General features: G+C 66.6%; 59 protein-coding genes (2 of these 59 cut by a window edge). 22 read left to right on the top strand and 37 right to left on the bottom strand.

Annotation, left to right across the window (positions count from 1 at the left end; translation table 11 throughout):
* The 8 genes from SPHI_RS05100 to nusG all read left to right on the top strand — a co-directional run.
* Positions 1–334, top strand: partial view of a LysR substrate-binding domain-containing protein gene (locus tag SPHI_RS05100; protein WP_076743949.1) — the final stretch only. It extends 608 nt beyond the left edge of the window; only the last 334 of its 942 coding nucleotides appear in the window; the start codon falls outside the window, past its left edge; its stop codon occupies positions 332–334.
* Positions 335–652: 318 nt separating this feature from the next.
* A complete protein-coding gene (locus SPHI_RS05095; RefSeq protein WP_076743809.1) occupies positions 653–1,414 on the top strand; it encodes an SDR family oxidoreductase in 762 nt (253 codons plus the stop codon).
* Positions 1,415–1,483: 69 nt separating this feature from the next.
* Positions 1,484–1,837, top strand: coding sequence for a hypothetical protein (locus SPHI_RS05090; protein ID WP_233130695.1), 354 nt, complete (start codon positions 1,484–1,486; stop codon positions 1,835–1,837).
* On the top strand, positions 1,834–2,724 hold the full coding sequence (locus SPHI_RS05085) for a sigma-70 family RNA polymerase sigma factor (protein WP_076743807.1): 891 nt from the start codon (positions 1,834–1,836) through the stop codon (positions 2,722–2,724). Before SPHI_RS05090 ends, SPHI_RS05085 begins: the two co-directional genes overlap by 4 nt.
* Before the next feature lie 135 nt (positions 2,725–2,859).
* A complete protein-coding gene (locus SPHI_RS05080; RefSeq protein ID WP_076743806.1) occupies positions 2,860–3,315 on the top strand; it encodes a carboxymuconolactone decarboxylase family protein in 456 nt (151 codons plus the stop codon).
* A 268-nt stretch (positions 3,316–3,583) separates the two neighbouring features.
* Positions 3,584–3,817 (top strand): hypothetical protein, encoded by a 234-nt coding sequence (locus SPHI_RS05075; protein WP_144036156.1) that lies wholly within the window; start codon positions 3,584–3,586, stop codon positions 3,815–3,817.
* 200 nt (positions 3,818–4,017) lie between these two features.
* Positions 4,018–4,215 (top strand): preprotein translocase subunit SecE, encoded by a 198-nt coding sequence (secE, locus tag SPHI_RS05070; protein WP_076743804.1) that lies wholly within the window; start codon positions 4,018–4,020, stop codon positions 4,213–4,215.
* Between the two features lie 19 nt (positions 4,216–4,234).
* A complete protein-coding gene (nusG, locus tag SPHI_RS05065) occupies positions 4,235–4,771 on the top strand; it encodes a transcription termination/antitermination protein NusG (RefSeq protein ID WP_076743803.1) in 537 nt (178 codons plus the stop codon).
* A gap of 64 nt (positions 4,772–4,835) precedes the next feature.
* Here the strand turns inward: nusG and SPHI_RS14665 are convergent, their stop codons facing one another.
* Both SPHI_RS14665 and glpX read right to left on the bottom strand, forming a co-directional pair.
* The gene (locus SPHI_RS14665) at positions 4,836–5,582 is read right to left on the bottom strand and encodes a CPBP family intramembrane glutamic endopeptidase (RefSeq protein WP_083719795.1); all 747 of its coding nucleotides are present in this window, start codon (positions 5,580–5,582) and stop codon (positions 4,836–4,838) included.
* Between the two features lie 34 nt (positions 5,583–5,616).
* Positions 5,617–6,588 carry a class II fructose-bisphosphatase gene (gene glpX, locus SPHI_RS05055; protein WP_076743802.1) on the bottom strand — a complete coding sequence of 324 codons (972 nt, stop codon included), beginning with the start codon at positions 6,586–6,588 and terminating at the stop codon, positions 5,617–5,619.
* 109 nt (positions 6,589–6,697) lie between these two features.
* On the opposite strand from glpX, the gene SPHI_RS05050 reads away from it, so the two are divergent.
* Both SPHI_RS05050 and SPHI_RS05045 read left to right on the top strand, forming a co-directional pair.
* On the top strand, positions 6,698–7,201 hold the full coding sequence (locus tag SPHI_RS05050; protein ID WP_076743801.1) for a hypothetical protein: 504 nt from the start codon (positions 6,698–6,700) through the stop codon (positions 7,199–7,201).
* 94 nt (positions 7,202–7,295) lie between these two features.
* The gene (locus SPHI_RS05045) at positions 7,296–7,922 is read left to right on the top strand and encodes a trimeric intracellular cation channel family protein (RefSeq protein ID WP_076743800.1); all 627 of its coding nucleotides are present in this window, start codon (positions 7,296–7,298) and stop codon (positions 7,920–7,922) included.
* Positions 7,923–8,048: 126 nt separating this feature from the next.
* Here the strand turns inward: SPHI_RS05045 and SPHI_RS05040 are convergent, their stop codons facing one another.
* From SPHI_RS05040 to SPHI_RS04990, 11 genes are all read right to left on the bottom strand, one after another.
* The gene (locus SPHI_RS05040) at positions 8,049–8,456 is read right to left on the bottom strand and encodes a hypothetical protein (RefSeq protein ID WP_144036155.1); all 408 of its coding nucleotides are present in this window, start codon (positions 8,454–8,456) and stop codon (positions 8,049–8,051) included.
* Positions 8,453–10,327, bottom strand: a complete 1,875-nt coding sequence (sppA, locus tag SPHI_RS05035; protein WP_076743798.1) for a signal peptide peptidase SppA — start codon at positions 10,325–10,327, stop codon at positions 8,453–8,455. Before sppA ends, SPHI_RS05040 begins: the two co-directional genes overlap by 4 nt.
* 113 nt (positions 10,328–10,440) lie before the next feature.
* The gene (locus SPHI_RS05030) at positions 10,441–11,598 is read right to left on the bottom strand and encodes a BaiN/RdsA family NAD(P)/FAD-dependent oxidoreductase (protein ID WP_076743797.1); all 1,158 of its coding nucleotides are present in this window, start codon (positions 11,596–11,598) and stop codon (positions 10,441–10,443) included.
* Between the two features lie 7 nt (positions 11,599–11,605).
* Positions 11,606–11,785 (bottom strand): hypothetical protein, encoded by a 180-nt coding sequence (locus SPHI_RS05025; protein ID WP_076743796.1) that lies wholly within the window; start codon positions 11,783–11,785, stop codon positions 11,606–11,608.
* 145 nt (positions 11,786–11,930) lie between these two features.
* Positions 11,931–13,457: a peptide chain release factor 3 gene (locus tag SPHI_RS05020; protein ID WP_076743795.1), complete on the bottom strand. Its 1,527-nt coding sequence runs from the start codon at positions 13,455–13,457 to the stop codon at positions 11,931–11,933.
* Positions 13,458–13,587: 130 nt separating this feature from the next.
* Positions 13,588–14,985 (bottom strand): threonine synthase, encoded by a 1,398-nt coding sequence (gene thrC / locus SPHI_RS05015; protein ID WP_076743794.1) that lies wholly within the window; start codon positions 14,983–14,985, stop codon positions 13,588–13,590.
* A gap of 112 nt (positions 14,986–15,097) precedes the next feature.
* Complete coding sequence (locus SPHI_RS05010; protein WP_076743793.1) at positions 15,098–15,718, bottom strand: SURF1 family cytochrome oxidase biogenesis protein; 621 nt, start codon at positions 15,716–15,718, stop codon at positions 15,098–15,100.
* Between the two features lie 79 nt (positions 15,719–15,797).
* Positions 15,798–16,721: a cytochrome c oxidase subunit 3 gene (locus tag SPHI_RS05005; protein ID WP_076743792.1), complete on the bottom strand. Its 924-nt coding sequence runs from the start codon at positions 16,719–16,721 to the stop codon at positions 15,798–15,800.
* Between the two features lie 34 nt (positions 16,722–16,755).
* Positions 16,756–17,301 carry a cytochrome c oxidase assembly protein gene (locus SPHI_RS05000; protein WP_076743791.1) on the bottom strand — a complete coding sequence of 182 codons (546 nt, stop codon included), beginning with the start codon at positions 17,299–17,301 and terminating at the stop codon, positions 16,756–16,758.
* 133 nt (positions 17,302–17,434) lie between these two features.
* Positions 17,435–18,352: a heme o synthase gene (locus tag SPHI_RS04995; RefSeq protein WP_076743790.1), complete on the bottom strand. Its 918-nt coding sequence runs from the start codon at positions 18,350–18,352 to the stop codon at positions 17,435–17,437.
* A gap of 172 nt (positions 18,353–18,524) precedes the next feature.
* Positions 18,525–19,214 carry a nitroreductase gene (locus tag SPHI_RS04990; RefSeq protein WP_076743789.1) on the bottom strand — a complete coding sequence of 230 codons (690 nt, stop codon included), beginning with the start codon at positions 19,212–19,214 and terminating at the stop codon, positions 18,525–18,527.
* Between the two features lie 89 nt (positions 19,215–19,303).
* Between SPHI_RS04990 and SPHI_RS04985 the strand changes: the two genes are divergently transcribed.
* From SPHI_RS04985 to SPHI_RS04975, 3 genes are all read left to right on the top strand, one after another.
* Positions 19,304–21,037: an N-acyl-D-amino-acid deacylase family protein gene (locus tag SPHI_RS04985; protein ID WP_076743788.1), complete on the top strand. Its 1,734-nt coding sequence runs from the start codon at positions 19,304–19,306 to the stop codon at positions 21,035–21,037.
* 421 nt (positions 21,038–21,458) lie between these two features.
* Entirely contained in the window at positions 21,459–22,343 is an 885-nt protein-coding gene (locus SPHI_RS04980; RefSeq protein ID WP_076743787.1) for a BKACE family enzyme, read from the top strand.
* Positions 22,344–22,509: 166 nt separating this feature from the next.
* Positions 22,510–24,255 carry an N-acyl-D-amino-acid deacylase family protein gene (locus SPHI_RS04975; protein ID WP_076743786.1) on the top strand — a complete coding sequence of 582 codons (1,746 nt, stop codon included), beginning with the start codon at positions 22,510–22,512 and terminating at the stop codon, positions 24,253–24,255.
* Between the two features lie 93 nt (positions 24,256–24,348).
* On the opposite strand, the gene asd is transcribed toward SPHI_RS04975, so the two are convergent.
* Complete coding sequence (gene asd, locus SPHI_RS04970; protein WP_076743785.1) at positions 24,349–25,209, bottom strand: archaetidylserine decarboxylase; 861 nt, start codon at positions 25,207–25,209, stop codon at positions 24,349–24,351.
* A 32-nt stretch (positions 25,210–25,241) separates the two neighbouring features.
* Here asd and SPHI_RS04965 point away from each other — a divergent pair, with 32 nt between their 5' ends.
* Positions 25,242–26,894 carry an aminotransferase class III-fold pyridoxal phosphate-dependent enzyme gene (locus SPHI_RS04965; protein WP_076743784.1) on the top strand — a complete coding sequence of 551 codons (1,653 nt, stop codon included), beginning with the start codon at positions 25,242–25,244 and terminating at the stop codon, positions 26,892–26,894.
* A 145-nt stretch (positions 26,895–27,039) separates the two neighbouring features.
* Here the strand turns inward: SPHI_RS04965 and SPHI_RS04960 are convergent, their stop codons facing one another.
* Together SPHI_RS04960 and SPHI_RS04955 are read right to left on the bottom strand one after the other, a co-directional pair.
* The gene (locus SPHI_RS04960) at positions 27,040–27,654 is read right to left on the bottom strand and encodes a hypothetical protein (RefSeq protein ID WP_076743783.1); all 615 of its coding nucleotides are present in this window, start codon (positions 27,652–27,654) and stop codon (positions 27,040–27,042) included.
* Positions 27,651–28,298 carry a class I SAM-dependent methyltransferase gene (locus SPHI_RS04955; RefSeq protein WP_233130693.1) on the bottom strand — a complete coding sequence of 216 codons (648 nt, stop codon included), beginning with the start codon at positions 28,296–28,298 and terminating at the stop codon, positions 27,651–27,653. Before SPHI_RS04955 ends, SPHI_RS04960 begins: the two co-directional genes overlap by 4 nt.
* A 165-nt stretch (positions 28,299–28,463) precedes the next feature.
* Between SPHI_RS04955 and xth the strand changes: the two genes are divergently transcribed.
* On the top strand, positions 28,464–29,264 hold the full coding sequence (gene xth / locus SPHI_RS04950) for an exodeoxyribonuclease III (RefSeq protein WP_076743947.1): 801 nt from the start codon (positions 28,464–28,466) through the stop codon (positions 29,262–29,264).
* Positions 29,265–29,389: 125 nt separating this feature from the next.
* Positions 29,390–30,427: a tRNA preQ1(34) S-adenosylmethionine ribosyltransferase-isomerase QueA gene (gene queA, locus SPHI_RS04945; RefSeq protein ID WP_076743781.1), complete on the top strand. Its 1,038-nt coding sequence runs from the start codon at positions 29,390–29,392 to the stop codon at positions 30,425–30,427.
* Here the strand turns inward: queA and SPHI_RS04940 are convergent.
* Positions 30,424–30,912, bottom strand: coding sequence for a TlpA family protein disulfide reductase (locus SPHI_RS04940; RefSeq protein ID WP_332888903.1), 489 nt, complete (start codon positions 30,910–30,912; stop codon positions 30,424–30,426). The genes queA and SPHI_RS04940 overlap by 4 nt on opposite strands.
* A gap of 127 nt (positions 30,913–31,039) precedes the next feature.
* Between SPHI_RS04940 and argH the strand changes: the two genes are divergently transcribed.
* From argH to SPHI_RS04915, 5 genes are read left to right on the top strand one after another with little or no spacing between them, the layout of a single operon-like run.
* Entirely contained in the window at positions 31,040–32,407 is a 1,368-nt protein-coding gene (argH, locus tag SPHI_RS04935; protein WP_076743946.1) for an argininosuccinate lyase, read from the top strand.
* Positions 32,404–32,637, top strand: coding sequence for a hypothetical protein (locus SPHI_RS04930; RefSeq protein ID WP_076743779.1), 234 nt, complete (start codon positions 32,404–32,406; stop codon positions 32,635–32,637). The genes argH and SPHI_RS04930 overlap by 4 nt, the downstream gene beginning before the upstream one ends.
* Positions 32,638–32,640: 3 nt before the next feature.
* Positions 32,641–33,897 carry a diaminopimelate decarboxylase gene (gene lysA / locus SPHI_RS04925; RefSeq protein ID WP_076743778.1) on the top strand — a complete coding sequence of 419 codons (1,257 nt, stop codon included), beginning with the start codon at positions 32,641–32,643 and terminating at the stop codon, positions 33,895–33,897.
* A complete protein-coding gene (locus tag SPHI_RS04920) occupies positions 33,894–34,805 on the top strand; it encodes a precorrin-2 dehydrogenase/sirohydrochlorin ferrochelatase family protein (RefSeq protein ID WP_076743777.1) in 912 nt (303 codons plus the stop codon). Before lysA ends, SPHI_RS04920 begins: the two co-directional genes overlap by 4 nt.
* The gene (locus tag SPHI_RS04915) at positions 34,802–35,752 is read left to right on the top strand and encodes a CorA family divalent cation transporter (protein WP_076743776.1); all 951 of its coding nucleotides are present in this window, start codon (positions 34,802–34,804) and stop codon (positions 35,750–35,752) included. Before SPHI_RS04920 ends, SPHI_RS04915 begins: the two co-directional genes overlap by 4 nt.
* A 229-nt stretch (positions 35,753–35,981) precedes the next feature.
* Here the strand turns inward: SPHI_RS04915 and SPHI_RS04910 are convergent, their stop codons facing one another.
* The 18 genes from SPHI_RS04910 to SPHI_RS04825 form a co-directional block, all read right to left on the bottom strand.
* The gene (locus SPHI_RS04910) at positions 35,982–36,380 is read right to left on the bottom strand and encodes a flagellar export chaperone FliS (protein WP_076743775.1); all 399 of its coding nucleotides are present in this window, start codon (positions 36,378–36,380) and stop codon (positions 35,982–35,984) included.
* On the bottom strand, positions 36,380–37,846 hold the full coding sequence (gene fliD / locus SPHI_RS04905; RefSeq protein WP_076743774.1) for a flagellar filament capping protein FliD: 1,467 nt from the start codon (positions 37,844–37,846) through the stop codon (positions 36,380–36,382). Before fliD ends, SPHI_RS04910 begins: the two co-directional genes overlap by 1 nt.
* A gap of 185 nt (positions 37,847–38,031) precedes the next feature.
* A complete protein-coding gene (locus SPHI_RS04900; protein WP_076743773.1) occupies positions 38,032–39,168 on the bottom strand; it encodes an EscU/YscU/HrcU family type III secretion system export apparatus switch protein in 1,137 nt (378 codons plus the stop codon).
* Complete coding sequence (gene fliR / locus SPHI_RS04895) at positions 39,161–39,934, bottom strand: flagellar biosynthetic protein FliR (RefSeq protein WP_076743772.1); 774 nt, start codon at positions 39,932–39,934, stop codon at positions 39,161–39,163. Before fliR ends, SPHI_RS04900 begins: the two co-directional genes overlap by 8 nt.
* Positions 39,935–40,048: 114 nt before the next feature.
* Complete coding sequence (gene fliQ / locus SPHI_RS04890) at positions 40,049–40,321, bottom strand: flagellar biosynthesis protein FliQ (protein WP_076743771.1); 273 nt, start codon at positions 40,319–40,321, stop codon at positions 40,049–40,051.
* Between the two features lie 147 nt (positions 40,322–40,468).
* Complete coding sequence (gene fliP, locus SPHI_RS04885; RefSeq protein ID WP_233130729.1) at positions 40,469–41,260, bottom strand: flagellar type III secretion system pore protein FliP; 792 nt, start codon at positions 41,258–41,260, stop codon at positions 40,469–40,471.
* An 80-nt stretch (positions 41,261–41,340) separates the two neighbouring features.
* Complete coding sequence (locus tag SPHI_RS04880) at positions 41,341–41,625, bottom strand: flagellar biosynthetic protein FliO (RefSeq protein WP_076743769.1); 285 nt, start codon at positions 41,623–41,625, stop codon at positions 41,341–41,343.
* 12 nt (positions 41,626–41,637) lie between these two features.
* Positions 41,638–41,928 carry a flagellar motor switch protein FliN gene (gene fliN, locus SPHI_RS04875; RefSeq protein WP_076743768.1) on the bottom strand — a complete coding sequence of 97 codons (291 nt, stop codon included), beginning with the start codon at positions 41,926–41,928 and terminating at the stop codon, positions 41,638–41,640.
* Positions 41,925–42,791, bottom strand: coding sequence for a flagellar motor switch protein FliM (locus SPHI_RS04870; RefSeq protein ID WP_332888904.1), 867 nt, complete (start codon positions 42,789–42,791; stop codon positions 41,925–41,927). The genes fliN and SPHI_RS04870 overlap by 4 nt, the downstream gene beginning before the upstream one ends.
* A 78-nt stretch (positions 42,792–42,869) precedes the next feature.
* Positions 42,870–43,490 carry a flagellar basal body-associated FliL family protein gene (locus SPHI_RS04865; protein ID WP_076743766.1) on the bottom strand — a complete coding sequence of 207 codons (621 nt, stop codon included), beginning with the start codon at positions 43,488–43,490 and terminating at the stop codon, positions 42,870–42,872.
* Positions 43,491–43,510: 20 nt separating this feature from the next.
* Positions 43,511–45,604: a flagellar hook-length control protein FliK gene (locus tag SPHI_RS04860; RefSeq protein WP_076743765.1), complete on the bottom strand. Its 2,094-nt coding sequence runs from the start codon at positions 45,602–45,604 to the stop codon at positions 43,511–43,513.
* A 43-nt stretch (positions 45,605–45,647) separates the two neighbouring features.
* A complete protein-coding gene (locus SPHI_RS04855) occupies positions 45,648–46,064 on the bottom strand; it encodes a hypothetical protein (RefSeq protein WP_076743764.1) in 417 nt (138 codons plus the stop codon).
* Positions 46,057–47,385, bottom strand: coding sequence for a FliI/YscN family ATPase (locus SPHI_RS04850; RefSeq protein WP_076743763.1), 1,329 nt, complete (start codon positions 47,383–47,385; stop codon positions 46,057–46,059). Before SPHI_RS04850 ends, SPHI_RS04855 begins: the two co-directional genes overlap by 8 nt.
* A gap of 96 nt (positions 47,386–47,481) precedes the next feature.
* Positions 47,482–48,198, bottom strand: a complete 717-nt coding sequence (locus SPHI_RS04845; protein WP_076743762.1) for a FliH/SctL family protein — start codon at positions 48,196–48,198, stop codon at positions 47,482–47,484.
* The gene (gene fliG / locus SPHI_RS04840) at positions 48,191–49,201 is read right to left on the bottom strand and encodes a flagellar motor switch protein FliG (RefSeq protein WP_076743761.1); all 1,011 of its coding nucleotides are present in this window, start codon (positions 49,199–49,201) and stop codon (positions 48,191–48,193) included. Before fliG ends, SPHI_RS04845 begins: the two co-directional genes overlap by 8 nt.
* Complete coding sequence (fliF, locus tag SPHI_RS04835) at positions 49,198–50,928, bottom strand: flagellar basal-body MS-ring/collar protein FliF (protein ID WP_076743760.1); 1,731 nt, start codon at positions 50,926–50,928, stop codon at positions 49,198–49,200. Before fliF ends, fliG begins: the two co-directional genes overlap by 4 nt.
* A 1-nt stretch (position 50,929) precedes the next feature.
* Positions 50,930–51,295, bottom strand: coding sequence for a flagellar hook-basal body complex protein FliE (gene fliE, locus SPHI_RS04830; RefSeq protein WP_076743759.1), 366 nt, complete (start codon positions 51,293–51,295; stop codon positions 50,930–50,932).
* Complete coding sequence (locus SPHI_RS04825) at positions 51,292–52,560, bottom strand: sigma-54 interaction domain-containing protein (protein WP_076743945.1); 1,269 nt, start codon at positions 52,558–52,560, stop codon at positions 51,292–51,294. The genes fliE and SPHI_RS04825 overlap by 4 nt, the downstream gene beginning before the upstream one ends.
* 359 nt (positions 52,561–52,919) lie before the next feature.
* Between SPHI_RS04825 and SPHI_RS04820 the strand changes: the two genes are divergently transcribed.
* On the top strand, positions 52,920–53,738 hold the full coding sequence (locus tag SPHI_RS04820; RefSeq protein ID WP_076743758.1) for a flagellin N-terminal helical domain-containing protein: 819 nt from the start codon (positions 52,920–52,922) through the stop codon (positions 53,736–53,738).
* Between the two features lie 242 nt (positions 53,739–53,980).
* On the opposite strand, the gene SPHI_RS04815 is transcribed toward SPHI_RS04820, so the two are convergent.
* Both SPHI_RS04815 and gntA read right to left on the bottom strand, forming a co-directional pair.
* Positions 53,981–54,571, bottom strand: a complete 591-nt coding sequence (locus SPHI_RS04815; RefSeq protein WP_076743757.1) for a DUF1989 domain-containing protein — start codon at positions 54,569–54,571, stop codon at positions 53,981–53,983.
* A protein-coding gene (gene gntA, locus SPHI_RS04810) for a guanitoxin biosynthesis heme-dependent pre-guanitoxin N-hydroxylase GntA (protein ID WP_076743756.1) crosses the window boundary here: on the bottom strand, positions 54,564–55,245 show its 3' portion. 26 nt of this gene lie beyond the right edge of the window; the window shows 682 of its 708 coding nt (coding positions 27–708); its start codon lies beyond the right edge, outside the window; its stop codon occupies positions 54,564–54,566. Before gntA ends, SPHI_RS04815 begins: the two co-directional genes overlap by 8 nt.

The following is a 55,245-nucleotide window of genomic DNA, read 5'->3' as shown; positions in this document are numbered from 1 at the left end:
AGACTTCATCGGTCTTGTCAACTCAACCGCGCTGACCCGTGCGCTCGTCGAGCAGGCCGCTCAGGCCGAAGTATCGTTGCGGCTGCGCATGCAGGTGCGCAGCTTCGACGGCGTGTGCCGGATGGTGGAGGCGGGCTTCGGCTACGGGATCCTGCCGCTTATTGCGGCGCGCGGATTCGCCGCCTCAATGAGACTGGACGTGGTACCCCTTTCCGATGCCTGGGCGACCCGCCAGATGCTGCTCTGTTTGCCACCCGACACACTGCCCGGCTCGCCGGCGGCTTTGTTGACCAGCCACCTAGCTCGGCTGGCCCACAATGGTCTGCCGAGCTAGTGACCCCAGCGCTGACTACCTCGTCGGGCACTTCGCCACCGGTCTGCTTACGGGAGCGGAAATGCAGGTACCGGTAGTTCAATGACCCGATATCGGTCATAAAGCGGCTCTTCGTGGTGCCCAGAATTGAACGCTCGTTCATCTGGACGATTTGCGGCAGATGACGGCCGCCGCACCGGGCGGACGGCGCGGTGGCAGGCCCTTTCTGGTCCATGCATGGTGAACTGAAGTTTCGGCGTCTCGCGTCGAGAGTGCGCCGCCATGTCACACCAACGGCCCCCATATCGTCATACCCACAGACCATGTGGGAGACAGAAGATGAAGATCGTTGTCATCGGCGGAACCGGGTTGGTTGGCCGCCAACTCGTCGGCGATTTGGCGGGCCGCGGGCATAAGGTGGTGGCCGCGTCGCCCAGCAGTCGGGTGGACAGCATCACCGGCGAAGGTCTCGCGCAGGCGTTTGCGGGGGCGCAGATTGTCGTTGACGTGAGCAATGCGGCGTCCCTCGCGGAGGACGAGGTGCTTGCCTTTTTCGGAACCTCCGCGACCAACATCGCCGCCGCTGCCAGGAAGGCCGGCGTCAAGCATGTTGTGGTGCTCTCGATCGTCGGCACCGATCGGCTGCAGACCTCGGGCTACTTCCGCGGCAAGCAGGCGCAGGAGAGCGCGGTCGCGCAGAGCGGCGTGCCCTATACCATCGTCCGGGCCACGCAGTTCTTCGAGTTCCTCAGCACGATCGCGGATGGCTACACCCGCGACGGCGTCGCCCACCTGCCGATCTTTGCAGTGCAGCCGGTCGCCGCGGCCGACGTCGCCGCGGCACTGGCCGATGTGGCGCTGTCCGAACCCGTGAACGATGTCACCGAGATCGCCGGACCGGAACGCGCGTCGGTGGTCGACTTCGTGGGCACCTGGCTGGGTCATCGCGACGATCCGCGCGCGATCGTGTCCGACGAGGATGCCGGTTATTTCGGCGCGCCCGCGGACGATCGCACTCTTGTGCCGGGCGATGGCGCGCGGCTTCTTCCGACACGCTTCGAGGCATGGCTCGCCGCCCAGCCCGCCCAGGAGCAGGCGTGATGCGCGCGGCCGCTGATACTCGGGCTCGCGTCGGTTCTCGGCATCGCTGCCGTCGCCAACGGCGCCTTCATGCTCGCGGCCCCTGCCAGATGGTACTTCGCGGTGCCGGGCGTCACGACCACAGGGCCGTTCAACCAGCATTTCGTCCGCGACATCGGCCTGATTTTCGTGTTGATTGGCGCGGCGATGCTGAGCGGTGCGCTGCTCCCGGCCCAGCGGGTGGCGCTATGGAGCGCCTCCGGCCTGTGGCTCGCCAGTCATGCGCTCTTTCATCTCTGGGAAGTGTCGGTGGGCATTTGCGGACCCGACGCGATCGCGCGCGACTTCCCGGCAGTGACGCTGCCCGCCCTTGGCGCGATCGCGCTTGCTTTCTGGGCATGGCGTGACGCCCGGCCAGCCAGGGCGCAAAAAGCGTACTCATGACCCCTCGCGACCACACGCCGCAGGCGCTGCGCCTCACCGACTTCGAAGCCGAGCGGCCACGACTGCTCCGCCTCGGCTATCGCATGCTCGGCTCGATCAGCGAGGCCGAAGACGTGGTGCAGGATGCATGGCTGCGATGGCGCAGCGTCGACGAAGGCGTGGACAGTCCCGCCGCCTATCTCACGCGGATCGTGACGCGGCTATGCCTCGACCAGCTCAAGTCGGCCCGCGTCCGGCGAGAGACTTACGTCGGCGCGTGGCTTCCCGATCCACTGGTAGGAACGACGGCACAGGACGAGGTACGCGCCGACGATATCACGCTCACGCTGATGCTTGCGATGGAGCGGCTGTCGCCACTCGAGCGCGCCGCCTTCCTGCTCCATGACGTGTTCGATACGCCGCTGCCGGAGGTCGCGGCAACGTTGGGGCGGGACCCGGCGGCGGTGCGCCAGCTGGCCTCCCGCGCCCGCCGCCACGTGCAGGCCGCCAAGCCGCGCTTCGCCGTGCAACCGGCGGAGGCAGAGGCGATTACCCGCGCCTTTTTCGCCGCCGCCGCCAGCGGCGATGCGGCCGCACTGACGGCGCTGCTCGCCGAGGACGTGGCGATCCACTCCGACGGCGGTGGCAAGGTGATCGCGTTCCTGAACATCGTCCGCGGCCTCGATCGCGCGATCCGGCTGTTTCAGGGCATCGGACGCAAGCACGCCTATCAGCCCCGGCTGCTGCGAACGGTGATGATCGACGGACTGCCGGGCTATGTCAGCATCGACCGTGGCGAGGTGCTGCAGACGACCGCGCTGGAGCTGCGCGATGGGCGCATCGCGGCGATCTATATCGTTCGCAATCCGGACAAGCTGCGCCACGTCAGGGATGCGTTGCTGCCGTGACGGACGCCCGGGCCGCCCGCCGGGGGATTGCAGAGCCCGCGTGTGAGAAACCACGCAGGCATGTCACACTTGGCTCTGCTGCCTCGTCAATCCGGGGAGCGCCACCGATCGGCGCCCGGAACGAAGGACATCATCATGAGCGAGAACAAGCGGCTGGTCTGGCACGAGGTCGCGCCGCAGGGCGCAAAGGCGCTCTTCGGCGTGCACCACTACGTCACCACGGGCACGAACCTGCCGGAGGAGATGATCCATCTCGTCTTCCTTCGGGTGTCACAGATCAACGGTTGCGCCCATTGTATCGACCTGCACACCCGCGACCTGCTGAAGACGATGCCCGCCGACAAGGTCACGCTGCTGCCGGTTTGGGCAGAGGTGCTTCACCTGTTTCCAGCCCAGTACCGCGCCGCTTTGGCATGGGCGGAGGAGGTGACGCGGGTGAGCGAGACTCATGCCTCCGACGAGGCCTATGCCTCTGCTGCGGCAGCGTTCGAACCGAAAGACTTGGTCGATCTCACCATCGCGATCGCGGCCATGAACGCCTTCAATCGCCTGGGAGCGCCGTTCCGGCTCCCGGTAAAGGCACAGGCCTGATCCTGCGCCGCTCCGCAAGGCCTCCGTCCCACCTACCGTCACAGGATATCGACACATGGCTTCCGAGCCTGAGCTTCCTGCACGCGGGAGGGGATCGTTCCCAGGGCTGCATCCACATCCTCGGCTACAGGAACGCCGATCCCAGCATGGGGTCGGCATCCAATGCCGAGCCATCGACAAGAGCCTGACACGCGATGTCATCATGCGACTGCCGCACCGCCCTCGCGCTCGACTTTAAACTGAAGGAGGTGATCTTCGCCACGGCGCATTGGACGATATGAAGTCGGACCTCGCGGCGGAGGCCGCGAGGCGTGAACCGCGCGACGAGAGCCTCGATGTCGCCGTTCCGGCGTACGGCTCGGGACATCCGCAGAAGATGATCTCGATGCACGAGCCGGCGTTCAACGCCTTCGTGCCGGCCGCCGTTGAGATGCAAAGAGCTACGCTGCTCATTCTGAAAATACCACTACTTTCCAGTGGCGGAATGTGCGCAATCTGGTAAGAAAATCGGCAGCCTCGTGCGGCTTGGCGGCGCGCACCCACTCCCGTTCCCCTTTGCGCCCTTGCTCTTGCCTCGGTGCAGCGCTATCTCGCCGGTCGCATCCGACAGCGCGGACGGCCCTTCCACCGTTTCCCTCACCGGGGAAGGCGGTAGAGAGCTTATGCCCCGCTCGCGGGTTCAACGAATAAAAGGCAAGGCACGTGGCAAAGACGTCCCCGATCGAATTCATCAACCAGGTTCGCGCCGAGACCAAGAAGGTCGTCTGGCCGACCCGGCGTGAAACGATCATGACCGGCATCATGGTGATGATCATGACAACGATCCTGGCGCTCTTCTTTCTCGGCGTCGACACGATGTTCAACGCCATCGTGAACGCCCTGCTCAGCCTGGCCAAGTAAAGAAAAGGACGCGTCCCCAATGGCACGCTGGTACATCATCCACGCTTATTCGGGTTTCGAGGGCAAGGTCCGCGACGCGATCATGGCCGAGGCGACCCGCATGGGCCTCGAGCAATTGGTCGAGCGCATCGAAGTGCCGACCGAAACGGTGCAGGAAGCGCGCCGCGGCAAGAAGATCCAGGTCGAGCGCAAGTTTATGCCGGGCTATGTGCTCGCCAAGCTCGAAATGACCGACCAGGTCTATCACCTCGTCAAGAACACTCCCAAGGTGACCGGCTTCCTGGGCTCGTCGGGCAAGCCGCAGGCGGTCAGCGAGGCCGAGGCGTCGCGCATGCTCAACAGCAAGGAAGAGGCCGCCGCCGCGCCCAAGACCAAGATCAAGGTCGATTTCGAGATCGGCGATTCGGTCAAGGTGCTCGACGGCCCGTTCGCGAGCTTCAACGGCACTGTCGAGGAGCTCGATTTCGACAAGTCGAAGGTCAAGGTTTCGGTGTCGATCTTCGGCCGCGCCACGCCGGTCGAGCTCGACTTCGAGCAGGTCGAACGCAGCAAGTAAGGCGGCTTCTCTTATTTCCTTCGTCACTCCGGGTCGAGCCCGGGGTGACGTATACGGGAAACCGTTAACGCTGGTCCCGCTTACGGGAAAACCGCCGCTCCAGCCACGGCCGCACCACCAGCGAATTCGCATCCACCAGCACGTGCAGCGCGATCACCAGCCACAAGAGGCCGGTCGCAAGATAAATCCACGCCAGCGCCGCGCCGACCAGCGCTACGGCCGCCATGCCGCCGCGCCCCTGATAGCGATGCGCCAGCGCGAACAGCGCCCAAGCCAGCACGCATCCTGCCACCCCGTTGCCGAACACCAGCGCGGCAAGCAGCGGCACGAGCAGCCGAAAGAACAACTCCTCGCTGACCCCCGCGGCGACCGCGAGCATCAGCGCCGCACCCGCTTCCGCTGGCGTCCCCGCAATTGCCGGTGATCGATAGCGCGGCCCGATCCGCCACCCGCGCCTGAGCAACAGCGCGACCAGCAAGACGCCGCCTACGAAACCGCCCGCAATCGGCAGCGCCAGATCGCGGATCGCCGAAATAGGAATCGGTGCGATGCCAAGCGCATCACGCGCCTGCCGCAGCTCCTGGGGCAGCGCCGCTAGCGCGTCCAGCCGCCCGAGCAGCGCCAGCGCCGCGAGCGAAGTGGCCCCATACATCGTCGCGATGCCGGCGGCCCAGCCAAGCGACGCGCGCGGCCGTGATCGCGATCCACCGCGCACCGCACCGGCGATCCGCGCCGCCAGGCTTCGTCGACGCCAACCATGCGCCAGCATGGCGAGCGCCGCGATGAGCAGCGCCCCCGCCAGCATCACCATGCGTCGCTCATTCAGTCGGCGTCATAGGCGAGCGTTACCGGTCCAGCCGGTGCTCGCCCTTTACCCAGCGCACCGTGCCAGACGATGCGCGCATCACCACGCTTTCGGTGGTCATGGTCTTGCCGCGGCGCTTCACGCCTGCCAGCAGCGATCCGTCGGTAACGCCGGTCGCCGCAAAGATGCAGTCGCCCTTGGCCAGTTCCTTGAGGTCATACTGCTTGTCGAGATCGGTGATGCCCCACTTGCGGGCGCGTGCGCGCTCGTCTTCGTTGCGGAACAACAGCCGTCCCTTGAACTGCCCGCCGACGCAGCGCAGCGCCGCACAGGCCAGCACGCCCTCCGGGGCCCCGCCCGATCCCATATAGACATCGATGGTGGTGTCCGGATCCGACGTCGCGATCACGCCTGCCACGTCGCCGTCGCCGATCAGCACCACGCCGCAGCCGATCGAGCGCAGTTCCGCGATCAATTTCTCGTGGCGTGGCCGATCGAGGACGCAAGCAATGATCTCATGCGGCTCGACGCCCTTGGCAGCCGCAATCGCCTTCACATTTTCGGTCGGTGACTTGTCGAGATCGATCACGCCAGCGGGCAGCCCCGGCCCCACCGCCAACTTTTCCATATAAACGTCCGGCGCGTTGAGCAGGCAGCCTTCCTCGCCGATCGCCAGTACGGCAAGGCTGTTCGGCCCGGCCTTGGCGCAGATCGTGGTGCCCTCCAGCGGATCGAGCGCAATGTCGATCTTGGGGCCCGTGCCCTGCGCGGATCCGACCTTTTCACCGATATACAGCATCGGCGCCTCGTCGCGCTCGCCTTCGCCGATCACCACCGTGCCGTCGATCTCCAGCCCGTTCAGTGCCTCGCGCATCGCCTCGACGGCGGCGGCATCGGCGGCCTTCTCGTCGCCGCGGCCGATCAGCGTGGAAGCGCCGATCGCCGCCGCCTCCGTCACGCGCACCATTTCGAGCACCAGGACGCGATCGAGCACCTTGCTGGCTATCGGCATACTTCCCCCCAAAAAAAGAATTCCTATTTCATCGGTGCGATAGGCGGCGGATATGGCGGTGTCGAGACAGCGCTTGCGCCGCCCGTGCCCAGCCACGACAAGCCGGTGCATGGCGAAGCTCAAGGTCTTCCGCACCCCCGCCGGGTTCCACGACGCCTATGTCGCCGCCCCGAGCCAAAAGGCGGCGCTCGCCGCCTGGGGCAGCGACGCCAATCTCTTCGCCCGCGGCCTTGCCGAGCAAGTGACTGATCCCGAGTTGATGCGCGAACCATTGGCACATCCCGGCGACGTGATCCGCGTCGCCCGCACCATGGCCGATGCCCTGCCCACCGCGACCAAGGTGAGCCGACGCAAAGCCACACCAACTCCTGCCCCGAAGCCCGCTCCCAGACCGAACCGCACCGCCCTCGACAAGGCCGAAGCCGCGCTCGAAGCCGCGGAAGCCCGCCAGGCGGAGGAACGCGCCGCCCTGAAGCGCGAGGAACAGACCCTCGCCGCCAGACGCCGAGCGTTGGACAAGATGCAAGCTGAGGAGCGCACCCGGCTGGACAAGGCGCGCATCAAGGCCCGCGACGAGTACGAAGCCGCGGTAGAGCGCTGGCGGGACGATTAAGCCCACCGCTTGCATCCGCTGTCACGGCCGACTTGACCCGGATCCTCTCTCCCCCCCTCTCCCCGCCAGCCCGGGCATCTGATAGCCCCGCCAAATGCCCCCCGTCGATCTCCTTCCCGCCTTCGCACCCTGGCTCGACCTGGCCGGGCTGGCCGTGTTCGCCGCTTCGGGCGCGTTAGCCGCCGCGCGCCGTGCGCAGACGATGGTCACGCTGATCTTCTTCGCTCTGGTCACCGGGGTGGGCGGCGGCACGACTCGCGATTTGCTGATCGGCGCGCCCGTTTTCTGGATCATTGACAGCCGCGCGGCGGCGGTTTGCTTTGCCATTGCGCTGGTGATCTGGGTCACGCCGGAACGCTGGTGGAACGGCAAGGCGCTCGACTGGTTCGATGCGGTCGGCCTTGCCGCCTATGCCGTTTATGGCGCCGCTAAGGCGCTTGGCTATGGCGTGCCACCCGTGCCTGCCTTTGTGATGGGGGTGGTCTCGGCCTGTGTCGGCGGCATCATCCGCGACGTCCTCGCCGGCGAGCCGTCGATCCTGATGCGCCCGGAACTTTACGTGACCGCCGCCGCGCTCGCCTCAGCGCTATACGTCGGCCTGACACTTCTCGCGCTGCCCAGCGCGATCGCGGCCATCATCGCCGCGACCGCCGGCTTCGCGCTCCGAGCCGCAGCGATCCGCTGGAAGATTCATCTCCCCGCCTATCGCGGGCGACGATAGCGCCTGCCCGCGTTCGAGGCCGGAGCCTAACCATGCGCCCAGTACTCGGTGAGACCCCGGCCCTCTTCCCCTGAAGCAGATCCTGAACATTGCCGCTCCCGCCAAACAGGAGGCAAGCAACAACAATCAGCGCGCTACGGCCATCGCCAACCCGCTCACGCCAGCGCCCTGCAACAACCCGCGCAGCCGCGCACGTCGCGGCGCCGCCCCTGCCGCGACCTGCGTTCCATAGATGCTAAGCTCGCCGGCTCCGTCAGCCCGGCAGCGCACGTCCATTGATTGCACATCGGAAAGCCGCACCGCCATCCGCCGCGCTTCCGCCAGTGATCCGGCATCAACCGCCTTGCCGTCGACCACCAGACGATCAAGCACAACGCCCGTCCCCACCAGCGGCGCCGCGGTCACCTGCACCTCATAAACCACGGCTTCACATGCGAAGCGCCCCGTCAGCGTTCGTGGCGATGCAGGCTGCACCCCAGGCGCGGCCGGTGCCGGCACTGCCGCCTGCGCCAGCAGCGCCGCAAGCAACATCACAGCCCGACCCGCGCCAGGAGCACCGCGAACAGCCGCTGGTCGTCCGCAGTCGCCCTGCTCGGCCCCAGGGCGCCGCACTCCAGGCACCGCGCCTGCACGCTGCCGCCCAGTGCCAGCCGCCGCACGTCACCCGCCGCCCGCGCCAGCATCTGGCGCTGTTCGGCGGCGATCCGCGCCAGGGCACCGCCCGGCGCGCCAGCGTCCTCTTCCTCACGGTTTCCGATTTGCTGCGCGATCTGCGCTGCCCAGGTCGGCTTCTTTTCCAGATACACCGGCTTGGCGGTTGCCGGATCCAGCTTTGCGCGTCGCGCCGCTTCCTTGATCGCCTCGTCCAGTGTGCCGAAGCGATCGACCAGCCCGATCTGCCGCGCGGTGCCGCCGTCCCAGACGCGGCCTTGCGCGATCTCGTGGACGCGCGCCACCGGCAGCTTGCGCGATTGCGCGACCCGCGACAGGAACTGGGCATAGCCATGCTCGATCGTCGCCTGAATTACGGCATCGGTCTCGGCATTGAAGCCGCCGGCGAAATCCGGCTGCCCCGCGAGCGGCGTCAGCTTCACGCCATCGCTGGTGATGCCGATCTTGGCCAGCGTATTCTCAAAGCTGGGCAGGATGCCGAAGATGCCGATCGACCCGGTGATCGTCGACGGCTCGGCAAAGATCACGTCGGCCGGGGTCGATACCCAATAGCCGCCAGAGGCCGCCAGCCCGCCCATTGAGACGACGATCGGCAGCCCGCGCCGTTTCGCCTCCATCACCGCCAGCCGGATCCGCTCGGACGCCATCACCGATCCGCCCGGCGAATCGACGCGCAGCACCAGGGCCTTCAGCTTCTTCTCGGCGAGCCCGTCCAGAATATATTTGGCGATCGTGTCGCCCGCCGCGGTGCCTGGCCCGGCCTTGCCGTCGACGATCTCGCCGGCGACCGTCACCACGCCGATCTCACCCTTGTCCGCAATCGGATTGGCGGCGACGTAAGCGTGATAAGGGATGCGGTTGAACCAACCAGCTGGCTTGCTGTCGTTGGTGCCGGCAAGTTCCGCCACGCGCCGGCCGAATGCGATCCGGTCGCCCAGCTTATCGACGATGCCGGACGACAGATTTGCCTTGCTCAGATTGCCGCCCGCCGCCTGAACCACTTGCGCCGGCTGCACCAGCCAATCAGCAATCCGCGCTTTGGGCCGGCTGCGCGCGATCGCTTCCTTCCACTGGCCGAACAAGGTGCCGTACAGCGCTTGCGAGGCCTCGCGCGATTCCGGGCTCTCGTCCGTGCGCGTGTACGGCTCCACCGCCGACTTGAACTTGCCGACGCGATAAACGTGCGTGTTGACGCCCAGCTTGTCGATCAGCCCTTTGTAGTAAAGCCGGCTTCCGCCCGGGCCGCTGAAGAACGTGCCGCCCAGCGGATCCATCCAGATCTCGCTCGCCGCGGCGGCCAGCCGGTATCCACCATCGGTATAGCCGGTGGCATAGGCCAGCACCGGCTTGCCCGCCTGCCGCGCCCGCATCAGTGCGTCCGCCACTTCACCCAGCGTCGCCGGATAAGCCCCGCCGAAGCGATCGAGATCGAGCACGATCGCCTTGACTCGCGCATCGTCCTTCGCCGTGTCGATGGCGCGTACCACGTCACGCAGCCGATACTGGCGGCCAATCTCCTGCCCGCTGACGAACGCCAGCGGCGGCACCTCCTCTGGCTGCTCCACGATCGGCCCATCAAAATCGAGCACCAATGCGCCGTCCTTGATCGTCGGCGCACTCGGCCGGCTGTTGAGCGCGGCAAACAACAGGCCGAAGAACAACAGCATGGCGACAAGAACCAGCGCGTCCTTAATGCCGACCAGCAATTTCCACGCGCCGCGAACCAGCTTCATTATATTTTCCCGGGATAGCTGCCGATCGGTCTAGCCGATGGTGTATGGTGGGAGCAATACGCGCGGCGCCTGCCGCACGATCCGTGGTGTGATGATGGTAAGGGCGGCACGCTTCAAAGCGCCTGCGCCGCCGCCCAGCCGCTCGCCCAGGCCCATTGGAAATTATATCCGCCAAGCCAGCCGGTAACGTCCACCGCCTCGCCGACCACATACAGCCCCGGCACTTTCTTCGCTTCCATGGTCTGCGACGAAAGCTCCGCCGTGGAGATGCCGCCTACCGTCACCTCGGCCTTGGCGAACCCCTCGCTGCCGCTGGGCAGGAAGCGCCACTCCGCCAGCGCCCGCTCCGCCGCGGCGAGCTTCGCATCGGGCAGGTTCGCCAGTTCGCCGCTAAGCCCCAATGCGCCAGTCAGCGCCTCGCCGAGCCGCTGCGGCACTGCGCCTGCCAGCAGCTTGCCGACACTCGCCCGCGGCGTCGCCCGCTTGGCATCGCGCAGCCAGCCCTCATCGCGACCGGGCAGCAGATCGACCACGATCGGCTCGCCATGCCGCCAGTAAGACGAAACCTGCAACACCGCCGGCCCGGACAGCCCACGATGCGTGAACAGCATCGCCCCCCGAAACGCCGCTTTGCCCGCGCGTGCCACCACCCCGGTCGCAACCCCGGCCAGCGCACGAAACGGATCGTCGCCCCCCAGCGTCAGCGGCACCAATGCGGGCCGCGGCTCAACCACCTTCAGCCCGAAATGCCGCGCGAGATCATAGGCAAAGCCGCTCGCCCCCATTTTGGGGATCGACGGCCCGCCCGTCGCGATCACCAGCGCCGGCGCGTGCGCGTCGCCAATTCGAAATCGCCCGTCGGCATGATCCACCGCGCCGACCGGCCGCCCGAAAGCGAAATCCACCGCCCCTTTGTCGCACTCATCGAGCAGCATGGCCACGATCTGCCGCGCGCTGCCGTCGCAGAACAGCTGCCCCAGCGTCTTCTCGTGCCAGGCGATCCCATGTCGCTCGACCAGCCCGAGGAAGTCCGCGGGCGTGTAGCGCGCCAGCGCCGAGCGGGCGAAATGCGGGTTGGCCGACAGGAAGCGATCGGGCGCGGTGCCGGTGTTGGTGAAATTGCACCGCCCCCCGCCGGAAATCAGGATCTTCTTTCCCGCTTTCTCGGCATGGTCGATCACCAGCACGCGCTTGCCGCGCTGCCCAGCGACCGCGGCGCACATCAGGCCCGCCGCGCCGGCCCCCAGCACGATCGCGTCATAATTCTTCATTGCTCGCTCAGTGCAGCTTGGCGATCGACAGCCCGTCCTTCTTCGCCTGCTCCTTCACCGACTCCTCGCTACGGGTCAGCGCCTTGGCGATCGCCTTCAGCGCCATGCCCTTCTTGGCCAGCATGTGCAGCTTCTGGATCTCGTCGGGGCGCCACGGCTGGCGATGTCGTTCAAAGCGTTCGGCCATTCGTGTCCTCTAGCAGAGTCGGGCGCGTGCGTCCCCTCCCCCGTTCGTGCTGAGCCTGTCGAAGCGCGTGCCGGGACCGCAGCGCCTGTTGCATGTCCTTTGACAAGCTCAGGACGAACGAGCGTGGTGTGCCCGCTCGCCGCCCTCAGCGCTCCCGCGTCGCCGCGAACGTCACTTTGCTGTAGCGATCGGCGATATAGCCGACCTCCCACGCGCTCTTCGCCAGGAACACCGGGTTGCCGTCGCGATCCTTGGCCAAGGCACTGCGGTTCAGGTCCATGAACTCCTTCAACGCCGCCGGATCGCTCGCGGAAATCCACCGCGCGGTGTCGAAGGGCGATGCTTCGAGGTTCGCGCCGACCTTATATTCCGCCTCCAGCCGCGACAGCAGGACGTCGAGCTGGAGCTGCCCGACCACGCCGATGATCCAGTTCGATCCGATCTCCGGATAGAAAACCTGGATCACGCCTTCTTCAGACAGATCGTCAAGCGCCTTGCGCAACTGCTTGGTCTTGGTGGGATCCTTCAACGCCACGCGGCGCAGGATTTCCGGCGCGAAGTTTGGGAGGCCGGTAATCCGCACGCCCGGCTTCTCGCTCAGCGTATCCCCAACCCGCAGCGTGCCATGGTTGGGGATGCCGATGATGTCGCCCGGAAACGCCTCGTCGGCGATCTCGCGATCCTGCGCGAAGAACAGGATCGGCGAATGCACCGCGATCGGCTTGCCATGGCCGGTCGGCGTCAGTTTCATGCCGCGCTTGAACGTGCCCGAGCACAGCCGCATGAACGCGATCCGGTCGCGGTGCTGCGGGTCCATGTTGGCCTGCACCTTGAAGACGAAGCCGGTGACGTCCTTCTCGTCCGGCTGCACTGGTGCCGGCTCAGCTGGTTGCGGGCGTGGTGGGGGAGCGAACTCGGCGAGGGCGGCGATCAGCTCGGCGGGGCCGAAATCCTTCAGCGCGGAGCCGAAATATACCGGCGTCAGGTCACCCGCGCGATACGCCTCGGCATCGAACGACGCGTAGCCGGCCTGGGCCAGCTCGATCTCTTCCGCGACGTCGGCGGGCAGTTGCGGTGCGTCTTCGGTGCGGCCTTGGAACGTGCGACTGTCACCATCGGGCCGGCTGATGCGGTTGGTGGCCAGGTCGAGGATCCCCTCAAACGTGCCGCCCATGCCGACCGGCCAGCTCATCGGGCACACGTCAAGCGCCAGCACGTCGGCGATCTCGTCGAGCAGCTCGAACACAGGCCGGCCTTCGCGATCGACCTTGTTGACGAAGGTGATGATCGGCACGTTCCTGAGGCGGCACACCTCGAACAGCTTGCGCGTCTGCGCCTCGATCCCGCGCGCCGCGTCGATCACCATCACGGCCGAATCGACCGCGGTCAGCGTGCGATAGGTGTCCTCGCTGAAATCCTCGTGGCCCGGCGTGTCGAGCAGGTTGAAGAACACGCCGTCCTTCTCGAACGTCATCACCGACGATGTGACCGAGATGCCGCGCTGCTGCTCGATCTTCATCCAGTCCGATCGCGCGCGCCGGTTGGCCCCGCGCGCCTTCACCTCGCCGGCGAGATGGATCGCGCCGCCGACGTAGAGGAGCTTTTCGGTCAGCGTCGTCTTGCCGGCGTCGGGGTGCGAGATGATCGCGAAGGTGCGGCGGGGGGATGGCATGTCAGGTCTCGGATAGAAGGTGCTGCACAACGACCGTTCGTGCTGAGCCTGTCGAAGCACGTGCCCTAGGCGGCACCGCACATGACACGTCCTTTGACAAGCTCAAGGCGAACGGGTGAGAGGATACGCGCTAGCCCCTGGGCGTGGCGCGTTCCGCAATATAGTCGCTCACCGCGCCAAAAGTAGCGTCCAGCGTATCGAACACCTCCTGGCGCTCGAACAGGTCGCCTACCCGGCCCGGCAGCGCCGGGCTCATCCCCGTTGCGCGCTCCACCGCTTCCGGGAACTTGGCCGGATGCGCCGTCGCCAGCGTCACCATCGGCGCGTCCACCGCCGCCTCCCGCGCAGCCGCAAGCGCGATGGCGGTATGCGGGTCAATCACTTCGTTTGCCTGCTCCTGCGCCCAGCGCATCGCCAGCGCCATGCCGTCGGCATCGATGCTCGCGCTGGTCAGCAGCGACGCCGCGCCTTCATGCTGGAGGTTGGTGAGCCGCATCGCCTTTGACGCTTCAAAGCCCTGCATCTGCGTGGCCAGCGCCACGCCATCGCGCCCGCCCAGATCGAACAATAGTCGCTCGAAATTCGACGACACCTGGATGTCCATCGACGGCGTCGCGGTCGGCACCACCGTCGCCGACGAATAATCGCCAGCCGACAGCGCGCGGTGGAGGATGTCATTGACGTTGGTGGCGACGATCAGCTTGGCAACCGGCAGTCCCATCTTTGCCGCGACATAGCCTGCGAAGACGTCGCCGAAATTGCCCGTCGGCACGCTGAAGGCGATCGCCCGCTCGGGTGCCCCCAGCCGTACCGCCGAGTAAAAGTAATAGACCACCTGCGCCATCAACCGCGCCCAGTTGATCGAATTTACCGCGCTGAGCCGGAACCGACCCGAGAAGCCGGGATCGTTGAACATCGCCTTCACCAGCGCCTGCGCCGTGTCGAAATCACCACGAATGGCGATGTTGTGGACGTTGGGCGCGAGCACCGTGGTCATTTGTCGGCGTTGCACGTCGCTCACCCGGCCGGCGGGATGAAGCATGAAGATGTCGATCCCCGCGCGACCTGCCACCGCATCGATCGCCGCCGATCCGGTATCCCCGCTGGTCGCCCCAACGATCGTCAGCGGCCCTTCCGTGTCGCCGGTCAGGAAGCGTTCGAACAACAGCCCGAGCAGCTGCAGTGCCACATCCTTGAACGCCAGTGTCGGTCCGTGGAACAGCTCCAGCAGCCAATGATCGTGGTCGAGCTGCTTGAGCGGCGTTACCGCCGCGTGCGCGAAGCGGCCATACGCCTGTTCGCAAAGCGCGCGTAGTTCCTCGCGCGTTAACGAATCGCCCACGAAAGGCCGCATCACCGCCACTGCCGTTTCGGGATAGGACAGCCCGGCGAGGCTCGCGATCTCGTCCCGCGACAGCGTCGGCCATTGTTCGGGCACGTAAAGGCCGCCATCCGACGCCAGCCCGGCCAGCGTCGCGCCGCGGAAGTCGAGCGTCGGGGCAACCCCGCGGGTGCTGATGTAGCGCATGGACGTGCCGGTTAGCGGGGCATGGTGGCTGACACAACTATCTCTCATCACCTGGGCTTGACCCGGACCCGCTGCCTTGCCCCGCCGTCAGAAGAACAAGCGGGACCGCGGATCAAGTCCGGCGCGACGCGGGAGCGGCGTGCCGCCGCCGCACTGCGATGACAAAGATCACCGCTGCCACGAGCGCGAAAAAGAACCACTGGCCGGCATAGGCAAGGTGGTTGTTGGGCACCAATCCGATATCCGGCCGCGTGTTCGCCTCGAGCCCCGGTGCGGGCTGATCTGCCACCAGCAGCATCGGCTGCGGCACATGGCTAAACAGCTTGGCGATCATCGGTGTCGCATCGGGCGCGTGGCTGATCCAGCCACTCACCGCGCCACCGCTCCAGCGCACCATTTTTGTCGGATCGCGTGTGGTGCCGAGTTGCACCTTTATTCCAGGCCCTTCGGCGCCGGCTCGGCAGTTGGCGATCAGCCGATAGCCGGCGTTGCCGGCACCCGCCCGCGTGATGCCCCCGACCTCCCGGCACATGGCCGAGGTGCGCCGGAACAGCAGTCGGTCATCAGGCACGGAGGGAAACGCCACCGGCGGGCGCGCCGGATTGCCGGCGAGTTGCGCCAGTTGCGCCTCCTTCTCGGGCAGTCGCACCAGCAACTGCCACAGCCCCAGCCCGATCATCACCGCAACGCAGATCCCGACGATCACCGTCGGCACAAGCGGCCAGCGCCTCATCCGCGCATCTCCCCAAAAGCCGACGGGCGCGGCTCCAGAGGAACCGCGCCCGCCATTACCGTCGTTTTCGACGTCAGCGTCAGCCGCCGTGCACCGGCGCGCCCCAGCCGCCCCAGATGTAGATGGAGACGAACAGGAACAGCCACACCACATCGACGAAGTGCCAATACCAGGCCGCCGCCTCGAAGCCGAAATGGCCCTTCGGGGTGAAATCACCCTTATAGGCGCGCATCAAGCAGACGATCAGGAAGATCGTGCCAACGATCACATGGAAACCGTGGAAGCCAGTCGCCATGAAGAAAGACGCGCCATAATTGTTGCCCTTGAACGGGAACGGCGCGTGCATGTACTCATAGGCCTGGATGCCGCTGAACAGCAGGCCGAGCAGGATCGTCAGCCACAGGCCCTTCAGCACGCCGTCGCGATCACCGACGCCCAGCGCCCCCCACAGGCCGCGCTTTTCGCCGCCACGCTGGTTGTGGATCAAGGCATGGTGTGCCCAGGTCACCGTGGTGCCCGACAGCAGCAGGATCAGCGTGTTGAGCAGCGGCAGTTCAAAGGCGTTGATGACTTCAAGGCCCTTGGGCGGCCATTGCGCCACCAACGCTGCACCCTCAGTCGCGCGCTCAACGGCGCCATCGACGAACGCGATCGCGTCGGGGAACAGCGCAAAGTCGAAATAGGCCCAGAACCAGCCGACGAAAAACATCACTTCCGAAGCGATGAACAGGATCATGCCGTAACGGAAGTGAAGCTGGACCACCGGCGTGTGATCGCCTGCGCGCCCTTCGCGAATCACGTTGCGCCACCAGCTGAACATCGAGAACAGCACCGCCGCAAGGCCAGCCAAGAACAGCCAGCCGCCGCCGTTGGGCTTATCGACATGGCTGCCGTGCATCCACATGATGCCGCCCGCCGCCATCGCCAGCGCCGAGAAGGAACTGATCAGCGGCCAGGGATCCGGCGGCAGGATATGGTAATCGTGGTTCTTGGCGCCGGCCATCGGGCTCCCCTGTAGATACGCTATTTTGCCTCGCTTAGCTCGCCGTCTTGTCCGAATCTACCGGGTAAAACGTGTAGCTGAGCGTGATGGTGTCGATATCGCGCGCGTCGGGATCATCAAGGATTTTCGGATCGACAAAGTAGATCACCGGCATACGGATCGACTCGCCAGGCTTCAGCGTCTGTTGCGTGAAGCAGAAACATTCGATCTTGGTGAAATATTTGCCCGCGTGCAGCGGCGTCACGTTGAACGTAGCGGTGCCGGTGACGGGCACGGCGGCGCGGTTGGTGGCGTTGAAGAAGGCCATGGTGCGCGCGCCGATCGCCACCGTGTGGCTCGTCTGCTCTGGAGCGAAGCGCCACGGCAGGCGTGCGTTGGTGTTTGCGTCGAAATCGACCTTGATCTGGCCGCCGACCGCGCCGGGCGCCGTCAGCCCGCGCTGTGTAGTCCCGGCAAAGCCGGTCACCTGGCAGAACATGCGGTAAAGCGGCACGCTGGCGAACGCGAGCCCAGTCATCAAGCAGATGCCCAGCACCGCAAGTGCGGCGACGCGCTGATTGCCGGAAAAGACGCGGATCATCTGGATGTCAGCCCTTGCTGGATCTTCACGATTGAGATCGCGAACACCAGGATCACGAACGCCCCTAATAGCACCGCCGTAACCACCGCACGGCTCTTCTGTCGCCGACGCACAAGATCGCGATCATCGTTCATCATGCTACCCACCGATCGACGACCAGCGCGCCGAACACCACGAAAAGATACAGGATCGAATATTTGAACAGGGCTTTTTCGGGCAGCATCGCATCGTCCGCGCCCGTCGTACGAGTCGCGACGCGCAACGCCAGCCACCCGAACCATGCCGTCATCGCGAGCGACACTAAGCCGTAGATCACACCCGTGAGCCCCAACGGCCACGGCGCCACGGCGGCCAACGCCATCGGGATGGTGTACAGCCCGATCTGCCGCCGCGTCACCTTCTCGCCGGCCACAACCGGCAGCATCGGCACGCCGGCATTGGCATAATCGGTCTTCACGAACAGCGCGAGCGCCCAGAAATGCGGCGGTGTCCATAGAAACACGAACATGAACAATAGCACGGGCAGCGCCGCCACTTCGCCCGTCGCAGCAGCCCAGCCAATCAGCGGCGGAAACGCCCCCGCCGCCCCGCCGATGACGATGTTTTGCGGCGTCCGCCGCTTCAGCCACACGGTGTAGATCAGCACGTAGAACAGGATCGACACGGCCAGAATAGCGGCGGCGGCATAGTTCAGCGCCAGCCCCATCAGAATGACCGAGAATGCGCCTAGCCCCACGCCGAAATGCAGCGCGGATTGCTTCTCCATTCGCCCCGCCGGCAGCGGCCGCCCAGCGGTGCGCTTCATCAGCGCATCCAGATCCGCCTCATACCACTGGTTGAGCGTCCCCGCCGCGCCTGCACCCAGCGCGATGCACAGGATTGCGGTGAAGCCAAGCACCGGATGGATCGGCACCGGGGCGGCCAGCATCCCGCACAGCCCCGTGAAGACAACAAGCGTCAGCACGCGCGGCTTGGTGAGCGCAAGGAAATCGCGCCAGTCGGCTGGCGGCAGAAGGGGCGACGCTTGGGTCATCGGATGGGAACTGGCCATAGTCGCTTGTGGAGTACGGGGGAAGCGTTTGGCGGAGAGACAGCTCTTTTCTCGCTCGTCATCCCCGCGGAGGCGGGGATCCATACGCGCAGGTCTCGCGAGAGCAACCGACGTCAGCGTCTATGGATTCCCGTCTTCGCGGGAATGACGAAGGTACCGGTGTATGCGCCGTTCACCCGTGCAGCACGTGATCCTTGTCGCGCACCGTCCGCGCCGCGTTGGCCGGATGCGCGGCATCCTCGTAACCGAAGGCGATCCCGAACAGCAGCTTCTGGTCCTCCCCCACGCCAAGCTCGCGGTGCACGATCTCGGCATGATGGCTAAGCGCCCCTTGCGCGCAGGACGCCAGGCCATTGGCGGTCAGCGCTAGCATGAAGGATTGCGCGTACATCCCGCAATCCGCCGCTTCGCGCATTCCCGCCCAGGCCGGGATGAACAGGAACATCGCATGCGGCGCATCGAAGAAGCGGAAGTTGCGCAGGAACGATTCGGTCCGCGCCGGCACGTCGTCGCGCGCCACGTTGGTGGCGGCGAACAACGATTTCGCCGCATCGATCTGCCGCCCGCGATAGTGGCCCGGATAGGCACCGGTCAGCGGGAAGTCCGGCGTCATCTTGGTGCCGCTCTTCGCCGCGTCGTGCAGCACCGTTCGCATTCGCTCCGCCGCCTCGCCCGACACGACATGCGCAGTCCACGGCTGGACGTTGCAGTTCGACGGGGCGAGCTGTGCCATGTCCATCACGCGCTCCAGAAGATCGGCGGGCACCGGATCGGGCCGGAAGCCCCGTACCGAACGCCGCTCGCGCAGCAGCGCCTCCAACGTATCGCTGTCGCTCACCCGCTCCAACGCCCGTGTCGCCATCACCCGCTCCTAAGTCAGTTGTTCGAATCTCCTTGCCTCACGCCATCGCAGAAGTCACCATCGCGGCAAAAGACATATGGAGAGGTGCGATGTACGACCTGGTGATCAGGGGCGGCACGATCGTCGACGGCTCGGGCGGCGCCCCCTATCGCGGCGACGTCGCGATTCAGGGCGGTCGAATCGCCGCAATCGGCACCGTCAGCGGCGGCGGCAAGCAGGAGATCGACGCCAGCGGCAAGCTCGTCACTCCCGGCTGGGTCGATATCCACACCCATTATGACGGCCAGATCACCTGGGCCTCGCGCATGGATCCCTCCTCGACGCTCGGCGCCACCACCGTTGTCGTCGGAAATTGCGGCGTCGGCTTCGCGCCGGTCCGCCCGCAGGATCACGACACGCTGATCCGCCTGATGGAGGGTGTGGAGGACATCCCCGGCGCCGCGCTTCACGAAGGGCTATCGTGGCAGTGGGAAAGCTTCGGCGAATATATGGACGCGGTCGACAAGCTGCCGCACGACATCGACGTCGCGGTGCAGGTGCCGCACGGCGCGCTGCGCGTTTATGTGATGGGCGAACGCGGCGCGAACCGCGATCCCGCCACGCCGGAAGAGAATGAGGAAATGCGCCGGCTGACGGCGGAAGCGCTGCGTGACGGCGCGCTCGGCTTCTCCACCACCCGCACGATGGTTCACCGCACCGCCGACGGCGACCTCACCCCCACCGTGCGCGCCGCGCGCGAGGAAATGGAGGCGATCGCCCGCGGCATCGCCGATGCCGGCACCGGCGTGCTGCAATGGGTGTCCGATTTCCAGGAAATGGACGAGGAGTTCAGCCTCGTGCGCGACCTGACGAAGATTTCCGGCCAGCCGCTGAGCTTCTCGATGGTCCAGGCCGATGTCGTCCCCAACCAGTGGCGCCAACTGACCGAGCGACTCGATGCCTCGGTTGCCGAGGGATATCCGCTCAAGGCGCAGATCGCCGGCCGCCCGGTCGGGCTGATGCTTGGCCTACAAGGTTCGGTCCACCCCTTCATCAGCCGGCCGAGCTATCGCGAGATCGCCGACCTGCCGCTCGACCAGAAGGTCGCTCGGATGCGCGACCCCGACTATCGCGCGCGGCTGATCGCCGAGATGCCCGAGAAGGACCACCCCTTCGTCAACTCGGTCGCCGGCGCGCAGCACAAGATGTTCCGCATCGGCGAGCGCGTCGATTACGAGCCCGATCCCGCAACCAGCCTCGCTGCCGAGGCCGAGCGGCAGGGAGTCCACCCCGACGAACTCGTCTATGACGCTTTGCTCGAGGATGAGGGCCGCGCGTTCCTGTTCTTCCCGATGCACAATTACGTCGAGGGCAATCTCGACAACGTCCATGCGATGATCACCAATCCCAACACGCTCTCGGGCCTGTCCGATGGCGGCGCGCATGTCGGCGCGATCTGCGACGTCAGCCTGCCGACGTTCATGCTGACCCATTGGTGCCGAGACCGCACCCGCGGGCCGTTGCTGGATCTCGCCGAGACCGTGAAGCAGCAGACGCTCGACACGGCGAAAGCGGTCGGCCTCCACGATCGCGGCCTGCTCGCGCCGGGGTATCTCGCCGACGTCAACGTGATCGACTTCGACGCGCTGGAACTGGGCAAGCCGTATATGGTGTACGACCTGCCGACCGGCGCGCGGCGGCTGATGCAGAAGGCGTCGGGCTATGTCGCCACGATTAAGTCGGGGCAGGTGATCTACCGGAATGGTGAAGCGACCGACGCGCTGCCGGGCAAGCTGATCCGCGGGCGGCAACCGGCACCGACGCCCGAAGCGGTCGCGGCGTAAGATGGGCGACACGGCAAGCCAGTTAGCCGAGCCTTCGAGTAGATCGGAGCAACGCCACCGATCTTCCGTCATCCCGGCCTTGCGCCGGGATCCAAGGTGCCGCGAACGCTGCCGCTGGAAGAGCGAACGACAGTGCGCAGGGACGGTTGGATCCCGCCGCAAGGCCGGGATGTCGCCGTGCGCGGGCGAGATCGCCTTACTCCCCCCGTTCGCCCTGAGCCTGTCGACGCCTGTCCCGAGCTCCGCCGAAGGGGGCGTGCCCCCACGACATCGCTCGTGGTCCGTACTTCGACAAGCTCAGTACGAACGGAGTGGGACCTGAGATGAGCGCCACTTTCCTCCCCGTTCGTGCCGAGCAACGTCGAGGCACCCTCGCCCGGAACCCGTCCCTCGACTTCGCTCGGGACGAACGGAGAGGCGTATGCAACCTTTGATCATCGAAGCCGCGCTGAACGGCGCCACTCCCAAGTCCCGCAACCCCAACACGCCGATCACTCCCGCGGAACTCACCAGCGAAGCGCTCGCCGCGATGCATGCCGGCGCCGCCATCGTCCACACGCACATCGAACGCATGGACCTGACCGGCGACGCGTCCGCCAATCGCTATCTGGAGGCCTACGCCCCGATACTCGCCCAGCGCCCCGACGCGATCCTGTGGGGTACCGTGGCCACCGGCCCCGACGTCGAGGCGCGCTTCGGCCACTACCGCCAGCTCGCGCGGGCTGGCGTCCGCATGGGCGCGTTCGATCCGGGATCGGTCAACCTCGGCACACAGGGGCCGGACGGGCTGCCGGGCGCGTCGGTTCTCTACGCCACCACCTATCGCGACATCGCGTGGCTCGCTCAGTTGCACGAGCAGGAACGGCTCGGCCCCGCGATCGCGATCTACGAACCCGGCTGGCTGCGCACCACTTTGGCCTATGAGAAAGCCGGAAAGCTCCCCGCTGGCGCGTTCGTGAAGCTCTATTTCGGCGGACGCTACAATTTCCTCGATGGCAAGCGAGGCGAGATCACTTTCGGCCTGCCGCCGACCGAGCGGGCGCTCGACGCTTACCTTGAGCTGCTCGAAGGCTCGACGCTGCCCTGGGCGGTCGCCGCGATCGGCGACGATGTGGTCGAAACCGGTCTCGCGCAGCTGGCGATCGAGCGCGGCGGCCACGTCCGCGTCGGCCTCGAGGATTTCGGCGGCGAGCGTCTGCCGGGCAATCTCGAGCTGATCGAGGAGGTGGTCGCGCTTGCAGAGAAAGCCGGCCGCCCGGTCGCCACGCCGAACGAAGCCGCCGGCATCCTGAAGCTGCCGCGATGAACCACGTCACGGCTCCCGCCACACCCCTCCCCGTTTTCCCGAGCATAGTCGAGGGACAGGCCACGTACGTGCCGCTTCGGGCTTGTCCCTCGACTTCGCTCGGGACGAACGGAGATGAAAAACTCGATCCGCTCAAGGCAACGGGCGTCAGATTAGGAGAGCCCCCATGTACGACCTGCTCGTGAAGAACGGCACCATCGTCGACGGCACCGGCGCCCCGCGCTTCCGCGGCAACCTCGCGGTGCAGGGCGACAAGATCGTCGCGGTCGGTGACGTCACCGGCCCCGCGCGCGAGACGCTCGACGCGGAGGGCTGCGCCGTCACCCCCGGCTTTGTCGACATCCACACCCATTATGACGGCCAGGTCTCGTGGGACAATGTCCTTGCCCCCTCGTCGATCAACGGCGTCACCTCGGCGGCGATGGGCAATTGCGGCGTGGGCTTCGCACCGGCGCGTGCCGACAAGCACGACTGGTTGATCCAATTGCTCGAAGGCGTCGAGGACATTCCCGGCACCGCGCTTGCCGAGGGATTGACGTGGAATTGGGAAAGCTTTCCGGACTATCTCGATGCGCTGGGCGCGCGCGAATATACGATGGATCTCGGCGCGCACATGCCACACGCCGCGCTCCGCGCCTATGTGATGGGCGATCGCGGCGGCGACCATATGGAACGCCCCACCGCCGGCGAGGTCGACCGCATGGCGCAGCTCACCGCCGAGGCGATGGAGGCCGGCGCGCTCGGCTTCTCCACCTCGCGCACTCATGCGCACCGCAGCCGGGACGGGCTCAACATTGGCACGCTCACCGCGGAAGATCCTGAATTGCTCGGCATCGCCGCCGCGCTGCGACAGACCGGCAAAGGCGTGATTCAGCTGATCTCCGACGCGTACCTGACGGCGGACGACGATTTCGCCGCCGCCGAGCTCCAGCTGATCCGCCGCCTCGCCCAAACCAGCGGCCGCCGCGTCTCCTTCACCGTGCAGCAGACCGATGACGCGCCCGATCGCTGGAAGAGCATCTATCGCGAGATCGACGCGATGGTCGCCGATGGCCTGCCGGTCAGCGCGCAAGTCGCGCCGCGCCCGATCGGGGCGATCCTGTCCTTCGCCTCGACCACCAACCCCTTCGTGGTATCCCCCACCTATCGACGCATCGCGTCGCAAGCGGCGAGCATCGACGAGCGTCTCCGCGCGCTTGCCGACCCGCAGGTCCGCGCCGACATTCTCGCCGAACACGCCGGCTTCCATGCCGCCGAGGGGTTCATCGCGATCATCACGCGCGGCTATTCGCGCATGTTCCGCATGACCGATCCGGTCGATTACGAGCCGCACGAAAGCCAGTCGATCGCCGCCGAGGCGGCACGCGCCGGGGTCGATCCGGCGGCCTACGTCTATGACGCGCTGATGGAAGAAGGCGGACGGCGCCTGCTCTACATGCCGCTGATCAACTATGCACGTGGCAATCTGGACGATGTTCACGGCATGATGACCGGCAACCATGTGCTCTATGGCCTATCGGACGGCGGCGCGCATTGCGGCACGATCTGCGACGGCAGCTTCCCGACCACCACTGTCGCGCTCTGGTCACGCGGCAACAAGGCCGGGCTGTCGACGCCGCTCGAGCGGCTGATCCACGGCTATACACAGCGCAATGCCGCGCATGTCGGCTGGCACGACCGTGGCGTGCTGGCGCCGGGCTATCTCGCCGACCTCAACATCATCGCGCTCGACGATCTCGCGCTCGCGCCGCCCGAAATCGTGCAGGATCTGCCGGCGGGCGGCACCCGCCTGCTCCAGCAGCCGCGCGGCTACCGCTGGACGGTAAAATCGGGTGTGCCGACCTTTGCGGGGGGCGAATGGACCGGCCGCACGCCAGGGCGTTTGCTGCGCGGGGAACAAGTCGTGGCCTAACCTACCCTCGTCATCCCGGACTTGATCCGGGATCCCGCCTCTTCTTCTGACGGGGCAAGGCAGCGGGACTCCGGATCAAGTTCGGAGTGACGGTTACAACTGTGCCAGCGCTTCGCCGGCGCGGATCGGCTGTCCCTCCACCAGACCCGGCGCCAGTTCCGCCTCGCGCGGCAGGATCGCGATGATCGTCGATCCGTGCTCGAACCAACCCATTTCCTCGCCCTTGGCCAGCCGCGCGTCGCACGTCACCCGCCCCGGCCCCCGCTCGCGCAGCAACGCGGGTGTATCGAGGAACGTCAGCCGGATGCTCGCCACTAGGATCGCGGCGACCGGCACCAGCAGCATCGGCGTGCCGTCCGCTAGTTGCGTCTCGACCACCGCACGCTCGTTACGGCAGAACAATCGCTCCACCCGCTTGAGCGCGATCGGATTGACGTTCCAGCAGTCGCCAGAAAGATACGTTACCGCCTCCACAGACAGGTCCGCCGGCGCATGGAAGCGGTGGTACATGCCAGCCGTTAGCCGCAGTGTGACGAACCGGCCATAAGCGAAGCGGGCCGCCAACGCTGCATCGGGCACCAGTTCGTCGAGCCGGTAGGGGAAGCCCTTTACCTGATAGACGCGACCGTCTTCGATCGCGCCGTGCGCCCCCACGATCGCGTCGCACGGGCTGGCAATCACCGCCGGATCGGGAGCGAACGCGCGCGCACCGGACTTCAGCGGCCGAATGAACGCCTCGCGCAAGGACCGGAACCGCATGGTGGCCGAGTCGCTCAGGTCGACGCCCGAAAAGAACCGCCACGCCGCGATCATCGGCGCGCGCACGGCGGCATGCTCCACCCGCGCCAGCCGACCCACCAATTTGGTCGCGAAGCGCCGCGGCAGGCGGTTGGTGATGAGGAAATTCAGGTCCTCCTGCAGCACCAGCTTCATCAGCGCCGATCGCAGTGTCATGCGCCCGTCACCTCCGCGCTGTCCAAGAAGCCATGAACCCGATCCTCGCCGGTCTCGTCGGCGCCTCCGCGGGCGCCTGGGCGCTCACCAAGGGCCGTCAGCGGCTCGCACTCTCGCGCGCCAAGCATCCCTCGCTCGGCGGCCATGTCCGTATGGCGAAACGGGTCGCGGGGCAGATGCCCGCCTTCACCCAGCCCGCCGACGCCTGGTTCCAGGCCGATGGCGCGCCCGCCGACGTAGCGCTGCGCCGGCAGGCCGGGTTCGAGCGGCTCGGCGCCTTGTTTGCGGAACGCTTTCCCAAGACGCTGGCGCTGACCCGCGAGACGCGAACCGGCCTGTCGGATCTCCAGTTCACCAGCGCCTATCGCGTGCCCTTCCCGTTCAGCAAGCGGGTGCGCGAGACGCTCGGCACCGGCACGTTCCTTGATCGCTCCGAAGGCCCGATCGTGGTCGATCTCGACGGCAACCGGCTGATCGACCTGACCGGCTCCTACGGGGTTAATCTGTTCGGCTACGAGTTCTACAAGCAGACGATCGCCGAGGGGGCGGCGATGGTCGCCGATCTGGGACCGGTGCTCGGCGCCTATCACCCGGTTGTCGCAGACAATGTGAAGCGCCTCACCGCGCTTTCGGGCATGGACGAGGTGTCGTTCCACATGTCGGGCACCGAGGCGGTGATGCAGGCCGTCCGCCTGGCGCGCTACCACACCAAGCGCGATCGGCTGATGCGCTTCGCCGGCGCTTATCATGGCTGGTGGGGCGAGGTGCAGCCCGGCATCGGCAACCCCGTTCCCGCCGATCGCACGCTGACGCTCGCCGATCAATCGGAACAGACGCTGAAGGTCCTGGCCACGCGCAACGACATCGCCTGCGTGCTGGTCAATCCACTCCAGGCGCTGCATCCCAACGGCAACGCGCCGTCTGACAACCAATTGGTCGACAGCAGCCGCCGCGCTGGCACCGATCTTGGCGCCTATCGCACCTGGCTGCACCGGCTGGTCGACACGTGCCGCGCCAATGGCATCGTGGTGATCTTCGACGAGGTGTTCATGGGCTTCCGCCTCGCCCCCGGCGGTGCGGCGGAATATTTCGGCGTGCGGCCGGACATGGTCACCTATGGCAAGACGCTGGGCGGCGGGCTGCCGATAGGCGTGCTGGCGGGGCGGGCGGCGCTGATGCGGCGCTTCAACGAGGAACGCCCGCTCGACATCTGCTTCGCGCGCGGCACGTTCAACGCGCATCCCTATGTGATGGGGGCGATGAACGCCTTCCTGCGCCGGTTGGAAACGGGGGAGATCGCGGCTCTGTACGACGGCATCGACGCGCGGTGGGACGCGCGAGCGCGGCAGCTCAACGCCGCGCTGGAGGAGACGGGAGCGCCGGTTCGGGTGGCGCATCTTCAGACGGTGTGGACCGTCCTCTACACCAAGCCTGCCGCGTATAACTGGATGCTGCAATATTATCTCCGCGCGGAAGGGCTGGCGCTCAGCTGGGTCGGCACTGGGCGGTTGATCTTCAGCCTCGACATCGACGACGCGCTGTTCGCCGAGATCGTGCGCCGGTTCGCCGCCGCTGCCGCTGCGATGGCGGCAGATGGCTGGTGGGAGACGCCCGAGGGGCTGACCGACAAGGCGCTGCGCCGCGCGGTACTGCGCCAAGCGGTGCGGGCTCGGCTGGGACGGTAGGAGCACGGCCCCTCTCCAAACCGTCATCGCCGCGGAGGCGGGGATCCATACCCGCCAACGCGGGGGCAAGAGTCGCACCAGTAGCGGTTATGGATCCCCGCCTTCGCGGGGATGACGAAGTGATTGGGAAGTGCGACAGCAGCCCTCAAGCTGCGGCGGCTTCCACCTCGTCCGGATAGTCCATCCGCTCGCCCTTCAGCAGGCGCTTGGGCGCGCCCTTGTAGAGCTTGAAATCGCTGAACGGGTCGGTCGCGATCTTGGTCGCCCAGACGAGGCCGGTCTCGATGTCGTGAATGAAAAACAGGTGGATCGAACGGAAGGCGATCGCCCCCACGCCCAGGAACAGCCAGCCGATGCCGACATGGCGCAGATATGCCTCGACGCCGTCCGGTTCCACCAGCGTCCCGAACAAGGTCGGCGAGATCAGCAGCACCACCGGCACCGCGCCCCACAGGCTCATGAGCACGACCTTGCGGAACAGGTTATAGCCGATCTTGATCTCTTCCTTGTGATCGTGCGTCGCCTGATTGACGTGGTCGTAGCTCTTGGGCTCGAAGAAAAAATGCCCCGCTTGCCGGCTGGTCATCGCCACGCCCCAGGCGAGCAGGCTCGCGACTGCCGGGTCGATCCACAGGATGATGTAGGCGACCAGGAAGGTGCAGGCGCTGACGAAGTGCAGGCTCTGGTTGACCAGGCTGTGATGGTAATAGCGGTGGTCGTCCCAGCGCTGTTCGGCAAGCTGCGCGCGAAAACCGGTCATCGAGCGGATCCTTCGGGAGAGATCTTGGCGAAGCGGACGAGCGAAAAATGGCCGAGCGGCGGCAATGGGCGGTTCTCAACCAGCCGCACGTCGGCGCGCGTCGCCATCCACTCCGCGTAACGCGCCCACGGGAATTCGGTGCGAAAGCCCAAGCGGCTGGTGACCGGCATCAGCGTGCGCTCGATCGTGCCGCGCAGCCCCGCGCCGGCGCCGACGCGGGTGGTGATGACGATCTCACCGCCCGGCTTCACGATGCGCGCGAACTCGTCGAGCGCCTTTTCCGGGTGCGGGCAAGCGGTGATGACATATTGCGCCACCACCACGTCGAAGCTGTTGTCGGCGAACTGGAGGTTCTCCGCGTCGCCGACCGCGACCTGTTCAACATGGTCGAGCTTCTGCTCGCGAACGCGGACTCGCGCCTTGTCGAGCATCGCGTCCGATAGATCGACCGCGACGATGCGGTTGCGCCTCGAATATTGCGGCAGCGAAATGCCGGTGCCGACGCCGACCTCGATGATCCGCCCGCCGATGCGCTCGGCAGCGACGATCGCGTCGGATCGCCCTTGCTTGAACACCGCGCCAAAGACGAGGTCATAGATCGGAGCCCAACGATCGTAAGCGCGGGTAACCCCCGCAGTACTCATCACTGTCGCCATAGACTTTACGTCCGATCGTATTGATGCCCCACGTGTTCTTCCGTCTTCGCAGCGTCGCGTTTCAGTCTCGCGACCATTTGGTGTCAGCTTGGCGTCATGCGACGGGAACCCTGAAGGTTGCGACGGAATTCAGACGCTCGAAGGAGAACGCGCCTGAAGATCGCGAGCTACAACGTGAATGGCGTCAACGGCCGCCTCGCAATATTGCTGCGCTGGCTGGAGGATGCGCAGCCCGACGTCGTCACGCTCCAGGAGCTGAAGGCGCCGGATGAACGCTTCCCGGCCGCGGCGCTGGCCGAGATCGGTTATGAGGCCCTCTGGCACGGGCAGAAGAGTTGGAACGGCGTCGCGATCCTGAGCCGCGTCGGATCGATTCATGAAACACGCCGCGGGCTGCCCGGCGACCCCGATCCGGCGCAGAGCCGGTATCTGGAGGCAGCGGTGAACGGCGTGCTCGTCGCGGCGCTATACCTCCCCAACGGCAATCCACGGCCTGGGCCGAAGTTCGATTATAAGCTCGCCTGGTTCGATCGGCTGATTGATCATGCGGCGACGCTGATGGCGAGCGGCGCGCCGGTGGTGCTGGCGGGGGACTTCAACGTCATGCCAACCGAGCGCGACGTGTACAAACCCGAGCGCTGGCAGGACGACGCGCTGTTCGCCCCCGAGGTGCGCGCGCGCTATGCCGCATTACTTGCGCAGGGCTGGACCGACTCGCTGCGCCATCTCCATCCCGACGAAACGATCTACACCTTCTGGGACTATTTCCGGAACGCCTTTGCCCGCAACGCGGGCCTCAGGATCGATCACCTTTTGCTCAGCCCGTCGCTCGCGCCCCGGCTGGTCGCCGCGGGCGTCGATCGCGACGTGCGCGGCTGGGAGAAGACCAGCGATCACGCGCCGACGTGGATCGAGTTGGCGGAGCCGGGCGGCGACGGTGACCCCCTTGTCTAAATTCGTCATCCCCGCGAAGGCGGGGATCCATAGACGCTAACGTACGCGATTGAGCCGCAACACCAGCGTTTATGGATTCCCGCCTGCGCGGGAATGACCAGCCCTGTTTGGAAGCCGCTTCTACGATGAACGTCGACCTGTTCGATTTCGACCTCCCCAATGAGCGCATCGCCCTGCGCCCGGCATCACCGCGCGACTCCGCCCGCCTGCTCGTCCTCGACGGTGCCGCCCCCCGCGACCGCATTGTCACCGATCTGCCCGCCGAGCTGCGCGCCGGCGACCTCCTCGTCTTCAACGACACGCGCGTGATCCCCGCCCAGCTGGAAGGCATGCGCGGCGCGGCGAAGATCGGTGCGACGCTCCACAAGCGCGAGGGGCCGCGGCGTTGGCGTGCCTTCATCCGCAACGCCAAGCGGCTGCGCGACGGTGACACGATCGACTTCGGCTCAGGCGTCTCCGCCATCGCCGGCGACCGAGCGGACGACGGCAGCTTCGCGCTCGATTTCGCCGGCGACGAACCGGTCGAGTTGCTGCTGGAGCGCGCCGGCCGCATGCCGCTGCCGCCTTATATCGCCGCCAAGCGCCCCACCGACGCGCGTGATGCCGACGATTACCAGACGATGTTCGCTCGCGAGGCAGGTGCCGTTGCCGCGCCGACCGCCGCGCTGCACTTCACGCCCGGGCTGATGGCGGCGCTGGACGCGGCGGGGATCGGCCACACCACGCTGACGCTGCACGTCGGCGCCGGCACCTTCCTTCCGGTAAAGGCAGAGGACACCGCGGACCACAGGATGCATGCCGAATGGGGCCGCATCGACGCCGCCACCGCCGATCGGCTCAACGCCGTGCGCGCCAGTGGCGGGCGCGTCATTGCCGTCGGCACCACGTCGCTGCGGCTGATCGAGAGCGCCGCCGGCGAGGACGGCATGGTCCGACCGTTCGAAGGCGACACCTCGATCTTCATCACCCCCGGCTATCGCTTCCGCGGCATCGATGGCCTCGTAACCAACTTCCACCTGCCGCGCTCGACGCTGTTCATGCTGGTATCGGCGCTGATGGGGCTGGAGCGGATGCAGGCGGCTTATGCGCATGCGATCGCGGCGGACTACCGCTTCTATTCCTACGGCGATGCCTCGCTGCTGATCCCCGATCGCGCAGGTTAGGCGTTCGCCTCGGCGATCAACGCCTTGGCCTCCGCGCCCGCCCAGTCCATCGCGCCGCTGACGCGCCATAGTTCGCGGCCCTCGGCGTCAAGCATGATCGTCGTGGGCAGGTTGGCCTTGTAAGACAGGCTGAGCCCCATCTCGGGATCGGTGTACGGGGCGAGGTGATCCAGCTTCCGCTCGGCGAAGAAGGGCGCCACCTTTTCGCGCTGCATGTCCTGGCTCACTGCCAGAACATGGACCTTGTCACCCGCTGCAGCTGCGGCGGCATCGAGGCTGGGCATTTCCTTGATGCAGGGCGCGCACCAGGTCGCCCAAAGGTTCAGCAGCACCGGCTTGCCGCGGAAATCGACGAGGTTCACCGGCTTGCCCACCGCATCGAGAAACGCGACGTTTGGTGCCGCCTCGCCCTTGTGCGAGCGATCGACGGTGCCGGCCGCCGCAACGGGCGCGGCATTGCCAGGCGCGACCTCGTCGGTGGTCACCGCCTCAGGGCTAGAGACGTTTGCTTGCTCCGGCGCAGGCGTTTGCCTATCGCACGCGGAAGCCGCCAGCGCGGTGGCGAGGAGAAAGACGGTTCCCGAGCGCGATGGCATGAGCGATTCCAACCAGATGTGGGGCGGCCGGTTCGCCGAAGGCCCGGCCGCGGTGATGCGCGAGATAAATGCCTCCATCCCCTTCGACAAGCGGATGTGGCGGCAGGACATTCGCGGCTCCCAAGCACATGTCGCGATGCTGGCGAAACAGGGCATCGTTGCCGGTGACGATGCGGAGGCGATCGCGCGCGGGCTCGATCAGGTGGCGGCGCATTATGATGCCGAAGGCGTGACGGAAGACCTCGCGCTCGAGGACATCCACATGCAGACCGAGGCGCGGCTCGCCGAGGCGATCGGCCCGGCCGCCGGACGGCTCCACACGGCGCGCAGCCGCAACGATCAGGTCGCGACTGACTTCCGCTTGTGGGTACGCGACGCGATTGACGAGACGCTGGCCGCGCTGGCCGCGTTCCAGTGCGCGCTGCTGGATCGCGCGGAAGAACATGCCGCGAGCGTGATGCCGGGGTTCACGCACCTGCAATCGGCGCAGCCGGTGACGCTTGGCCACCATCTGATGGCTTATGTCGAGATGGCGCGGCGGGATGTCGGGCGCTTTGCCGATGCGCGAGCGCGGATGAACCTGTCGCCGCTCGGCTCGGCGGCGCTTGCCGGAACCGGATTTCCGGTCGACCGCCATGCCACCGCTGCTGCGCTCGGCTTTGATGGGCCGACGCGCAACTCGCTGGATGCGGTGTCCGATCGTGATTTCGCGATCGAATATCTGACCTGCGCGGCACAATGCGCGCTGCACCTGTCGCGGCTCGCGGAGGAGTTCGTGCTGTGGGCGTCGCAGCCGTTCGGCTTCGTGTCGCTGAGCGACCAATGGTCGACCGGCAGCTCGATCATGCCGCAGAAGCGCAATCCCGATGCGGCCGAGCTGGTGCGCGGCCATGCCGGGCGGATTACTGGCTGCCTCGTCAGCCTGATGGTGACGATGAAGGGCCTGCCGCTCGCTTATTCCAAGGACATGCAGGACGATAAGCCGCCGGTGTTCGAGTGCCACGACCTGCTCGGCCTGTGCCTGGCGGCGATGACGGGGATGGTCGAAAGCGCGACGTTCCGCATCGAGCGGATGCGCGCGGTGGCGGAAAGCGGCTTTGCCACGGCGACCGATCTTGCCGACTGGCTGGTGCGCGAGGCGGGCGTGCCGTTCCGGGAGGCGCATCACATCACCGGACGCGCGGTGGCGCGCGCCGAAGCGCTGGGCGTACGGCTGGACCAGGTGCCGATCGACGACCTCACCGCCATCGACGCGCGGGTAAATGCGGGCGTTTACAGCGTGTTGTCGGTCGATGCTTCGGTCTCGAGCCGGACCAGCTTCGGCGGTACGGCGCCCGACAATGTGCGCGCCGCGATCCGTGAAGCACGCGAGGCGCTGGCGTGAGGGGCGCTGTTCTCCTCCTCGCCGTGCTGCTGGCGGGGTGCGGATCGTCCCGCGCGCTGCGGCCCAATGAGGGCGAGCGGCTGCCGGTTGCGCCTTATGGGGCTACCGCGACGCCGACGCCCGACGATCTGCTCACCCCCAATCCGCAGGCGCGGCCGGGGCGTAGCGACGAACTGCTGCGCAATTCGGAAGAGCGCCGCAGCGACGAATTTGATCTTCCGCCAAGGTAATCCATGGACCATTTTGCCCTTGTCGATGGCGAGCTTCACTGTGAAGCCGTGCCCCTGTCGCGCATCGCCGCGGAGGTGGGAACGCCGGTTTATGTCTATTCCGCCAATGCCTTACGCACACAGGCGCGGCGGTTCCGCGACGGGTTGAAAGGCGCCGGGCGGGTGCATCTGGCCTATGCGATCAAGGCCAACCCCAACATCGCGGTGCTGAACGTGCTGGCGCGCGAGGGCTATGGCGCGGACGTGGTGTCGGGCGGGGAGATGGCGCGGGCGCTGGCGGCGGGGATGCCGGCGGCCGACATCGTTTTTTCCGGCGTCGGCAAGACGCGCGCCGAGCTAAGTCGCGGTATTGGCGCGGAAATCGGCCAGTTCAACATCGAGCTGGAAGAGGAAGGCGTGGTGCTGGCGCAGCTCGCGGCGGCGCAGGGCAAGACCGCGCGGGCGGTGCTGCGCGTCAATCCGGACGTGGATGCGGGCACGCATGCGAAGATCTCGACGGGCAAGAGCGAGAACAAATTCGGGGTGCCAATCGCCGAAGCGGCGGACATTTTCGGGCGGCTGGCGGGCCTGAACGGGCTGAATCTACGGGGGGTAGCGATCCATATCGGGTCGCAATTGCTCGATCTCGGGCCACTGGAGGCCGCTTATTCGCGCATCGGCGCTTTCGTTTCCGAACTTCGCGCGCGCGGCCACACGATCACGCATGTCGATCTGGGCGGCGGCCTGGGCGTCAACTACAAGGCCGGCGACGTGCCGCCTGATCCGGCCGATTTCGGCGCGATGGTGGCGCGGGTGACGAAGGATTGGGATGTCACCTTGATGTTCGAGCCGGGCCGCGTGATCACCGGCAATGCCGGCGTGCTGCTGACCGAGGTGATCTGGGTAAAGCCGGGCGTTACCAGCCCCTATGTCATCGTCGATGCGGCGATGAACGATCTCGCCCGGCCGGCGCTCTACGATGCGTGGCACGATTTTGAGGCGGTGCGGCCGAGCGGCGAATGTATGGTGGCCAACATTGCCGGCCCGGTGTGCGAGACGGGTGACACCTTCGCGCGCGATCGCGAGATCGACGTGGTGAAATCGGGCGACCTCGCGATATTCCGCACCGCGGGCGCTTATGGCGCGACCATGGCCTCGACCTATAATTCGCGACCGTTGGTGCCCGAGGTGCTGGTGGATGGCGACCGCTATGCGGTGGTCGCGGATCGTATTGCCGCCGAGACGATCCTTGCCGCCGAGCGCGTGCCGGACTGGCTGTGACGCTCCATAGCCTGCCGATCTTCGTGCGGCTTCGGGGCCGTGCGGTGATTTTGGTGGGTGATGGTGAGGCGGCCGAGGCGAAGCGGCGGTTGTTGGAGCGCGCGGGTGCTGTGGTGGTGGGGGAGGATGCCTCTCTGCCAAGAGAAGACGGAAGGTCAGCCCTTCGACAAGCTCAGGGCGAACGGAGGGGGAGTGGTGAGCATGCGCCCTCTTCCGCGGGGGTTGGAGGTGAACGTACGCCCTCCTCCGTTCGGGCTGAGCCTGTCGAAGCCCTGCCTTCTTCCTCTGACATGTGCGATCCCCGCCTCGCCATCGTCGTGGACGATGATGCGGCGGTCGCCCGGCTCAAGGCGCGCGGCATCCTGGTCAATGCCGTCGACCGGCCGGAGCTGTGCGATTTCACCCTCCCGGCGATCGTCGATCGCGATCCGGTGATCGTCGCGGTGGGGACCGGCGGCGCGTCGGCGGGGCTGGCGGCGGCGTTGCGGCAGCGGCTAGAGGCATTGCTGCCGGCGAGCCTCGGGCGGCTTGCCGAGGGGCTGTTCGCCAGTCGCGCGGCGTGGCGGGCGCGTTACCCCGAAGCAGGCGAGCGGCGGCGGGCGATTGCAGCGGCGCTGACACCGGGCGCGATCTATGATCCGCTCGACCCACGCGACACCAGCGGCATGCCGGCGGAACAGATGGGTAGCGACACGGTTACGCTCGTCACCATGACGCTCCCCTCCCCTGACCCCGACGATTTGACGCTCCGCCAGGCGCGGCTGCTGGCCAACGCCGATCGCGTGACGCATGGGGCGGACGTGCCGGCCGCGATCCTCAACCGCGCGCGCGCCGATGCCGATCGACTTGCCTGCGCTGCGCCGCCGGCGGACCTGCCCGGGCTGACCGTTGATCTGAGAATGGCGTGAGCGGCTTCGGGTACCGCATTGCGGACGGAGCGGCACGCAAGGTCAGCGTCGAGGAGGCGCTGGGTTGCGACGACGCAATGGTGTGGGTGCACCTCACCACCACTGCCGAGCACGCGCAATCCTGGCTGAGCGACAAAGCCGCGCTCCCTGACTATATCGTCGACCCGCTGACCGCGCAGGAAACGCGGCCGCGCTGCGACGCGCTGGATAATGGCGCGTTCGTCAACCTGCGCGGGCGGAGCGATGAGGAGCTCGACTCATCCGACATGCTTGCCTCCGTGCGGATCTGGGCAGTGAAAGGGCGAGTGATTTCGGTGACGCGCAAGCATCTGCTCGCCACGGACGCAGTGGAGCGCGAGGTGACGGACGGCTGCGTGCACGATCCGGGCGACCTCATCACCGCCTTTGCCGCGGCGATCACCGAGGATCTGGACCCGGTCGTCGCCGAGCTGGGAGACGAGCTGGACGATTGCGAGCAGCAGCTCGATGCCGCGCGGGTGTTCACCTTGCGCAAGAATGTGACGCGGGTGCGGGTGGAGGCGATCAACTATCGCCGCTTCCTCAACCCGCAGCGTGCGGCGCTGGAGAAATTGGCGGCGCTGCCAGGCGACTGGCTGGGGCCGGATGATCGTGCGCATCTCGCCGCGGCGGCGGATCGCGCGGCGCGCATGGCAGAGGAAGTGGAGGCAATCCGCGAGCGCGCCAGCCTGATGCATGAAGCGTTGACCGATTTGCGGGCGGAGCAGCTGGATCAGCGGGGACTGATCATCTCGATCGCGGCGATGGTGTTCCTGCCGTTGACCTTCATCACCGGATTGTACGGGATGAACGTCGAGGGGCTGTGGCTGGCGAAGGAGCCATGGGCATTCGACGCGATCGTCGCGCTGTGCGTGGTGATTGCGGCGGCGGTGACCGGGTGGTTCGTTGCGCGGCATTGGCTGCGGTAGCAGTGAGGTAGGGGCGTCGGCGAGGACTTGCCGCGGGTGGGATCGTTTGTGGAGACGCCCCTCCACCGCCTTCGGCGGTCCCCCTCCCCGTTCCGGGGAGGACTTAACACCCTGCTCGGCGTCACCCTGAACTTGTTTCAGGGTCCACTTCTCCGATTGCACCGCCCTCGCTTGTGGGGCGGTGATGCTGAAACGAGTTCAGCATGACGGCAGTTGAGGGGTTGGTGGGTTAGGCGGCGCGGGCGGTGCGCCAGGCTTCGGCGATTTCGGAGAGGGTGTCGGCCACTTCGCGGAAGGGGGTGCCGTCGTGGCCGAGGCTGGCTTCGATCACTTGTTTGCGAGCGCCGGCGTAGAGGCGCGACAGGGTGACTGATATGTCGCCGCCTTTGTCGAAATCGAGCCCGGCTTCCAGCGCGAACAGGATGGCGGTGGCGCGGGTGACGCGTTCGCTCTTCACTGCGAACTTCCTGTTCTCCGCCGCCCAGCCGGCGACGCGCAGCGCCTGGCACAGCTCCTCATACAGCAGCTGCACCAACGCCGGGCCGTCCGCATTGGCGGTGCGGCCGGCGAGATCGATCTGACGATAGGTTTGCGCGGGATCGCGCAACAGGGCGGAGGCGTAAGCCATTAGTTGTCGCCGTTCGTCCAGGCCTTGATCTGATTTTCCATGAACGTCTGCGTGGACTTATAGGCGGCGACGCGCGCGTTCATCGAGGCGAATTGCTGCGTCAGCCGCGTCGTCATTTTCTCCTGCTGGAGCGTCAATTTGTCCTGTTGGTCCGTCAGATCACCTTGTGCCTCGGTGTAGCGCTTGGTCGAGGCGCCGAGGCCGTAGAGCGTGCTGGTCGCGTTGAGCTTGATCGAGTTCATCGCCGACAGGACGCCCGAGCCGTCATTGGAATTGGAGAACATTGCCTCCAACGCGCCGGGGTTGCTGGCGATTGCCTTGGACAGCGTGTCACTGTTGACCGACAGGGTGCCGTCGCGGTTGGTGAGCACGCCGATTTCGGCGAGGGTCTTGGGGGTGCCCGGAGCAGAGCCGGGCAGCAGATCCCGCATCGACAGGCCCTTGAGGCTGCGCAGCATGTTCTGCGCCCCTGAATCCCCGCGCAGGTCGCCGGTGATCGGATCGGTCTGCTTTTGAAGCTCGGTTAGCACCTGATTGTAGGTGAACACGAAGTCCTCGACTGCGTTGGTGAGCGCGGTGGTCGGCGTGCTGGTGGACAGCGAAACCGGCGTTGTCGAAGTACCGACCAGGTCGAGCTTCACGCCATCGACCAGATCGCTGATGGCGTTGCTGCCGCGTTCGACGGTGATGCCGTCCACCGTCAGGCGGGCGTTGGTTGCCGTGCCGGTGATCGTCATGCCGCCGGTGCCCGAACCGACGTTGAACGTCTTGAGCTCGGCCGATGATTCCGCGCTCGCCTCCAGCGTGAACGCCTTGGCTGCGCCGGTTTCGCCTTTGAGCGACAGATAAGCAGTGCCATCTGCGTCGGTGACGACCGAGGCGGTGACGCCGGCCTTCTTGGCGTTGATCGCAGCGGCGACGCTGGTCAGCGTGCCGTCCTGGATCTCGATTTGAATCGGCTCGCCGGTTCCGGCGACGGTGCCGTCGGCGTTCTTTGTCCCGACAGTGAGCGTGAAAACGCCGGAGCCGAGCGGCGCGCTCTTTGAGGCCACCGCCGTCGACACTGCCGCCTGTGCGGTGGCGAGCCGCTCGACGCTGATGCTGGCCGTCATGCCGGTGAGCTTAGCGCCCGAAATCGGCGTGGCGGTGAACACCGAATTGTTGCTGCTGGTGGGCTGCGACTGAAGCGTGCCACCTTTCACCAGCGTCTCCAGCGCGGCGGTGAAATCGGTGATCGCGCTTTTCAGCGTCGACACACCCGAAATCTGCGCGGTCAGTTTGTCAGAGCGGGCGGTGAGCGCCGCGGTTTTTGCCGCGAATTGCGCCTCGACCAGGCTGGTGACGAGCGTGTTGGTGTCAACGCCCGAGCCGGTGTTCAGCGACGTCAGCAGTGCGCTGGCGGCGGACTTGGTGACGCTGGTGGTGGAGGGCGTCGGCGTCGCGGCGGTGCTGGAGATGGTGGCCATGGCGGTTTGTTAAACGGCCGATTGGGATGAGGATTTAGGGGTTTCTGCCGGGGGGAGAGCCGCCCTCTCCTTCCGTTCGTGCTGAGCTTGTCGAAGCACGTGCCGCTAACGATGCGTTTTGGGGCACGCCCTTCGACGGGCTAAGGGCGAACGGGGGTAAGCGGGGCTGGCCCTCCGCCTCGGGATCAGGCGAGCGCCATGCCGTTTTCGTCGAAGCGGGCGCCCTTTGGCACCTCGATCGTCGGCAGCGGCGCAGAGGCGCCGCCGGCTGCTGCGTTGAGGTTGAAGACAAAGGCGAGCACCGTGGCGATCGCCATGTAGAGATCGTCGCGGACCTCCTGGTTCTCGCGGCTGGTGTAGTACACCGCGCGGGCGAGCATCGGATATTCGAGGATCGGGACAGCCATCTCGCCCGCGAGCTCGCGGATCGCGAGCGCGGTCGCCCCCCTGCCTTTGGCGACCACCACCGGCACCTGATCCCGTCCGCGATCGTAGCGGAGTGCGACGGCGAAATGCGTCGGGTTGGTGAGCACGACATGCGCCTCCTGCACGGCGCGGCGGGTGGAGCGGGAGAGCATCGCGTGCTGCTTGGCGCGAATTTGCGCCTTGATCTCGGGATTGCCTTCGCTTTCCTTGTGCTCGTCCTTCTGCTCCTGCTTGCTCATGCGCAGCTTCTTCATGCGCTGGAACATCTGCAGCGGCACGTCGAGCATGGCGATGGCGACGAGACCGGCCGCCATGACGATCATCAGCGTGGTCAGCGTGCCGCCGAGCGCGCCGACTGCGGCGCCGAGGTTGGTGCGGGCAAGGCCGAGCGTCATGCTGGCGGATTGCATCAGGAGCCACGCGCCGATGCTGCCGAGCAGCGCGACCTTCAGCAGCGACTTGCCCAGCTCCATCCAGCCGTTCATGCCGAAGATGCGCTTGAGGCCGGAGGCGGGATTGATGCGGTTGCCCTTGGGCGCGAGCAGCCCGGCGTTGAACTGGAGCGAACCAAGGCCGGCCTGGCTCAGGACGCCGGCGGTGACGACGATGGCGAAGAGCGTGCCGAGGCCCGGCAGCAGCTTCCACCCGGCGGCGGCGAGCGGGCGAAAGGGCTGGAAATCCTCCACGTCGCCGCGCGTGAACTGGAAGCTTTCGGCCATCACGCCCTTGCAGGCGGCGACCAGCGACGGGCCGAAGAACACCAGCCATGCGACGCCGGCGAGCGCGACCAAAGCGGTCGCGAACTCGCGGGATTTGAGGACGTCGCCTTTCTCCTTAGCGTCCTTCAGACGCTTAGGTGTCGGGGCTTCTGTCTTTTCGCCGAACTCGTCAGCCAATCACCAGGCTCCGCGTCGCTTCGAGGCCTTCGCGCACGATGACCATGATGTAATCGCCCATCGCCGGAAACGCCGCGGCCATCGCGATCACGCCCACCGCGAGGCTTGCGGGGAGGCCGATCGAGAACAGATTGAGTGCGGGTGCCGACCGCGAGATCATGCCGACGACGAGATTAAGGCAAAGTAAAAGAAAGCCGACCGGGGGCGCGAGAAGGAGGCCGGCGAGAAAGGCGTAGCCGCCGAACAGGGCAATGTCGCGCAGCTGGCCGGGTGCAAGCCAGGCGGCACCGGGCGGGAGCGCGGTGTAGCTCTTGACGATCGTCTCGACGAGGACGAGGTGGCCGTCGATGGAGAGGAACAGCAGGGTCAGCAGGATCGACAGGAACTGGCCGATCGCGGGGGAGGAGCGGCCGGTGTTGGGATCGACCATGTTGGCGAAGCCGATGCCCATCGATCCGCCGATCAGCTCGCCCGCGATCAGCGGCGCGGCAAAGGCGATCTGGAGGATGAAGCCGAGCGCCAGGCCCACCAGCGCCTCGGCGGCGATGGCGAGGAAGGTGGAAACCGCAAACACCTGCGGCGGCGGGGTGATGTTGTGCATGCCCAGCACGAGCACGCCGATCGCGCCGGCGAGCGCGACGCGGACTTGGAGCGGGACCGAGACGTTGCCGAAGACGGGCGCGGCGATGAACGCGGCGCCGACGCGGATCATGACGAAGACCAGCGCCCAGAGCTGCGGCTCGATCGAGAGGCCGAAGCCTAGCATGCTACATCCCCCTCCCGCTTGCGGGAGGCGGCGGCGATTGGGTTTTCAAGGGTCGGTGCGTGCGGATAGCCCCACCCCCGACCCCTCCCGCAAGCGGAAGGGGAGGCTGGTGCGTCACCGCACCAGATCCGGGATGCGTTCGAAGATCGAGACGGTGAAGTCGCTGAGCAGGCCGAGGATCATCGCGCCGAAGATCACCAGCGAAAGGCCGACCACGATCAGCTTGGGGACGAAGCTGAGCGTCTGTTCCTGGATCGAGGTGGCGGCCTGGATCATGCCGAGGATCAGGCCGGAGACGAGCGCGGGGATCAGGATCGGCGCGGCGGCGAGCGCGAGCACCCAGAGCGTCTGGTTCGCGACGGTGAGGAAGTAATCTGCGTCTGCCATATTGGCTCTCGTTTCTCTCACCCGTTCGCCCTGAGCTTGTCGAAGGGCATGTTACCGACGGTAGCGTTTGGGGCACGTGCTTCGACAGGCTCAGCACGAACGGGGATGGGTGAGCGCCTTCCTCACCATCCTCCCCTGCCCTCTCCCCTATGTCGCGAAGCTGTTGGCGAGGCTGCCCATCGTGAGGGCCCAGCCGTCGACCAGGACGAACAGCAACAGCTTGAACGGGAGGGAGATGATCGTTGGGCTGAGCATGGCCATGCCGAGCGCCATCAGGACCGTCGCCACGACGAGATCGATCACCAGGAATGGCAGGAAGATCAGGAAGCCGATCTGGAATGCGGTCTTCAGCTCACTGGTGACGAAGGCGGGGAGCAGGACCGAGAAGGGGATGTCGTTGGGGCTCGCATAGGGGCCGGACTTGGCCATTTCGGCGAACATCGTCACGTCCTTCACGCGCGTCTGCTTGGCCATGAAGGCGTGCAAGGGCTGGCCGGCGGTCTTGATGAGGTCGGTGCCGCCGATGCGGCCGGCGGAATAGGGCTGGATCGCGGTGGTGTTGATTTGGCTGATGACGGGGGCCATCACGAACAGCGACAGGAACAGGCTGAGCCCGATCAGCACTTGATTGGGTGGGGTCTGCTGGAGGCCCATCGCCTGGCGCAGGATCGACAGGACGATGATGATCCGGGTGAAGCTGGTCATCATCAGGAGAATGCCCGGCAGGATGCTGAGCAGGCCCATGATGATGAGCACTTGCAGCGACAGCGACATGGAGCCGGAGCCGTCCGGGCCGCCGCCGAGCTGGCCCAATGCGCGGTCAACGGCATCGCCGGCGCCGGGCGCGGCGGGCGCGACCGGGGCGGTTTGGGCGAAGGCGGGCATGGCGACCATCACCGCGACGAACAGCGCGAGCAGCACCAGCAGCGTTTTGAGGATCGGCGCGCCTGCCCCGCCCTCACGCGCCGACGCGCGTTCGGCGAACAATGCCGTGCCGCCTTGCGTGCGACGCACGGTGATCACAGCGTGCGGATCCCGTCGGCGCGATCGACCCCACCGGCACGATCAACCAACGTCACGCCACCGCGACCGACCGAGACGAGCAGCCGCTTGCCCTCGAAGTCGATCACCGCAAGGCGCAGGCCGGGCGAGATCATCATGGTTTCCTTGACCGAAATCATCCGCGCCTCGGCGCGACCGGGCATGCGGCTTTCGAGCCGGCGCCAGAGATAGAGGCAGCCGATCATCAAACCGCAGACCAGCGGCAGCAGCACGATCAGCTTGAGGACATAGGACCACATCATCGCGAGGGAGCCTCAGGCGCGCTTATCGGGATTGACCAGCTCGGTCATTCGCACGCCGAAACGCTCGCCCACCGTCACCACCTCGCCGCGGCCGATCAGCGTGCCGTTGACGAACACGTCGAGCAGCTCGTTGGCCTGACGATCAAGCTCGATCACGCTGGATTCGCCGAGTGCCAGCAGTTCGCGCAGCGTTAGCTGGGTCGAGCCGATCTCGACGGTGAGCTTGACATCGACGTCCTGCAGCAGCCGGAAATTGGCCGCGAGCGCGCCATCAGCGGGAAAGCCGCCGCTCATGTCGTTCATTGGGTAAGTCCTTCGAGAGAAGCGAGCGAGGTCAGCTGGATCGCAGCATGGCCGTTGGAAGTGCCGACGGTGCCGGTGCCAAGGCGGTCGTTGCCGACCATCACCGGCACGTCCTGGCCGAAGCTGATCGGGATGACGTCGCCGGGTTGGAGGGCCATCAGCTTGGACAGGCGGATCGTCGGCTCGGCGAGTACCGAGCGGACGGGGAAACGGATGTTCATCGCCGCGCGGGTGAGCGCGGTCTGCCACAAGGCATCCTCCGCCGCTGGTTTGGAGACTACCTTGCCGGTCAGCGCAGTGCCGTGCGGCTTGAGCGCAGTGACGGGATAGACGAGATCGACGAAAGCGGGCCTGCCCTGCCCCGGCGCAATGCCGAAGCGGGTGACGATCATCGCATCCTCGCCGTCGAAATCGGCGAGCATCGAAGCGTTGGCCTCACAACGCCCAATGGTGAAGGTGACCCGCGCCAAGGGTTCCCACGCAGCGGTGAGCGGGCGGGCGACCATCTCGCCAAGCCGGGCAACCATCGCCTCGGCGGCAGGCGAGAATTCGCGCGGCATTTCGGCTGGCGCACATCCCGTGCCGCCGAAGAACAGATCGAGCAGTTCGAGCACGAACTTGCCGTCGAGCACCAGCAATGCGGTGCGATCATCCATGCCGAGCGGGAGCCACGCCGTCAGTTGGTCCGGGCGCTCCGCACGATAATCGGCGAAGCGCTGGACACTGAGCGGCTCGGCCCAGGCCCGCACCTCTTCACGCAGCAGCGGCTCGAACACGCCGCGCATCCCCCGCGCGAGGCGCGCGGAGAGATGCTGCAGCGTATGCAGGTCGCCGAACGGGTTGAGCTTTGCCTGCCCCAACACCCCCGGTTTGAGGGCCTGGGCGCGGGAGCGCTCGCGTCGTTCGCGCGGAGGAGAGGCGGCGGCGTTAACCATGCCCGTTCACTGAACAACGAAATTGGTAAAGTAGACGTTACTAACGCCGCCAAATCCCTCTTTCTGCTTCAGCGTGCCGTTGATCGAGGCGACCAGTCGCTTCGCCAGTGCGGCCTTCCCCTCCGAGGAGAACACCTGATCTTCGGTGGTGTCCCCCAGCGCCATCAGGATCGCCGAACGGATCGCGATATCGTTGGTTTTGATGTTCTGAATAACCTTGTCGTCATAGGGCGTGGAGATCGCGACGCCGACCTGGAGAAAGTGAATCGAATCCTGAAGATTCGCGGTGAACTCCTTTTCCAAGGCATAATAATTGGAGGCATAAGGATCACCGCCCGCCCCTTCTGGCGTTGCCTGTCCCTCATGGCTCGCCTCGCCATTCTCCGATTCGCCGTGGCCACCGTCCTCGCCGGCTTCGGCGTGCTTCTGCTCGCTCTTGGGAACGAGCTTCGGCTTGTTGGGATCTGGCGCATGCGTGCCGCCGCCGACCACGCCGGAGCCGGCCGCATACAGGCCTGCCCCGACGCCGCCGCCGATCAGCACCACAGCGCCGACCGCCATTACGATGATCTTGCCCAGCTTGCCCTTCTTTTTGGGCGCAGCTTCGGGCTTTTCCTTGTCACTCATTGATCAAACGCCCCTGCTCTTCACGCAATTCGTTCATCGGCCAGCGCTGCGGCATCGTCGTTCGATGCGGCACGGCCTGGTCGGGTGGTGGTGGTTTGCTGCGGCGCGTTGGGCGCGCGCTGCTGTTGCTGCTGTCCCCCGCCGTCGCCGAGTTGGGCCGACAGCTTCAGTCCCTTGGCTTCGGCGAGCTCGGCGAGCTTCGGCTGTGCGTCGGCGAGCAGTTGGCGGGTTTCCGGCTGCTGCGCGACGATGTGAACCTGAACGGTGTCGCCGTCCTGCTTCAGTGAGACATCGATCGCGCCGAGCTTGTCGGGGATGAGGCGGATGCTGGTGTCGACCGCATCCATGGCGTCGCGGATCATCTCGATCCGCTCGATCATCTTGGCGGGCCAAGTGTCCCGCGCCATGTCGAGCGCGGGGTGGCGAGTGCCTTCCACGGCGGTGACGGCATGGGCCGCTAGGTCGGTCGTCGCGGGAGCGATAGCCGCGATCATCGAATCGGGCGCGTCAGGGCGCCGCTCGTCCCGCGCGGCCTGGTGGATGGCGGCGGCGAACACCTGCGCGGCGGGGGCGATGCGGGCGGGCTGCAATGGCACGGCGGGCTGCTGCGGTGCTGCCGCGGGCTGCCCGACGATGGGGGCTGGCTGGTCCTTGGTGCTGGCCGTGCGGGGGGATGCTTCTGGCTGGCCGGCCCCAGCGGGCGCGATGTCACCTTCAACGCCCACCTGGCGCGAGGCGGGTTCTGACAGCGGAGCCGGCGAGACGGAGGCAACGCCTTCGCTGGTGTGAATGGCGCCGCTGGGTGCGGCAGCGCGCGCGGCGGCGGGTGACAGCTCGGTTCCCGGATCAAGGTTGGTGGCCGGCGTGCCGGGGCTCCGACCGTGGCTGATAGCGGCTGCGATTGCCGTGGTGAGCGTGACGGGCGAGGACTCCATTCCGCGCGCGAGCCCCGGAACCGGCACCGGGGCTGGCGCGACTGGAAGTTGGCCTTCCCCAGTGAGGATGGAGGTGCTGGATGCCGCCTTGTACCGGATGAGTGACGGCGCCTCCCCCTGGCCGGGCCCGGCAGCCACCGTCGGGCGAGCCGCTACTGGGCTCGGGCCTTCGTCGAAGTTGGTGGCCGCGGTGAGTACTGGTGTCAGCGCGGCACGCAGGGGCTGCGTCCCCAAATCAGGACCGGGAGCCAGCGTCGGGTCGGCCGCTACCGGGCTCCGGCTGTCGTCCGGGTGGATGATGGGGGCTGTAGCGGTGGTGAGCGCGGCGTGCGGCGGCTCCGTTCCGGGATCCGGGATGGGAACCGGCATCTGCTCGATTGCGACTGCCCCGGTGTCTTCGCCGGGGTGAATGCCGGTGACCAGTGTTGGTGTGAGCGCCGCTTGTGACGGGTGGTCGTTTGCCACGGGCGCGCGCGGCGGTGTTCCGGGCAGCGGCGCTGCTGCTGCTGCCGTGCGCTCGGAACCACGCCGGGGAAGGCGGGAGTCCGGCAGCGGCGCGGGCGCAAGGGGGTGCCCGCCCTCGCCCGCGTGGATGGATGCGGGCGGCACAACGTCGGCTATCGGCGACTCGCTGGCTGTTACCTGCCTTTGCTGGTCCAGAGCGGCAGTTGTCAGCGCATTCGCGGCGACTAGGCCGCGGCTTTCGCGTGAGCGAGGCGGAACTGCAGGCGCGGCGTCGATGGCGGCAGGTGACGCGCCAACCGCGACTGACGGATGCGACGCTGGATGCGGCGGCGCAGCGGTTGCACCTGAACTGATGCCGGCACTCGTGGCCTGGCCGGTCGCCGGGAAGGCGAGCGTGCCTGCCGATCGGGAAACGGCCGGGCGAGGCTCGGCTGGCATGGCCTCGTTGGGTGCGGCGACGACGGGCGCGCGCATCATATCCCATATGGGCGGCACGATCCACGCTACCGCAGCGCCACCGGCAGGATCGTCCTGCTCCGCGGCGATTGCCGGCAATTGCTTGCCGGGTTCGGCATCGCCCTGCCGTGGCATCAGCGTCGGAATGCCGGCAGGCAGCAAGGCGGCGAAGTCGATCGCGCCCGGCGCCGCGACCGGCGTGGTGCCGGGCAACGCTGGCAAGGCAGAGCCTGCGGAAAGGAACGGGATCGGCAGCATGAACGGGGTCGGCGTCTCGTCGTTGGATGGTCCGACCGATCCATCAGCAAGGATCGTGCCGGATCTTTCGGGTCGGTGGCGCTTCCTGCAGCGCGCGGATTGCACGCAGGGCGGCCTCCGCCTCACCGCGGGCAATGAGCTTTTCGACGGCAGTCTGGTCGCGTTTAGCGGACTGGCGGGCTTCGAGCGCGCGGGCGGCTTCGGCCTCGGCGGCGCGGACGCGATTGTCGACCGCCTGGGCGTTGCGGTGCAGTCTCTCGCGGTAATGGGCCAAGGCGGCGAAGGAGACGGCAGCGCCGGCCCCCTCCCCCGGTGCGACGGCGGCGGCGAGCTGGGCGATGCGGTTCGACAGCGCAGTTTCGTTCGCGACTTGATCCTGCGCCCGGGTCTCGGCGGCGCGCGCCATGCCGAGCTGGAGCGTGCGGACGCGGTGGAGTCGGGCGAGCTTCTTGTTATCCATCGCCGAACACGCCGATCAATTCGGTGGCGGCGTCGTCGAGCGAAACGCTGGCGTCGGAGTCCTGGCGGATGAATTCCATGACGGCGGGGTGATAGGCAATGGCGGCGTCGATCGCGGGATCGGCGCCGGCGCGATAGGCGCCCATCAGCACGAGATCGCGGTTTTCCTCGTACGTGGCGAGGTGGCGGCGCAGGACGCGCGCGGCGTTGACGTGGGGCTTCACCGCAATGTCGGTCATCACGCGACTGACCGACTTGGACACATCGATCGCGGGATAGACGGCGTGTTCGGCGAGCGCGCGGCTCAGCACGATATGGCCGTCAAGGATCGAGCGGGCGGAGTCGACGACGGGGTCGTTGCCGTCATCGCCATCCGCGAGCACCGTGTAGATTGCGGTGATCGCGCCGCCGGTGTTCACATCGGTGCCGGCGCGCTCGATGAGATTGGGGAGCATGGCGATCGCCGAGGGCGGATAGCCGCGCGCGGAGGCGGGTTCGCCGAGCGCGAGGCCGATCTCGCGGCCAGCGTGGGCGACGCGGGTGAGCGAATCCATGATGAGCAGGACGTTCTTGCCCTCGTCACGGAACGCCTCGGCGATCGCGGTGGCGCGAAGTGCGCCGCGGATGCGGAGGACCGGCGAGTGATTGGCAGGGACGGCGACCACGACGGAGCGCTTGCGCGCCTCGCCTGCCACCTTGGTTTCAAGGAAGTCGGCGACTTCGCGGCTGCGCTCGCCGATCAGGCCGATGACGATCACGTCGGCCTTGGCGGCGCGAACCATCATGCCGAGCAGCACCGACTTGCCGACGCCCGAGCCAGCCATGATGCCGACGCGCTGACCCTTGCCGATCGTCAGCAAGCCGTTGATCGCGCGCACGCCGACGTCGAGCGGCTCCAGCACGCGGCCACGATCGAGCGGGGACTGGAGCTTGCCGGCGAGCGGCCAGTGTTTCGCGCCGCGGATCGGGCCGAGGCTGTCGATCGGGTGGCCGGCGCCGTCTACGACGCGGCCGAGCAGCGCATCGCCGACCTCCGCCTCGCCGGGTGCGCCGGTGGGGCGGACGGGCATTTGCGGAAGGAGTGCGGCAGGCCCGCCGAGGTTCATCAGGAGCGTGCGGCCGTTGCGGAAGCCGATCACTTCGGCCTCGACGCCGGTGCCTTTCTCGCCGACCTGGCAGACCGTGCCAACCGGGAGCGTGAGGCCGACCGCTTCCATAAGCAGGCCGTCATAGGACGCGAGCCGGCCCGCGACCTTCGGGGCCGGGCGGAAATCGGCGTTGCCGAGCGCGTCGAGATAATCGGCGGTGAAGCGGTTGAGCATTCAGCGTCCTAAAAGACGTTCCCCGGCGAAGGCCGGCGCCCAGTTGCGGGCGTGTCGTAGCTGGGCCCCGGCCTTCGCCGGGGAACTAAGAAGGTGTCAGGCCGCGGGAACGGCGACCTTGTCGAGCGCTCGGGTCAGCTGTTCGAGCCACAGTTCGGGGCCGTCCTCGACAATCGTGGAGGCGGCTTCCAGAACGAAGCTGCCGCGCGCGAGGTTGGGGTCGCCGATGGCGAAGATCGTCTCGGGCAAGCGTTCCTCCAGCAGCGCCACATCCGCGGGGCTCACGCGCAGGATCGCGCTTTCCGAGGCGTCGGCGAGCAGGTCAGAGGCGGCTTCGACGCGGCCAGCGAGAAGGTCGGCGGAAACGCCGGTTTCTCCGACAAGGCGGGTGACGAGATGGAGGACGGTCTGGCGCAACTGGCGGGCGATGCGTTCGCGATCGACGCGCTCGTCGGACTTGAGCGATGCGGCGACAGCTTCGAGTAGCGCAAGGTCGCGCGCCGCCTGTGCGTCGATTTCGGCGCGGGCGGCGGCATAGCCTGCGTCGTAACCGGCCTGGTGCGCCTCCACGAGCGGATCGAGCGCCGGCGCTTCGGCCATCGCTGCGGCGACCGGATCAAGCGTCGGCGGCTCGGGCTCGGGCGGCACCTGCGCTTTGGGTGCGGCGGAGAATGCCTCCTCGATCCGCGCGATCAGGTCGCCTGGTGCGAAGCCCGAAGGACGCTCGGCAAAGACGCGCTGGAGGCGCACCGCCGCATCGTCCTGCCGCGGCGCGAAGCCGGCGACGAACACATTTGCCGCTGCCTCAGACATAATCATCCTCGCCCCCACCCATCATGATCGTGCCGTCCTTGGCGAGACTGCGCGCAACCGAGATCATCGCCTTTTGCGCCTCCAGAACCTCGCTGAGCTTCATGGGCCCGCGCGCTTCCATCTCGTCGCGGATGCCGTCGGCGGCGCGCGCCGACATGCAACCGAGGAAGCGGTTGCGGGCAGCCTCGTCCACGCCCTTCAGCGCGCGGGTGAGGATGTCGCCATCGACGTTGCGGATCAGCGTGCCCAGGTTCTTGTCGTCCATGTCGAGCAAATTGTCGAAGACGAACATCGCCTCCTCGATCTGCTTCGCGGTTTCCTTGTCGAGCTTGAACAGCTTGGGCATCACGCGCTGCTCAGTCGCCTTGCGCGCGCCCTGGAGGATTCTGGCCGCCTCGCGGGTGCCGCCGAGCTTTACCTGCGTCGATTGGCTGGCGCTGATCGCGCGGTTGCCGATCATCGTTTTCAGCGTCTCTACCGCTTCGGGCGTGATCGGGCCGAGCTTGGCGATGCGATGCAGGATTTCGGGCTGCGCCGCGTCGGGCAGCAGTTCGAGCACCTGCGCGCCGATCGCGGGATCGAGATTGGCGATCAGCAGCGCCGCGACCTGCGGATGTTCCTTTTCGATCATCGCGGCGATGTCGGTGGCGTCGAGCCAGTCGAGCAGCTCGATCTCGCACGCCGCCTCCGGCGGGGTAATGCGCGCGAGCACGCTTTCCGCCTTCTCCTGACCCAAAGCGCGATGCATTACTGCCTCGATCTTGGGCTTGGGATCAAAGGTGATGCCGGTGCGCTCGCGGGCGCGGCCGACGAAGTCATCCAGCACGCCTTCGACATCCGCCTCGCTGACGTCAGCAACGGTGTACATTGCGCGGCCGAGTTCCCGTACCTCGTCAGGCTCGAGCTTCTGGAGGATCGCGGCCGCTTCCTCCTCACCCACCAGCATCATCAGCACCGCAGCACGCTCGGTGCCGGTGAAGGTGCGAAGCGCGACTTCGCTCACTGCGCGGTCGCCTTCATCATGTCACGCACGGCAAGCGCGGCGCGAGCAGGATTGTCGCGGGTGAAGCCGCGCACCGCGCCGATGCGTTCGTCGTAGTTGCGACTCGCTTCAATCTCGTCGAGCGTCACTGGCGGCGCGACGGCGATCGTGGCGGGCGTCCCGGACATGCCGGATTCGCCATCTTCGCCCTCCCCTTCATCATCGGCCCCGCCGATAGTGCGACCAAGCGCCGGGCGGTTGGCGGCGTCCACGTCTTCCTTCTTCTTCATCAGCGCCTTAGCGAGCGGGCGGACGCCGAGCAGCAGCACCAGCAGCGCGATGATGATCGCGGTGACGTTGCGCGCGAGAACCGGGACCCAGCTATTGTCATACCAGGCCGGGCCGTCGTTCGCCGCATCCGCTTCGCCAGCGAACTTGCGGCTGATGACGGTGACCTGATCGTTACGCCCCTGATCGTAACCGACCGCCGAGCGGACCAGCTCGGTGATTTGGTTGATCTCCATGGCAGTGCGCTTGCCCTTCTCCGGCTCGCGCAGGAGGACTGCGACGGACAGGCGCTTGATCCCGCCAGGCGACGCGCGGGTGACCGACACTTCGCGGCCGAGATCATAAGTGCGGGCATATTGGTCCGACTGCTTGTTCGGATTGGGTGCGGGGCCACCGGCGACCGGCTGCACAGGCTGACCATCGGCACCGACCGCAGGCTGCGGCTGCTGAAGCGTGGCGGCGGGCGGCGGCGTATTGCTTAGCGCGCCGGGGATGCCGCCGGGCGCTTCGCCGGCACCGGCCTGATTGCCGGTCCAATTGCCGGTCTCGGCGCGCAATGCGCCCTGCTTGTCGTAGCTTTCGCGGGTGGCCGAAGTCTCGTCCATGTTGACGTCGGCCTGGACCTCCGCGGTGAAGTTGCCGGCGCCCACCAATGGGGTCAGCAGCTGCATCAGCTGTTGGCGGTATTTGTCTTCTACCTGGCGCTGGAGCGCGATGCGCTGCTCGCTGCCGCTCTGGCCGGCGCCGCCGGGCTTGGACAGGAGGCCGCCCATCTGATCGACGATCGTCACCGCTTCGGGCTTCATGCCGGGCACCGACGAGGCGACGAGGTTGATGATCGACTGGACCTGCGCATCGCTGAGCGCGCGGCCGCCCTGCAACTTCACCACCACCGAGGCGCTAGGCTGGGCATTGTCGCGCACGAACACGCTGGCTTCGGGCATGGCGAGATGGACGCGCGCTTCGGTGACAACGTCGATCTCCTGGATCGAACGTGCCAGTTCGGTCTCGCGCGCCTGGCGCAGGCGTTCGCCTTCGACTGCGCGGCTGACGCCCATCGGCAGTTGATCGAGGATCGCATAGCCGCCCGGAGCGGCCTTGGGCAGGCCCTGCCCGGCAAGCAGCAGGCGCGCGCGGGAGTAATCCTCCTCGTTGACCGTAACCGAGTCGGTCGCATCGTCGATGTGGCTGGTAATGCTCGCAGCGGTCAGCGCCTGTGTGACGGCGGCCTTGTCGGCATCCGGAAGCCCCGAATAGAGCGTCTTCTGCGGCGCGCCCGACAGTGCGGACCAAGCGAGCGCCGAGGCGCCGATCAGGCTGACCATCAGCGCCATCGGGCCGGCGCGGCGCACCGCGGGCTGCGCGAACACGCCCTGGATCTGCCGCAGCGGATTGGCGAAGCGCTCCGGGACTACCGAATTGGGTTGGGCGAGGTTCGAAGGGGCAAGTGCGTTCGCCATATCAGACCGGCATGCTCATGATGTCCTTGTACGCGGACAAGATCTTGTTGCGGACTTGCAGCGTGGCCTCGAAGCCGACCGATGCCTCCTGGCGGGCGAGCATCACCTTGGCGATGTCCACCGTCTCGCCGCGCTCATAGGCTTCGGACAGGGCCGAGGCCTTTTGCGACTGGTTGTTGACCGACTGGAGCGCATTTTCCATCGTTGCGGCAAAGCTGCCCGAGGCGCCTTGCGGACCCGAAGCGGGCGCCGTCTGTTCGGCCGCGGCCGTCGCGTTCGCGCGGCTCAGGGCGGCGTTGCGTTCCAGGATCTGGGCACGAAGCGCCATCACCCGGTCGATCCCGCCTACACCACCAACACCACTCATGCCGTCAGTCTCCGATCATGCGGCGCGGCGATCTCTTCGCCCTGCTCGCGCGCCTTTGCGAGGCGGTAACGCAAGGTTCGTTCCGAAATGCCCAGACGGCGGGCAGTCTCGATACGATTTCCGCCGCACGCCTTCAAAGTCTCGCGGATCGCGGCGAATTCGGAAAGTTGGACAACCGCTCCAAGGGTGGCCGGGTTGTTGGCGAAGACGGCCGGGCGCGGGCTGCTGGCGCGGTCGAAGACGATGTGGCTCGCCTCAATCGTGTCACCGCCGCAGAACAGGAGCGCGCGCTGGATGACATTCTCGAGCTCACGCACGTTGCCGGGCCAATCGTGGCTGGCAAGCTTGGCGATCGCCTCGTGCGAGGGCCAGGGCACGATTGCGCGGGAACCAGCGTGGCGAAGGATCATCGTCGCGGCGAGCGCGGGCACGTCCTGCGACCGTTCGGCAAGCGAGCGCGTGGTGAGCGGGAAGACCGAGAGGCGGTAATAAAGATCGGCGCGGAAGCGGCCGGCGGCGACCTCCTCCTGCAAGTCGCGATTGGCGCAGGCGACGACCCGAACGTCGATCGGCACCGGGTGAGTTGCGCCGATCGGCACCACTTCGCGCTCTTGCAGGACGCGCAGCAGCTTGGCCTGGAGCGGCAGCGGCATTTCGGCGATTTCGTCGAGCACGATCGTGCCGCCGTTCGCCGCGCGGAAGAAGCCGTCGCCGCCCGACGAAGCGCCGGTATAGCTACCCTTCACATGGCCGAACAGCATCGTCTCGAGCATGGTTTCCGGCAGCGCGGCGCAGTTGATGGCGATGAACGGGCCGTCGCGGCGGTTGGAGTTGCGGTGGATCGCGCGGGCGAGCACTTCCTTGCCGGTGCCCGTGGGGCCGTTGATGAGCACGGTGATGTCCGCCTCGGCGACGCGCTCGGCGAGGGCGAAGAGGGCGAGCGTCTCGGGATCGGCAGCGGTCGGCAGTTCTGGCCCGCCGGCGAGCGCGCGGACGAAGGCGTTGCCGACCACGGCATCCGCGTGATCGAAGGTCAGCCGCGCCGGTGCGCCATCACGAAAGGGCACGACCTGCCGCTCGCCCCGCGCCAGCACTACCGTACGCGCCGGGACCGGCGAAGTTTCGCCAGCGGCGACGAGGAAGGCGGTGTCAGGCTGCGGCCGATTGCTGCCGGTGGCGATGACGCTGAAGCCCTGCGCCCGCAGCGACGACACGAGTGCGACATGGCTTTCGGCAACGGCGGCAGACGGGATGATCGAGCGCAACATTCTTCCCCCTTCGGAACAACGCTACCACTAAACTGAAGTTGGTTAACGACCTGTTGAGGCGGCAGCCGGCCGGCAGGATATTTCCGGGCGCGTGGCCGCGAGCACACACTCGCCTACGCGTACGAGGGCGGGCGGGATCGCGCGCGCGGGCGCGAGGCAGTGGGCGGGGGCAGCGCTTTGCCGGGCGGCGGCAGATCGCGGCAAAAACCTGCCGGTTGCCGCCGGTGCCGGGGGTTCGCCGGGGCGAAGCGAAAAAGTTCTAAAGGGTTTCGGGTGGCGGCCGTTTCGTATGGCGACGGCTCGGACTTCCGCTCTGGGGGCGGCGGCGAGACCGTAGGCACAAAGGAACCTCGACCATGACCGTTATCAACAGCAACATCTCGTCGCTGCGCGCCAGCAACGCTTCGAACAAGGCGCAATCGGCGCTGTCGACCGCGATGGAGCGTCTGTCGACGGGCAAGCGCATCAATTCGGCGAAGGACGACGCGGCCGGCCTCGCCATCTCGCAGTCAATGACCGCGCAGATCCGCGGCATGAACCAGGGCATCCGCAACGCCAATGACGGTATTTCGATGGCGCAGACGGCCGAAGGCGCGCTTGATGAAGTGACGAACATGTTGCAGCGCATGCGCGAGCTGGGCGTTCAGGCGGCTAACGGCACGTATTCGGCGGATGATATTGCCAACATTCGCTCTGAGCAGCTCGCGTTGAAGACCCAGATCAGCTCCGTCATTTCGGACACGAAGTTCAACGAGAAGAACCTGTTCGACGCCGCTGCAGCGACGGGTTTCAACATTCAGACCGGCAGCACGGCGATCACGCTCAAGTCGACTGATTTCACCGCAGCCGGCGGACTGAAGACGGTGACGGATCTCTCGTTTGCTGACGCTACGGCTGCCAACAACGCGACCACTGCGCAGTATGACGCAGCGATCAAGCAGGTTTCACAGGCCCGGGCCAGCCTGGGCGCAACCCAGAACCAGCTTGAGTCGGCCGTCAACAACATGACCTCGAATGTCACCAATCTGTCGGATGCACGCAGCCGCATCGAAGACGCAGACTTCTCGGAAGAGTCGACCAACCTCGCCAAGGCGCAGATCCTGTCGCAGGCGTCGACCGCAATGCTGGCGCAGGCCAACCAGTCGCAGCAGGGCGTGATGAAGCTGCTCGGCTAATCCGTTGGCGGCACCGGCATCGCCCCCAAACGGGTGTCGGTGCCGCTCCGCTCAGTGTAGCAGACGGACGAGGGAACCCGGTGGCCTTAGGCTGCCGGGTTTTCGCGTTTGTGGCTCGCGCCATACCTGCCGTTCGTGTCGAGCAATGTCGAGACACTAAGCGCAGCGCCCGGGGCACGTCCCTCGACGTTGCTCGGAACGAACAAATGAGGTCGACCTTGCGGCGAGGATCGCGTGGGTGGCTAGGCGACGACGCGATAGTCGATCGGTTTGAAGCTGCCGCCGTTGGAGGAATAAGCGGAACAGGCGGTGAGGCCGATGACGAGATCCATCGCGGCGCGAAAGACGATCTTGTCGCCCGGCTTGCTGATTGGGGGCAAGACTTCGAGCTTTCCTGTCGCGCCGTTCACCGGCACGTTCATGAAGCAGTTGAAGGCGCAGGGGATCATGTCCTCGGTGACGCCATAGGGCGCCAGCGCTTCCGCGAGATTGCCGAAGCAGCCGCGGTGGAGCGGCTTGTCCGGGTAGAAATGCCGGAACGTGTCGTAGCTGCACGGGGTGAGCAGGAAATCGTGGCGGCCGACGTCGTCGGCGACGATCTCCAGCATGGCACGCGAACGGTTGGAATAGAGCGTGTGGCCGGTGGTGAGATAGATCGTCTCGGCGTAATCGAAGGTGCGGCCCGAGGAGATCGCTTCCCCTACATCGGCCGCGTTAAAGGCGAGTAGGTCGGCGACCTGGACGCCCTTGGGATCGATCACTTGGAGCAGGGCACCGGCGGGTAGCTTGAACGCGGTGCCGCTGCGTTCGGGAATACGGGTCGGTTCAGTCATTCTGACCTTGGTAGTGGAAGGGGCAGCGCCAGCTCTCCTCGACCACACGGCCGCTATATTGCCGCGCCTCGCTCGACTCGCCGTGGCGGGCGAGCATCGGGTTTCGCGTGCCCGCTAGCGCCTCGTCGCGGACGAGGATCTTCTCGCGCATGCTCTCGTAAAGGCCGTCGGCGCGCAGGATTTCGAACTGGTCGTGCAGGTTGAACACCAAAGTCGGCTTGGCGAAGCGGCGCGCCGGGCGGCTGGCGTTGGGGTGCAGGCCGACCACAAAGAAGGCCTCGCCGCCGAAGCTCAGCGAGAAATGGGTGTCATCCGGGTTGGGGCTGACGCGGGTGTCATATTCCTGGCCGCGCCACACGTCCTTGTCGGATAGCGATTGGATGCGCGTCCACAATGATTGCTCGAACTCGGCTTCGCTGAGCTCCGTCGGGCCGTTGAAGACGACGGCAAAGCTTCGGTAAAGCGCCGGCTCCTCACGATACGCTTCGGCGAAGCGGAGCAGACCGTCGTGTATGCGCAGATCGTCCCAGCCGCTGTCGATGCGATTGCAGGCGAGGACGTTGAGCGTACCCTTCGCAAGCGCGGCCTTCGCGCCGACGCAGGGGAACAGGCGATCCTGGACATGTTCCTCAAGCAGGCGCTCGAAACGGTCCTGGTCCTCGTGGCGCCAGGGG

It is taken from the genome of Sphingomonas jeddahensis (assembly GCF_001981525.1).
Lineage (GTDB): Bacteria > Pseudomonadota > Alphaproteobacteria > Sphingomonadales > Sphingomonadaceae > Sphingomonas > Sphingomonas jeddahensis.
This window is presented reverse-complemented; position numbering and strand designations above follow the sequence as displayed.

What these genes read in the sequence shown, in the direction of transcription:
- SPHI_RS05095 (WP_076743809.1), top strand. Translation starts at nt 653, where the DNA reads ATGAAGATCGTTGTCATCGGCGGAACCGGGTTGGTTGGCCGCCAACTC.
- SPHI_RS05090 (WP_233130695.1), top strand. Translation starts at nt 1,484, where the DNA reads ATGCTCGCGGCCCCTGCCAGATGGTACTTCGCGGTGCCGGGCGTCACG.
- SPHI_RS05085 (WP_076743807.1), top strand. Translation starts at nt 1,834, where the DNA reads ATGACCCCTCGCGACCACACGCCGCAGGCGCTGCGCCTCACCGACTTC.
- SPHI_RS05080 (WP_076743806.1), top strand. Translation starts at nt 2,860, where the DNA reads ATGAGCGAGAACAAGCGGCTGGTCTGGCACGAGGTCGCGCCGCAGGGC.
- nusG (WP_076743803.1), top strand. Translation starts at nt 4,235, where the DNA reads ATGGCACGCTGGTACATCATCCACGCTTATTCGGGTTTCGAGGGCAAG.
- SPHI_RS14665 (WP_083719795.1), bottom strand. Translation starts at nt 5,582, where the DNA reads ATGGTGATGCTGGCGGGGGCGCTGCTCATCGCGGCGCTCGCCATGCTG.
- glpX (WP_076743802.1), bottom strand. Translation starts at nt 6,588, where the DNA reads ATGCCGATAGCCAGCAAGGTGCTCGATCGCGTCCTGGTGCTCGAAATG.
- SPHI_RS05050 (WP_076743801.1), top strand. Translation starts at nt 6,698, where the DNA reads ATGGCGAAGCTCAAGGTCTTCCGCACCCCCGCCGGGTTCCACGACGCC.
- SPHI_RS05045 (WP_076743800.1), top strand. Translation starts at nt 7,296, where the DNA reads ATGCCCCCCGTCGATCTCCTTCCCGCCTTCGCACCCTGGCTCGACCTG.
- sppA (WP_076743798.1), bottom strand. Translation starts at nt 10,327, where the DNA reads ATGAAGCTGGTTCGCGGCGCGTGGAAATTGCTGGTCGGCATTAAGGAC.
- SPHI_RS05030 (WP_076743797.1), bottom strand. Translation starts at nt 11,598, where the DNA reads ATGAAGAATTATGACGCGATCGTGCTGGGGGCCGGCGCGGCGGGCCTG.
- SPHI_RS05025 (WP_076743796.1), bottom strand. Translation starts at nt 11,785, where the DNA reads ATGGCCGAACGCTTTGAACGACATCGCCAGCCGTGGCGCCCCGACGAG.
- SPHI_RS05020 (WP_076743795.1), bottom strand. Translation starts at nt 13,457, where the DNA reads ATGCCATCCCCCCGCCGCACCTTCGCGATCATCTCGCACCCCGACGCC.
- thrC (WP_076743794.1), bottom strand. Translation starts at nt 14,985, where the DNA reads ATGCGCTACATCAGCACCCGCGGGGTTGCCCCGACGCTCGACTTCCGC.
- SPHI_RS05010 (WP_076743793.1), bottom strand. Translation starts at nt 15,718, where the DNA reads ATGAGGCGCTGGCCGCTTGTGCCGACGGTGATCGTCGGGATCTGCGTT.
- SPHI_RS05005 (WP_076743792.1), bottom strand. Translation starts at nt 16,721, where the DNA reads ATGGCCGGCGCCAAGAACCACGATTACCATATCCTGCCGCCGGATCCC.
- SPHI_RS05000 (WP_076743791.1), bottom strand. Translation starts at nt 17,301, where the DNA reads ATGATCCGCGTCTTTTCCGGCAATCAGCGCGTCGCCGCACTTGCGGTG.
- SPHI_RS04995 (WP_076743790.1), bottom strand. Translation starts at nt 18,352, where the DNA reads ATGGCCAGTTCCCATCCGATGACCCAAGCGTCGCCCCTTCTGCCGCCA.
- SPHI_RS04990 (WP_076743789.1), bottom strand. Translation starts at nt 19,214, where the DNA reads ATGGCGACACGGGCGTTGGAGCGGGTGAGCGACAGCGATACGTTGGAG.
- SPHI_RS04985 (WP_076743788.1), top strand. Translation starts at nt 19,304, where the DNA reads ATGTACGACCTGGTGATCAGGGGCGGCACGATCGTCGACGGCTCGGGC.
- SPHI_RS04980 (WP_076743787.1), top strand. Translation starts at nt 21,459, where the DNA reads ATGCAACCTTTGATCATCGAAGCCGCGCTGAACGGCGCCACTCCCAAG.
- SPHI_RS04975 (WP_076743786.1), top strand. Translation starts at nt 22,510, where the DNA reads ATGTACGACCTGCTCGTGAAGAACGGCACCATCGTCGACGGCACCGGC.
- asd (WP_076743785.1), bottom strand. Translation starts at nt 25,209, where the DNA reads ATGACACTGCGATCGGCGCTGATGAAGCTGGTGCTGCAGGAGGACCTG.
- SPHI_RS04965 (WP_076743784.1), top strand. Translation starts at nt 25,242, where the DNA reads ATGAACCCGATCCTCGCCGGTCTCGTCGGCGCCTCCGCGGGCGCCTGG.
- SPHI_RS04960 (WP_076743783.1), bottom strand. Translation starts at nt 27,654, where the DNA reads ATGACCGGTTTTCGCGCGCAGCTTGCCGAACAGCGCTGGGACGACCAC.
- SPHI_RS04955 (WP_233130693.1), bottom strand. Translation starts at nt 28,298, where the DNA reads ATGAGTACTGCGGGGGTTACCCGCGCTTACGATCGTTGGGCTCCGATC.
- queA (WP_076743781.1), top strand. Translation starts at nt 29,390, where the DNA reads ATGAACGTCGACCTGTTCGATTTCGACCTCCCCAATGAGCGCATCGCC.
- argH (WP_076743946.1), top strand. Translation starts at nt 31,040, where the DNA reads ATGTGGGGCGGCCGGTTCGCCGAAGGCCCGGCCGCGGTGATGCGCGAG.
- lysA (WP_076743778.1), top strand. Translation starts at nt 32,641, where the DNA reads ATGGACCATTTTGCCCTTGTCGATGGCGAGCTTCACTGTGAAGCCGTG.
- SPHI_RS04910 (WP_076743775.1), bottom strand. Translation starts at nt 36,380, where the DNA reads ATGGCTTACGCCTCCGCCCTGTTGCGCGATCCCGCGCAAACCTATCGT.
- fliD (WP_076743774.1), bottom strand. Translation starts at nt 37,846, where the DNA reads ATGGCCACCATCTCCAGCACCGCCGCGACGCCGACGCCCTCCACCACC.
- fliR (WP_076743772.1), bottom strand. Translation starts at nt 39,934, where the DNA reads ATGCTAGGCTTCGGCCTCTCGATCGAGCCGCAGCTCTGGGCGCTGGTC.
- fliQ (WP_076743771.1), bottom strand. Translation starts at nt 40,321, where the DNA reads ATGGCAGACGCAGATTACTTCCTCACCGTCGCGAACCAGACGCTCTGG.
- SPHI_RS04880 (WP_076743769.1), bottom strand. Translation starts at nt 41,625, where the DNA reads ATGATGTGGTCCTATGTCCTCAAGCTGATCGTGCTGCTGCCGCTGGTC.
- fliN (WP_076743768.1), bottom strand. Translation starts at nt 41,928, where the DNA reads ATGAACGACATGAGCGGCGGCTTTCCCGCTGATGGCGCGCTCGCGGCC.
- SPHI_RS04865 (WP_076743766.1), bottom strand. Translation starts at nt 43,490, where the DNA reads ATGAGTGACAAGGAAAAGCCCGAAGCTGCGCCCAAAAAGAAGGGCAAG.
- SPHI_RS04860 (WP_076743765.1), bottom strand. Translation starts at nt 45,604, where the DNA reads ATGCTGCCGATCCCGTTCCTTTCCGCAGGCTCTGCCTTGCCAGCGTTG.
- SPHI_RS04855 (WP_076743764.1), bottom strand. Translation starts at nt 46,064, where the DNA reads ATGGATAACAAGAAGCTCGCCCGACTCCACCGCGTCCGCACGCTCCAG.
- SPHI_RS04850 (WP_076743763.1), bottom strand. Translation starts at nt 47,385, where the DNA reads ATGCTCAACCGCTTCACCGCCGATTATCTCGACGCGCTCGGCAACGCC.
- SPHI_RS04845 (WP_076743762.1), bottom strand. Translation starts at nt 48,198, where the DNA reads ATGTCTGAGGCAGCGGCAAATGTGTTCGTCGCCGGCTTCGCGCCGCGG.
- fliF (WP_076743760.1), bottom strand. Translation starts at nt 50,928, where the DNA reads ATGGCGAACGCACTTGCCCCTTCGAACCTCGCCCAACCCAATTCGGTA.
- fliE (WP_076743759.1), bottom strand. Translation starts at nt 51,295, where the DNA reads ATGAGTGGTGTTGGTGGTGTAGGCGGGATCGACCGGGTGATGGCGCTT.
- SPHI_RS04820 (WP_076743758.1), top strand. Translation starts at nt 52,920, where the DNA reads ATGACCGTTATCAACAGCAACATCTCGTCGCTGCGCGCCAGCAACGCT.
- SPHI_RS04815 (WP_076743757.1), bottom strand. Translation starts at nt 54,571, where the DNA reads ATGACTGAACCGACCCGTATTCCCGAACGCAGCGGCACCGCGTTCAAG.